Source organism: Desulfoprunum sp. (assembly GCF_053613775.1).
This window is the reverse complement of the sequence record NZ_JBSHXH010000007.1, coordinates 81354-139024: the sequence shown is the minus strand read 5'-3', so window position 1 is coordinate 139024 and position 57671 is coordinate 81354. Positions and strand designations below refer to the sequence as shown.

Here is a 57671-nt window from a genome sequence, read left to right as displayed (position 1 = left end):
AATTATCAGCTACTGGATGATTATTCAGTTTGGTTTGTTAATAACTAGGAGATACAGTGAATAGAATCGCTAACCAGCCAGTGCACCAGACCGGAAGGGCCGCGCGGCTTTGGTTTTTTCCGCCATTCGATGTATCTTGGTTTTTTTAGCATTATCACTGACATCGTTACCCTTCCGGCTGGAGACCGGCACGTTCTGCATTGGAAAAAAAATAATGGATAAAGTGGACAACAGCTTGGATAAAATAAAGAATGAAAATAAAATTCTTTTAGATAGATTTGAAAAGTATCTAACGAATAAAAAACTATCAAGGGTGTCTATTGATAAGCATATTGGAAATGCAGATTTTTTTATAAATGATTTTCTATTGTATTATGAGCCAATAACTGCAAAAGATGGTTCATCGCAGGTTGGTTGTTTTTTAGGAGATTGGTTCATTAGAAAAGCTATGTGGGCGTCTGTAACTTCAATTAAAGAAAACATAACCAGTCTTAAAAAATTTTATCAATTCATGTTCGAAATCGGTGAAATTCCCAAGGATGATCTATTCGAGTTAGAAGAAGAGATTAAAGAATGCAAAGACGATTGGTTTGAAAATCTACGAAAGTATGATGATCCAGATGTTGACCTAGAAGATATATGGTAATAATTGCAGAACAACGAATAAGGATAGATTGTGTGAGCGATAAGCGAACCACAATCTTATCCGTTGGTTGGACGAGCCCGTTGACAATATAAGGAATTATCTTTTTTCGAGGGATTTGTCAGGAGTGCAACCGAATGGTATGCACTTTACGCAAGGCGCAGTTGTCCATTTGCCTGGAAGAGGCGAAAAAATATCAATTATTTCATAGAAAGGCATTCCTCCAGATGAAATTTATAGTGAGGCCGCACCGGTTATAAGCTGCTATCCCGGGTGCCTGACGTTCAACGACTGGCTTCACACGGACCCCGCAAACAGTGCGGGTCCGGTGAGGCGGAGCGTTGGCCTTGACAACCGCATTGGTAATGTATAGCATTGGTGTATACATTATTGGAGGTGTTGCATGGTAAGAACACAGATTTATCTCACTGACCGTCAAAGAACTGAATTGGAAATAATTTCAAAAACTCTGGGGAAAAAGCAAAGTGAGCTTATCCGTGAAGCTGTTGATCGCCTCATAGATCAAACTGGGCGCAGAAGGCGTGAAAGCATATTGCGGGAAGCTGCTGGAATCTGGAGAGACCGTGTTGATCTTCCTGATTACAGGGCAATACGCTCTGAATGGGACAGGGGATAATCATGGCCGATTCCTTTCTTCTTGACACAGATGTTCTTATAGATTTTTTGCGTGGCTACGACAAGGCAGTAGATTTTGTAACGGCTAATGCTAATTCGCATAGAATAATTTTGTCATCTATCGTTGTTGCTGAGCTGTATGCTGGTGTAAAAGGTGCTGGGGAACTATCCTCATTAAATAATTTTATCTCTTTGTTTAACGTTATCCCAGTTACTTCTGAAATTGCAAGAGCAGGCGGTCTTTATAAACGCGATTATGCCAAATCACATGGAGTTGGCCTCGCAGACGCAATCATCGCAGCAACTTGTGAATCTGAAAATGCAGCGCTAAAAACCCTGAATGTAAAGCATTACCCAATGATAAAGGGCTTAAAACCAGCATATAAAAAGTAAAAGGCCAACCATTGCTTGCACCCGACCGGGCTACAGCTTGCCCGTTTTGCAAGCCTTTAATTTTTCAACCATTTTTTCCCATCAGACCGGCGTCTCAATTCGCCGCCCGGCCGGTGAAGCACACGTTAGTGCGCCAAGCGCAGCTTGGTGCTTCTTATAGAGTGCCCTGCTTAAGTTCCCGGGCAGGAAATCCCCATCGGCCAAAGTCTAACCAACAGCCCGTACCGAGTGTTGCGCGGTCGGCGGAATCGGTTGCAAGGCCGGTGAACAAAGATCGTGAAGCGTACACAGGGAACACTGCAGGCCGCAGGGGAGACGTACCTCCCCAAAGCAATTCAGCCTCGTCAGAGTAATCAAAGCAGTCGGCGACGGTTTTAACGTATCGGAAGCCGGTACAGAGGAATCGAATGGTGAGATTCCCGAGGGGCTGCCGGGGGCCAAGAGCGTGGCATGTAGTGAGAGAAGCATCGGTAACTTGGGAGACCCTTCCACCTCCACCGATTTACCGATTGGCGGTAGGACAGTTCAATCACAAAAAGGCTGTCCGACGGGTCAACAAAGCGAAGGGAGTCAGATCATCTCATAGTACTCTGAGACGCCGATCACATGGGGAAGGGGATGACGGTATTGTGCAGCCCGCAAAGGAAACTTGTACCGGATATGAAAGGCTGGATTATGCAAGCAAACCTCACTGAGGGGAATAGCAAAGAGAACATGCGAATGTTCTTGTACGAAGCGAGCAATACTGAGGAGCCTTGTGCGAGAAAACCGCACGCAGGGATCTGTGAGGGGGCGGTCGGGTAACTGGCCGTGCTACCTCGATACCATTTAACAGAAACATGAATATGCAAAACGGAACTATCTCAAACTGGAATGATGAAAAAGGTTTTGGATTTATACTTCCAAAATCTGGAGCAAAGGCGATATTTGCTCATATCAAAGATTACAGTCGAGAACACAAACCGCCAATCAAAGGGCTTGAGGTTAGCTATTTGATCTCCACTGATCCTAAAGGGCGTACATGCGCAGTGGAAATATGCCCTGTAAATGGCCACAAAAAAATTGGCCGTGGTTTTCGACAAAAAGCGTTGTCCTTAATCTTATTAAGCACTTTCGCAATCATTTTATTTTACCTTTATAGTTCAAGCGTGATTCCACTTTCAATTGTTGGCATATACGCTTTCGTGAGCATCGTTACGTTTGCAATGTACGCCAAAGACAAGAATGCCGCGGAATGGGGACAGTGGAGAACCCAGGAAAGCACCCTTCATGTATTGGCCTTGGTTGGCGGTTGGCCGGGAGCTTCAATCGCACAAAGTTTTTTACGGCATAAGTCTAAAAAACTCTCATTCCGAGTGACGTACTGGATCACCGTAATAATCAACTGTGGCGTATTGATTTGGTTGGTTTCACCTGAAGGTAGGTTCTGGTTCAACAATGTAATGAAAAATATCAATTTTGGTTAATCGGGCAGCCCGAGGAATCTCTCCCCCAACCCCCACGCCACTTGGAAGCGGGTCCCAATGCTATCACGCCCATGCCGGGCGTACACAAGGCGCTCGTTCGATGACAGCATATGATCAAATTGAGTGATATGGGTTTCGACCAATGGTTTCAATCGCATGTCAGTGGCTTGCGTCAAGAGGGCCTGGACATCGCGCGGATTTCGGCAGTGAACCGCGGCTCGTACCGTATCAGAAATCCAACAGGGGAAGTCCCGGCTGAACTCATCGGCAGGTTGTATTTCCAGTCAGAATCTTCGATCGACCTGCCGTGTGTCGGCGATTGGGTGACAGTGCAATATCACAACAACGACACTGAAGCCATAATCCATGAGGTGCTCCCGAGAAGAAGCTTTCTCCGCCGCAGAGCCGCCGGTGAAAAGGTGGATGTGCAGATGATTGCGGCCAACATTGACGTCGCCTTCATTGTCCAATCGTGCCACTTTGATTTCAACGTGAAGAGGATGGATCGGTACCTGGTGATGGCGGCGGATGGTGGTGTTGATCCGATTATTGTTCTCACGAAGACGGACTTGATCGCCTCCGAAGAACTGGAGCGGAAGATTGCCGCCATTACGGCGAGCACCACTGCATCCAGTGTCCTTGCCCTCAGCAATGTCACCGGCAGCGGATTTGACGAATTCCAGCAGCTGTTGATTTCAGGGAAAACCTATTGTCTGCTCGGTTCATCGGGGGTTGGCAAGACAACACTGCTCAACCGCCTGATCGGGCAGGAGGCTTTCGATACAAAGGCTGTGAGCGGAACGGGAGAAGGCATCCACACGACCACGCGCCGCCAGCTTATCGTCCTTCCTCAGGGTTCGATGGTGATCGATACTCCCGGGATGCGAGAGCTCGGCCTTCTCGGTGCGAGCGAAGGGGTCAACCAGGGCTTTGACGACATTATCGAGCTTTCCTTGAATTGCCGCTATCCGGATTTCAGCCACACGCAGGAACCCGGCTGTGCGGTCCGAGCCGCAATAGCCAGCGGTGCGTTGACGGAAGATCGCTATTCCAGCTACACCAAGCTCAAGACCGAGTCGGAGTACCACGAGCTGTCGTACCTCGACAGACGGAAGAAGGATAAGGCATTCGGGCGCTTCGTCAAATCTGTGAAGAAGCGGATGAAGGTCTGAAAGGGGCAGCGGGCCGGTCGAGAAAATCGACCTTCAGGCAGGCAACTCGGCATCAAAAGGACCGATCCTCCTGTCATTTTGACCAATCGCCTGCTGCCATCTCGACCAATCGCCTGCTGTCATCCCGACCAATCGCCTGCTGTCATCCCGACCATTCGCCTGCTGTCATCTCGACCGTTCGCCTGCTGTCATCTCGACCGTTCGCCTGCTGTCATCTCGACCGTTCGCCTGCTGTCATCTCGACCGCAAGGGAGAGATCTCCCGTCAGGAACAACGAGATTTCTCGCTACCGCTCGAAATGACAGCGGGGGACAACATCTCGGCCTTCGCCCTAACGGGAGCAACGAGATTTCTCGCTGCCGCTCGAAATGACAGCGGGGGTGATATCTCGGCCCTCGCCCTACCGGGGACATCGAGATTTCTCGCTGCCGCTCGAAACGACAGCGGGGGCGGCATCTCGGCCTTCGCCCTACCGGGGACATCGAGATTTCTCGCTGCCGCTCGAAACGACAGCGGGGGCGGCACCTCGGCCTTTGCCCTACCGGGAACAACGAGGTTCCCGCTTCGCTCGAAATGCATTTCGAGAGGCTGCATGCCGTTGGCGGTTCGCCACTTCTCCCCACCCCGATTTATCCATTTTCGCTGCTTTTGCCTTTATATGACGACATGCATTGTCTCGTCCAACCGAGATGCGAGTGGGACGTACTGTGTGATTGTGTCATTTTGCAAACGGTTCACCGATCACGTCCGCAGAATGGCAGTCGGTTACCGTTTGCCGCCATAAAAGGAAGAAGATATGAAAAGAATGCTTAAAATTGTACCCATGGAGATTCAGCAAGGCGCCTGACAGGTGCTATTGCCTGATCCCCGGGCGCTCGACCCGTCACCCGGGGCAAGCGGCAGATTGAACTTCAACCGCGATCCATTGCGGAGAGAGCTTCCGCAGAAGGAGTCAATCATGAGTACAGCATTCAAGTATACCCGTCTTTCCAAAGACGATGCCGCGCTGCTGCTGGTCGACCACCAGGCGGGCCTGATCTCGCTGGTGCAGGACTTCGAGCCGAGCGAGTTCAAGAACAACGTCCTGGCTGTCGCCTCCTGCGGCAGGTATTTCAAGCTGCCGACCATTCTCTCCACCAGCTTCGAGAACGGCCCGAACGGCCCGCTCCTGCCGGAGTTGAAGGAGATGTTTCCGGACGCACCCTACATCGCCCGGCCCGGCAACATCAACGCCTGGGACAACGAGGATTTCGTTCGTGCCGTCAAAGACACCGGGCGCCGACAACTGATCATCGCCGGCGTGGTCACCGAGGTCTGCGTCGCCTTTCCGGCGCTCTCGGCCCTGGAGGAGGGCTATGAAGTGTTCGTGATCTCCGACGCTTCCGGCACCTTCAACGAGATCACCCGCCACAGCGCCTGGCTGCGCATGCAGGCCGCCGGCGCGCAGCTGATGAACTGGTTCGGCATGGCCTGCGAGCTGCACCGCGACTGGCGCAACGATATCGAAGGTCTCGGCACGCTCTTCTCCAACCATATCCCGAATTACCGGAATCTCATGACGAGCTATTTCGCCTAGGCCGGCAGGAAGTGACGACCGTCGGCCCGGCGCTCCGGCAGATCGGCAACCCGCCCCGCCGGAGCGTAAGTTGGCTGCGATTCATCTCCAAAAGGACAATATATGGGAAAGATTGCATTGGTAGCCGGCGTCGCCGACACCCTGTACCAGGCCTGATGACCGACCGGCTGCCCGGGAGGCAGCACCTTTCCCTCGCCCAGCCGCCGCCGGCAAGCGCCCGGCCGGCCCCGTCGACGCCCATCTGCCCCGCTCGGCGCCCGGCGGCGGCCCCCGGGCGATCACAATCACTCCTTGCCACCGCCTGCCGAAATCCATAATACTATTGAGAGAGGGTGGCGGTCGTGTCACCTCGCGGGACAACTGCAGGCAGGAGGCGAACACATGAACTGGCCGGGGATGCTGTCGTTGCTGATGATCGGCCTGGCCCTGACCTGGCACAACGGTCGGGCCGACGAGGGGGAGGATATGCGCAAGGCACGGGACCGGATGGTCAAGGAAATCGAGCTGGACGTCATCACCACGGCGGACCATATCGGACGTCCCCGGCTCAACAGGGAGGTGATGAAGGTGATCGGCGAGGTGCCCCGGCATGAGTTCGTGCCGGAGCACAACCGCGATGCCGCCTATGTCAACCGCCCGTTGCCGATCGGGTACGGGCAGACCATATCCCAGCCCTATATCGTCGCCCTGATGACCGATCTGCTGGCGGTATCGAGGGACGCCAAGGTGCTGGAAGTGGGCGCCGGATCGGGGTATCAGGCGGCGATCCTGTCGCGGCTGGTGAAAGAGGTCCATTCCATCGAGATCATCCCCGAACTGGCCCGCGAATGCCGGGCGCGACTGCAGCGGCTGGGCTACGGCAACGTCACCGTCCATGAGGGTGACGGCTACTATGGCCTGGAGGCCGAGGCCCCCTTCGATGCGATCGTGGTCACGGCCGCCGCCGCCTATATTCCGCCGCCGCTGGTGCGGCAGCTCAAGCCGGGCGGGCGGATGGTGATCCCGGTGGGGGCCCAGTTCGCGGTGCAGTACCTGATGCTGGTGGAAAAAACCGCTTTGGGCGAGATCTCGACCCGCAATGTGCTGCCGGTCCAGTTCGTGCCGCTGACGGGACAACGTGAGTGAGCGGCAGCCCGCTGCAGGATGGCGGCCGCCGGCTGCTGGTCGCAGTGGCGCTGGTCTCCGGGGCCGCACTGGGCTACGAGCTGGTGCTGCTGCGCTTTTTCTCGCTGATGTACTGGTCGCAATTCGCCCACCTGATCATCGGCATGGCCCTTCTCGGTTTCGGCGTCTCGGGCACCATCCTGGCGCTGCTGCAGGACCGGCTGCTCCGCAATTTTCATCGCTCATTCTGCTGCAGCGCCCTGCTGTTCACCTTCACCCTGCCGGTGGCCACCTCGCTGGCCGGCCGCCTCGGCTTCAATCCCCCCGAGGTGATCTGGGACGGCGGGCAACTGGGGCGACTGGCGGCGGTGTTCAGCCTGGTGTCGCTGCCGTTCGCCTGTGCCGGCCTGTGCATCGGCCTGACCATGCGCTGGCAAACCGGAGCGGTGGCGCGGATCTATCGCGCCGATCTCACCGGGGCGGCCGGCGGGGCCCTGCTGATCATGGTGCTGCTCTTTGTCCTGAGCCCGCAGGGGGCGGTGCGGCTCCTGGCCCTGGCCGGCCTGACCGCGGCGGCGCTGGTGTCCCGCGGCGAGGGCCGGGGGCGCCGGTCATGGCGGCTGGCGGCAACGGCCATCGCCCTGCTCATCATCCTCTGGCCGACCCAGTGGCTGGCCCCGGTCATGTCCCCGTTCAAGGGGCTGGCCCAGGCGCTGCACGTCCCCGGAATCCACATTGCCGCCCGGACCCGGTCGCCCGCCGGGGAATTCACCGCGCTGCGCTCCGATGCGATCCCCTTCCGCTTCGCTCCGGGGCTGAGCATGGTGGCGCCGGCCACCCCGCCGGAGCAGATCGCGCTCTTTCACGACGGCGATCCCGTCGGCATGATCCTCCAGGGAACGGGCGGGCCCGAGGCCATGGAGTTCCTGCGCTGGACGCCGATGGCCCTGCCCTATGTCCTCGTCGACCGGCCCCGCGTCCTGGTGCTCGGCGCCGGCGGCGGGGGCGATGTCTGGCACGCCGTGCTCGAACAGGCCCCGCTGATCGATGCGGTCGAACCCTCGGGCGAGCTGAGCGATTTCGTCCGCTTCCCCTTTGCCGATTTTGCCGGCGCCATCCACGGCCGCAGCGGCGTCCGGCTGTATCGCCACGACGTCCGCGGCTTTCTCGCCGCCGCCCGGGATCGCTACGATCTGATCCAGGTCTCGCCATTGGGCACGGCCACGCCGCCGGCGGCCGGCGGTCACGCCCTGGACCCCCAGTATCTCTACACCGTCGAGGGCATCCGCCAGGCGCTGGCACGGCTATCGGAGGGCGGCATCCTGGCCGTCACGCTGGCCCTCGACCTGCCGCCGCGCAGTGCGGTCAAGATGCTCGCCACGGTCGCCGAGGCCCTTCGCCTGGAACGACACCCGGACCCATCCCGCCATGTGGCGGTCATCCGCACCTGGAATACCGTCACCATCGCCGCCTCCCCCGCGCCGCTGTCGCCGCAGCGACAGGAGGCGGTCCGCGCCTTCTGCCGCACCCGGGCCTTCGACCTGGTGTGGCTGCCGGACATCGGGCCGGCCGAGGTCAACCGCGTCAATGTCCTGCAGCGGCCGTTTTTCTACGAGGCCGCCCGGGAGATCTGGCAGGGGGAGGGCTACCGCCTCTCCCACCCCTTCAACATCGTCCCGGCCACCGATGACCGCCCGTGGTTCGGCCATTTTTTCCGCTGGAGCTCCTTCGGCGACCTGTGGGCCCAACGGGCCGCCGGGTCGGCCGCGATGCTCGAGTGGGAATACCTGCTGCTGTGGATGTCGCTGGCCGTCGCCGTCACCGTCAGCCTGCTGCTGATCGCCCTGCCGCTGCACCCCCTCTACCGCACCCAGCGGCACCAGCAATCCGGGACCGGCGGATACGCCCTCCGCATTGTCTATTTCGCCGCCCTGGGGCTGGCCTTTTTCTTCCTCGAGATCGCCTTCATCCAGCAATTCGTGCTCTTTCTCAACCAGCCGCTGCTGGCGATGGCGGTGGTCGTCCCCTCCTTCCTCCTCTTCGCCGGCGGCGGCAGCGGCTATGCCGACCGCCTGGCGGCCCGGGCGGCAGCCTTTGGGCGGCCGGGGCTGCGCGATCGCCCCGTGGCCCTGGCGGCAGCCGCAATCGTGACCGTTGCCGCCGTCTACCTGTGGCTGCTGCCGCTGGTGTTCCACGCCGGCGCCGCCTGGCCCGCCCTCCTGCGGGTGGTGGTCAGCATCCTGCTGATCGGCGGCCTCGCCTTCTGGATGGGCATGCCCTTCCCGCTGGGGCTGGGGCGCCTGGGCCGGAACCGCCCCGCCTTCGTCCCCTTCGCCTGGGGAGTCAACGGCTTCTTTTCGGTCATCAGCACCACCGCCGCCACCATCCTCGCCCTGCACGGCGGCTTCCGCCTCGTCATCGCCGCCGCCCTCGGCCTCTACCTGCTGGCCGCGGCCTGCGAACGGCGGCTGTGACGCCGCGGAAGCAGGGACCGCAACGGTACCCTCGTTACGGCCAACGCCGGCGAGATCGCCCTTGCCTTCGCCCCGGATTTGTGCTCCTGTTCACACAACCGTACCGAAAAGATCATCGGCGTCGTTCATATGCAGGATAACGAGATTGTTGATGGGCGAAAATGGAGGAGCTGTTGTCTGCTGTCATTTGGAGCAAAGTCCTTGTCATTTAGAGATTTTTTTCCGCCATTTCGAGCGAGAGCGGGAAATCCCGTTGTTCCCGGCAGGGCGAAGGCCGAGATGCTGCCCCCACTGTCATTTCGAAGCGAAGCGAGAAATCTTGTCTTTCTCTGCGGGGGATGCTTTCAGGCCTGGTTGAGATCTCTCCCTAGCGGTCGAGATGACAGCGGGGAAAGGTCGATTTGACAGTGACGAAGGTCGCGATGACATCCTCCCCCTTGTCATTTTGAGCGAGAGCGGGAAATCCCGTTGTTCCCGGCAGGGCGAAGGCCGAGATGCTGCCCCCGCTGTCATTTCGAAGCGAAGCGAGAAATCTTGTCTTTCTCTGCGGGGGATGCTTTCAGGCCTGGTTGAGATCTCTCCCTGCGGTCGAGATGACAGCGGGGAAAGGTCGAGTTGACAGTGACGATGGTCACGATGACAGTGAACAACGTCGCGATGACAGTGAGGAATGTCGCGATGACAGCGTGGAAAGGTCGAAATACCAGGGCAAACAAAGGTGAACAACCGGCGGCAGCTTTACCGCGGGGACAGGGAAGGGAGACGTCCATTGTGCAAGAGGCGCTCGTGCCCGGTGGATTACAAGAAGACATCCGACAGCCAACCTGCAGCCACCGAGATCCGGCGATCCGTCAGCCCTGGCCGGTCGGCGATCGGTGCCGGCAAGGACGACCGGCCACTGCGGCGCAGCGATAGTTGATGAAGAAACTCGAATCGATCCAGGCCCTCAGGGGCATCGCGGTCCTCGCCGTGGTGGCCTTCCACGCCATGACTGTCGAGCACAGATACGGCGGCGGCGATCAGCTGCTCCCGGGGCTGCTGCAGTTTGGCCAGTCGGGGGTCGACCTGTTTTTCGTCATCAGCGGCTTCGTCATGGTGACGGTGACCCGAGGCCGGTTCGCCGGCCGGGGCGAGACCGGCCGCTTCCTGTGGGGCCGGTTCAGCCGCATCTACCCCACCTACTGGTTCTACTACTGCCTGACGGCCACCGTGTTTCTGGCCAGGCCCGGCTGGGTCAACGCCACCCAGGGCCACCAGGTCGACCTGCTCGCCTCGTTCCTGCTGTTCCCCGGCATCCACCTGCCCCTGGTGATGGTCGCCTGGTCGCTGATCCACGAGCTGTGGTTCTATCTGGCCTTCGCCGTCCTTCTGCAGCTGCACGAGCGAATGCTGCCGCCGATGCTGCTGCTCTGGGCAGCGATCGTCATCCTCGCCAACACCCTCCAGCCGCCGCTACGCACGCCCGGCGCGGCCTACATCGCCCTCCACCCCTTCACCCTCGAATTCATCAGCGGGGCCCTTGCCGCCCTGCTGCTGTACCGCCGCTCCGCTCCGCTCCGGGGATTGCGGACTGTCCTGATCCCGGCATTGATCGTCCTGCCGCCGGGGATCGCTCTCGTCCACCACTTCAACATCGTCAACAGCATGGGTCTGCTGCGGGCCGCCACGCTGGGGACGCTGTTCGGCCTCCTGGTCTACACCGCCGCGAGGCTGGAGACCTTCACCGGATGGCAGCCTCCCGGCGTGCTGGTATTCTTCGGCAATATCTCCTACACCCTCTACCTGTCCCATATCCTCGTGCTGTCGGCAATCGGCCGCCTGTGGCGCAGCGCCTCCCCCGCGCCCGCCAGCCTGGTCGACAACGCCATCGTCCTGCCGACCATGCTCCTGGCCGTGACCGGTTGCGGCTGGCTGGCCTATCGCCTGGTCGAACGGCCGGCGCTGGATTTCTCGCATCGCCTGCGACAGCGCTGGTTCGCCCGGCAGATCCCGCCCGATGGCGACGGCGCGGCGCGGCCCAAGGCAACGCTACGGCCAACAGGGGAGCGGTGAACGGGTCGGGGCGGAGGCCATCACCGCTGTCATCTCGACCATCCCCCGCTGTCATCTCGACCTACCCCCGCTGTCATCTCGACCTACCCCCGCTGTCATCTCGACCAGCGGGAGAGATCTCAAACAGGCCTTGGCGTCACCCCCCGCAGGAAAAAGCAAGATTTCTCGCTTCGCTTCGAAATGACAACGGGGGCGACTTCACACCCTTCGCCCTACCGGGAACAACGAGATTTCTCGCTTCGCTCGAAATGACAGAATCCGCAGCAAATGACAGGGCCTGCAACTCTTCTTTGTGCAAGAGGTTCAGTTTGTTCTCCTCTTCTCTTCAGAACCGGAGATCAACAACGATGAAAAACATTGCCGTACTGCTACCGGGGCTGGTGACCGGTTGCGTTGCCAGAGGTGGCACGAGATCGCCCGCCTCGACCACGGCTTCGAGCGGGGCCTGCGTCATCGTCGCCTATACCACGCCGGCTACCGCTGCGCCCTGGTGTGCGGCTCCGACAAGTCCTGCCTGTGGATCCTGGCCCGAGAGCCGAAGCTGGAGGCAGGAATGAGGAAGGCCCTGATTGCCAGGGCGGCGGCGCTGGGTTTCGCCACGGAAGGGCTGATCAGCGTCGACCACCGCAGAGCAGCGAGGGGAGAGTGGCGGGGCCTGGCGCTGTCAGCCGGCGATCCGGGTGACGAAGGCGGCCATGTGATCGAGGGTCAGCTCGGGGAGTTCGAGGTGGGGAGAGTGGCCGCAGCCCTCGAGCAGCACCGGCGTCGCCGCCCCGCCGGCGCCGGCGACGATCCGCTCGACCTGGGCCGGGGTGCCGTACTGGTCGTCCCGCCCCTGGAGCACCAAGAGCGGCGTCTGAATCGCCGGCAGCAGGTACTCGATCGACCAGAAGCGGAAGGCGGGATCGAGCCAGGCCCGGCTCCAGGCGGTGAACATGCTCTCGGTCTTGTCGCCGTGGTAGCGGGTGAGGCCATTCAACCGGCCGGCGGCGAAGGCACGTTCGGCGGCGGTGATGCCGGCGAGGGTGAGGTCATCGACCACGACATGGGCGGCCTCGGTGATGATGCCTATGAGCCCCGGCGGGCGGGCGGCGCCGTGGATCAGGGCGATGCTGCCGCCGTCGGAATGACCGACCAGCAGGTACGGCCGCTCCGGCAGCAGAACGGCGAGGAGGCGGGGCAGTTCGCACAGGGCGTACTCGTGCATGAAATGGATCGTCCGGGGATGGCGCAGCGGCGCCGAGCGGCCGTGGCCGCGGCGGTCATAGACCAACCCCGGACAACCGGTGATGGCACAGAGGCGCTGGGGAAAATCCCGCCACTGACCGACCGAGCCGAGGCCCTCGTGGAGGAAGACCAGGCAGGGGCGATGAGGCGGGCCGGCGATCAGGTCGTAATAGAGGGCATAGTCGGGTTCGAGTTCGAGCAGAGGCATGGATTGGTTGCGGGCGAAGAGGGAAGGGAAGGGAAGACCGCGGGGGCGATCCCCGGGCGGTGGCGGAAACTAGTGAAAAATACCCCCGACAGCCAGCAAAGGCAATGGCGGAGGCATAAAAAAAGGCAGGACCCCTGAAGGAGCCCTGCTTTTTTTTACCTACTTACTTGAACTCAGTTAAGATCAGGCTTTTTTCCGCCTCCGGGCGACCCCGGCCAGTCCGGCGAGACCGGTGCCGAAGAGCAGCATGGTAGCCGGTTCGGGAACGGGCGTATCGCCTGGATCGCCATATACTATCATATTGGAAAGTTCTTTATCATTATATGTGAGATCAAATAAACCTGATCCTGAACCCGGATCAGTAAGATATATGTTATCAAAGAAATATAATTGAGTCCCAGAGCCTGAATCCCCAGATGAATTCCCAGAGCCTGCTTTAAACGTGAAAACGAAATCATAATATGTTGGCAACATACCATTACCTGCTGGACTTTCCTCCCACAGTAACGAAAAATCACCAACAACACTATCTACATCAGCATCTAGAGTGAATTTAATCCCATCCAATATTCCTATTTCACCATCAATTGCAGTTTCATCCTTAACAATATAATCAAATGTTTGCCCAAAATACGTTATTGAACCGGTTCCAGAAAACTGACCAGCATATGTTGTAAAATCACTAGCATTCGTACTTATTACATTACCGCCGCCATCTAAATAAGTAAATATTACATCATCAATGCTGGCTACACCATCATCATCTAAGACAAGGGCCTGCGCCACTCCCCCCATCCCCACCACCAACAATCCAGTTGCCAATGCTGCCAATAAACTCTTTTTCATAAAGCCCCCCTTCAAAGCTGAGTTTGATCTCTTTTACAACTTATTAAAAACCACCCACCCTCCTGCGGATGGTTTCTGACCGTTTGTCTTTATCAAGCAAGATCGGTGCCAGAAAGAAAAACAAAGAAAAGAGACGAGAACGCAACGGGTCAATAGTCTAATAGTCAATGATTACAGAACTATTTTACCAAAATCACCGGGATGGCAACGGTGTGTGATGAGCACGGCTGCCCGGCCCAGGTTCCGGTACGGCGAATCCTGCCGGTATTCCGTATTGTCGGGAATCAAGAATTATTCCCATGTTTATGCAGAGATAGGGACATCCGCCGTTTCCTGGGCAGGAACGGGAGCACCGGAGAAGATACCGGAAGTCAATTTTAACGGTTTAATATCATACACTATTTACACAAGCTTCCGATTCTTTTCCGGAATTTTTTCCTTTTTCCCGGAATCTCGGAGAAAATATAGGAACTCCAAAACGTTGGCGTTGGAAACCTTGCCCCAGCCATGCCCCGGCCGGCGCCCGTCCCCTCCTGTCGACCGTCAGCCGCCACGACCGCTCACCGCAGCAGTTCCGGCCAGAACACCATGACCGCGCCCAGACCGATCAGCACGGTCCCGCCGATGATCTTGCAGTAGCCGGCGTAGCGGGTGCCGACGGTGGTGTCGAGGGCCAGCACCGCCAGGCTGAAGATCGCCAGGTCGTCGAGCATGAAGAACAGGTCGTAGAGCAGGATATAGCCGTAGTACTCGAGGGTCGGCAGCTGGCGCAGCGACAGGGTGTGGGTGAAGATCGCCGGCAGGGCGGCGGAACAGGCGAACTCGATCGAGTTGACGATGAAGGCCAGGGCGATGATGCTGATCACCGAAAACCAGGTCAGCGGCGAGTTGACGATCCGCTCGATCCGGCCCATGGTCCGCTTCTTCGACTCGACGTCGCCGATCTTGCATACCAGCTGGCCCCGGGTGCGGATGAACTCGCGGACGCTGAGGACCCCGGCGCCCAGGGCCGCCAGGCCGATCACCAGGGTCAGGGTGTGGAGATAGCCCATCAGCAGGAAGACGTTGAGCCAGGCGGTCATGAACAGGAAGTAGAGCACCCCCGAGCTGAGGACGAAGGTCCCGACCAGGAGCCACACCTTGCGCCGGTCGTTGATGCTGACGATCAGCGAGATCAGGTAGACCAGCACCCACATCGCGCAGGGATTGAAGCCGTCGACCAGGCCGATGATGATCGCCAGGGCCGGCAGCGAATAGTCGGCCAGCCGGATCTCGCCGACGAAAGGCAGGTCGAGGCTCTCCCGGGCCCGGCTGGTGCGCTCGGCCTCGGGATAGAGGGATGGGTCGTCGTGGAGGTAGGCCCGGATGGCCTTCTCGATGCGGACCCCGGTGGTCTCCGCCGATTTGTAGCCGGAGATGACATAGGGGCCGATGAAGGTCATCGGTACGCCGAGCTGCCGGGGCGGATAGCCGCTCTTGGCGGCGAGGGAGGCCAGCAGTTTGCGGTTCTCCGGGCGCGAGGTGTCGTAGCTGGCCCAGACGATCTCCGGATACTTGGCCTGCATGTAAGGGATGAATTTCTTTTCTTCGCGGCAGTGCGGGCACTGGGGATGGAAGAAGAAGGAGATCTGCTTGCCGCCCGCCGTCGGGAGTTGCTGCCGCCCCCGGTATTCCTGAAAGGAGATGACGAGGCCGAGCACCACCAGCCCGAGGCAGAGCCAGCGCTGGAAGGGATCGGCGAAAAAGTCCTTCAGCCAGCCCGGCACCGCCAGAAATTTCTTATCAGCCATGCCGCCCCTCCCCCCGCCGGGTATTGCCGCCGTCCCCCGCCGTTTCGGCCGCACGATTGCATTTGCTCATCATCCTGTGCTCCATCGCCACTCTCCACCGCTTCTCGAATCTGCCCTTGGCCGTCAGTCCCCGTTGTCCTTGAGTCGGGCCAGTTCCCGGATATGTTCGGGGCCCAGGCCGCAACAGCCGCCCAGTATACCGATTCCGAAGGAATTCCGCCACTGTCTGGCGAGGCGGGCGAGATGATTTGGGGCGATGATATCCTCGAACACCCATTGCGGCATGCGGAAGACGCCGCTGTCGGGATAGGCCAGCAGCGGCCCGGACCAGCGGCGGCGGATGATTTCGAGGCAGGGGGCGATGGCGGCGACCGGGGAGTGCATGATGCCGTAGGCGCTGCCGCCGCCGGCGCCGATGATCGTGGCCGCGACCTCGGCAAAGGACAGTTCCCGCCGGTGGTAGGATACCAGCCGGCCGTCGGCCTCGAGCCGGGCGCTGAGCCCGACCCACACCGGCAGACCGGTGGCGGCCGCCGCCGCGATTGCCGGCAGCGCCAGATCCGGGTCCGACATCATCTCCAGCAGGAGCAGGTCGACCCCGGCTGTGGCCAGGATTGTGGCGATCTCGGCAAAATCGGCCGCGGCCGTGCGCCGGTCCGGGACCGCCGCCGGATCGCGGAAATCAGTACCGGCGATCACCGGCACCTGGTGCGACAGCGACCCGGCGATGACGACCGGCCGAGCGTCTGCCGCCTGGTCGCGGGCGGCTCGGGCGATCGCCACCGCCCGGCGGTTGATCTCCGCCAGCTGCGCACCGAGGCCGGCGGCCTCGAGCATGGGGCGGTTGGTCGAAAAGGTGTTGGTGGTGATGACGTCGGCGCCGGCAAGGATGTAATCACGATGAACGGCGAGGAGGAGATCGGGATCGGTCAGGGTGGCGGCCGCGCACCAGGCGGTGTCGTGCATGGCCGCCCCGCGGCGCTGCAGTTCGGTGCCGGTGGCCCCGTCGAGAAGGATCAGGCGGCCGGCGGCGAGGGCCGCCGCCACCTGCTGCATCGGGTTGGTGGTGTCCATCGATTCCTCCACGGCGAAGAAGGGGAGCCGCTCGCCGTCATCGCGACCTCTCCCCGCCTTTTCGCCCTTTCATGTTCTGTCATCGCGACCTTCCCCCGCCTTTCCACCCTTTCATGCGGTAGGATCTAGTGGCTCTCGGGACTCGGCATGGTATCGCGACCTTCCCCCGCCTTTCCACCCTTTCATGCTCTTATATCGCGACCGTCCCCCGCTTTTTCGTTTTTCATGTTCTGTCATCGCGACCTTCTCCCGCTGTCATCTCGACCAACGGGAGAGATCTCAAACAGGCCTGGGAGTCATTCACAGCAGAAAAAAACCGGATTTCTCGCTTCGCTTCGAAATCACAGCGGGGGTGGGATCATGGCCTACGCCCTACCGGCAACAACGAGATTTCCCGCTTCGCTCGATATGGGTGAAAAACGAAATGACAGGGAGGAGATTGTCACGCCCGACCGGCCGGCGGCCACCGCATCCCCGCTCAAGCCCCGCTGACCGGCAGGGAAACGGTAAAGGCGCTGCCCTGGCCGAGCTTGCTCTCGACCCGGATGCTGCCGCGATGGGCGTTGACGATGCTCTTGACGATCGCCAGCCCCAGGCCGGTGCCGTGGATCGTTCGGGTGTTGGCGTCCTTGACCCGGTAGAAGCTGGCGAAGATCTCCTCGAGATCCTCCTCCGGGATGCCGTAGCCGGTATCCCGCACCGTCACCGCCAGAAAGCCGGCGTCGACGCCGGCCGCCAGGGACACCCGGCTGTCCGGCGGCGAGTACTTGATGGCGTTGGTGATCAGGTTGGTGAAGACCTCGTCCATGCCCTGGGGGTTGGCCTGGATCAGCGGCAGGTCGGGAAGCGGCTCGATCTCGAGGGCGATCCCCGCCGCCGCCGCCGCCGGGCGATGGAAGGCGACCTGTTCCTCCAGCAGCCGGCGGATGTCCAGCGACTCCTTGGCGTTGGCGATGAGGCCGGCCTCGATCCGGGCCAGGTCGAGCAGTTCGGAGACCATATTGGTCAGGTTGTGGATCTTGCCCGAGGCCCGCTCGAGGATCTCGCGCTGCTTGGCGGTCACCTCGCCCGCCAGGCCGTCGAGGATGACCTGAATCTGCATCAAGAGCGAATTCATCGGCCCCCTGATCTCATGCGACACCATCGACACGAAATCGGACTTCATCCGCTCCATCTTCTTGCTGGCGGTGATGTCGTGAAGGACGGTGATGGTGCCGAGGTTGGCGCCGGTCCGGCCGCGGAACGGGGCGCAGCGGACATCGAGGATCCGCTCAGGCTGGCTGTCCCAGGCGGCCACGCTCAGTTCATGGACAATTTCGGTAAAGGTGTCCGGCGGCATCGCCAGCGCCTCGTCGATCATCGACCGCAGCTGGTCGTCGGCCACGACCTCCTCCACCAGACGGCCGACGACAGTGTCCCCGGACCAGCCGATCATGTGCAGGAAGGCCGGATTGGCCAGAACGATGCGCCGCTCGCCGTCGGTGGTCATGACCCCGTCCATCAGCCGGTTGACCATCACTCGGAGGCGCGATTTGCTGTCGGCGATATCCTGGAGGGCGCGGGTATAGCGGATCGATTTGGTGACTATGCTCCGCAGCTGGTCCGGGGTGAACGGTTTGGGGATGAAGTCGAAGGCCCCCTTCTTCATCGCCTCGATCGAATGCTCGACCGTGGCGTAGCCGGTGATGACGATGACCACCGTGTCCGGATGGTGTTCCCGGACCGCGGCCAGGACATCGAATCCCGACATCACCGGCATCATCAGGTCGACGAGGATGATGTCGAAATGCCGGTCCCTGATCAGCGCCAGCCCCTGCTCGCCGTCGGCGGCCAGGACGACGTCGAAACCCATCTCCTCGAGGACCATCCGGCACGCCTCGCGGATCCGCGATTCGTCATCGACCACCAGTATCCGCCCCTTCACTTTCGCCCCTGCACCTGTACTCATTACCTTCTCCCTGCTATCCGATCGAATCGAACAGGATCAAATCCGACATCGGCACCAGGGGCAGTTCGAGGGCTAAGGTCGTTCCCTCCGGGCCGGTCTCCTTGACGTAAATCCGTCCGTGGTTCTCTTCCATGATGCCGTAGGCCATGCTCAGCCCGAGGCCGGTTCCCTTGCCCACCTCCTTGGTGGAAAAGAAGGGATCAAAAATCTTCGACATGTTTTCCTCCGGGATGCCGCCCCCGGTATCGCTGACTTCGAGTATCGCCTTGCGGCTCTGCCGGTCCTCGAGGGTACGCAGGGTCAGCGTCCCGTTGCCGTCCATCGCATCGACGGCGTTGATGATCAGGTTGATCACCACCTGGCACAGCTGGTTCTTGTCGGCATTGACCAGGACCGGGGCCGCCGGCGCATCCTCGACCACCTTGACATGGAGGAACAGCTTCTGGTCGCGGACCAGCCGCAGGCTCTCGCCCAGCACTTCGTCAAGTTGGAAATACTGTCTGCTCGGGTTGGACTGGCGGCTGTAGGCGAGGAGATTCCTGACGATCTCCTGGCACCGCTGGGTATCCTCGACGATATAGCTGAGATTCTGTTCGAGGGGATGATCCTTCTCCAGCTTCTCCCGCATCAGACTGGCGTACATCAGGATCCCGGTCAACGGGTTGTTGATCTCATGGGCCACACCCGCCGCCAGTCGACCGAGCGAGGCCAGTTTCTCGGACTGGATGAGCTGGGCGTGGGCGTCCTTCAACTGCCGCTCGACTTCCAGCTTCTCCCGCAGGTCGTTGAATATCCCGGCAGTCGCTGCTTCCCGGCCATCCTCGTAGATGATGACGGCGGTCATCTCAGCCGGAATCTCGGTGCCGTCCTTGCGGCGGATGGTCACCCGGGTGATCGGCAGCTTGCCCTTCTCGCCGATTTCCTCGCTGCGCAGCATCCGCATGATGTCCCGCGCCACTCCGGGCGGATAATAATCCTCGATATTGACGTTGTCGATGCCGTAACCGGAATAGCCGAACAGGTCCTCCGCCGCCTTGTTCATCAGGATGATCCGGCCTTGCCGGTCGGCGGCGATGATGCCGGAAACCGAGGTCTGGACCACCCGGTCGATCAGTTCCCGGACGCCGCTGTACATCTTCTCGAGATGCTTGACCCGGGTGACATCGCGGATGCTCTCGATGATATAATCAACCTCGCCGTCGGCACCGAGAATCGGTGACAAGACCCGCTCCTCCCAGCATTCCTCGCCGTAGACATCGCGGAATTTGAGCAGCGCCGACTGGCCGCTGCGGGTCTCGACCGCGCGCTTCAAGGGACAATCGGCCTTGTCGATGCAGGGGAACTTCTGGTCCGGGTAGTACTTGAGGTTGACCTCCCGGCAGGATCGGCCAAGGATCTCCTCCTCCTCGACCCCAACCTTCTCCAGATACCGGCTGTTGACGGCGATGATGGTCCGGTCGGGCAGGAGGATGACCGTGGGGTACGACAGGGATTCGAACACCCGAAGGCGCCAGTCGATCTCCCTGTCGATGCCTTTGTCGATCATTGCCGTCCTTCCTCCGGAATGTTGTTGCGCGCCAGCCGACCGAGCCGACCGCACCGCCCCTCGCGCGGCGTCAGGGCCGCCGTGGCGTTTTTCCGTCGTCTCAACCATTATGCCGCCCCACGGCAGGCCGGTTTTCAATCACGAAGGTCCCTTTCAGGCAGTCCACCACCCTTGCGGCGCAGTTCTCCGGCACCGCCAGGTGGATGCTGGTGCCGGAACAACCGGAGGCGAGCAGCGGGATCGCTGCCGCCAGCACCGGGGCGATCGCCGCCTCGGCGATGCCGTAGCGATCCTGGAAGTGCGGCCCGTGCAGGTACACCATCTCCACCGGCGAGGTCTGCCGCCAGGCCCCGTGTCCGCTCTCCGCGGCCCCTTCCTCGAACAGACGGCGGACTTCCCGCTCCCTGCCGTCAGTGGCAAAGACGAGGGAGAACCGCATCTCGCCGATGGCGAGGGGCTGCAGGTTCACCAGGTGGAAGGTCACGCCGATCTGTCCCAGGGAGGCGATCACCGCTCCCCAGTGCGCCATCCGGTCAGCCGGGAAAACCACCGTGTACAGGGACAGGCCGGTGACGGTCGTCACCCCGTAGATGCGGATCTGGGGTTCCCAGTATACAGCAATTGTTTCCATTGGCTGCTCAGAAAATACACCGCACTCAACGTTTGATCTGGGTGATGGAGAATTCGGGCCGGAAAGGGGAATGGTGCTCCGGCAGATCGACCACGGCGCCCAGTATGGCCACCGCCTCATCGAGCAGCGGGAAATCGATGTTGACCGACAACGCCGAGATCGAGGTGCAGAGACTGTGGATGGGGATACCCGCCTCGGCGAGGGAGGCGACAACGCGGCCGAGCAGGGTGGGACTGCGTCGATGCGGGAAAATGGTCAGGGTGCCGATCCGGGTGATGCGCTCGACCCGCCCGGTCCACGGTTGGCCGTTCGCGCCGGCCTCATCGGGCGACAGGCCGTCGAAGATCCGGTCGACCTGAACGGCATCGGCAGCGGCAACGCAGAACGTGCCGCGGCTCAGTTCCCCATCCCGGCCGGAGCAGTAAAACGACAGGTTGATCCGGCGTTCGGCCATCTGCCGCAGCAATTCCGACAGCGACCGGTCGGCGGATGAGACCTGGCGGCAGGTGTACTGGACCAGCTCCGGGCTGAACTTGATCCCGCCGATATCAATCCGCGGATCATCTGGAGGCGGAAGATGCTCGTCCACTCGTCATCGGCTGAAAAAGGTATTAAAAGATCCTCCGGGCGGGCCCGGAGGATCAGAAGGTGATACGTCGGCCGCGATCCCGCATCGAACACATGACCTCTTCCGGCCAGTCTCGATGCGGAAATGGGGCTTACAGGCTGTCCTGGACGATCTCAACCAGCTTGTCCATATCGACCGGCTTCGGCACGTAATCGTCGGCCAGGGTGGTCTTGCCGCCCATATGGGTGTAGTTGGTCGAGGAGATCGCATCGGTCACCGCGGTCAGCAGGACCACGACGATGCCCTTGTACTCCTCGGACGTCTTCAGCTCGTTGCACAGGGTGTAACCATCCTTGCGCGGCATCATCACATCGAGGATGATCAGCGCCGGCCGTTCCTCCTTGATCCTGGCCATCGCCTCGACGCCGTCATAGGCCTTGGCGACCCGGAATTTCTTGCTCTCCAGTTTCATGGCCATCATCTCGACCAGATCCGTATCGTCATCCACTACCAGTATGAGGTTGTTCTTACTCATGCCTTCCATCCTCCTCAACTCTTGTTGAGATCAGTCACAGGTTTATCTATACTACAGGTCTGGGCAGCAGGCCGGCCCGCTCAACGATTTCCTTCACCTTTTCTTCCCAGTCGATGGCCATGATATGGAAGCCGGCGACGCCCTCGATCTTCTTCAGGCGCTCGATGGTCTCGATGCAGATGGTGATCCCCTCCTCCGGCTGCTTCTCCTTCGGCTGGGCCGCCATCCGGTCGACGATCTCCTGCGGGACGTCCATGCCGGGAACCTTGTTCTTCATGTAGCGGGCCGCCCCGACCGACTTGATCGGGGTGACGCCGGCGAGGATGTAGCACTTCTTGTGCAGCCCCATCGACCGGACCCCTTCCATCCACTTCTCGAACTTGTCGACGTTGAAGATGCACTGGGTCTGGATGAAATCCGCCCCCGCCGCGACCTTCTTGGCCAGACGCAGGACCCGGAGCTCGAAGGGATCGGCAAAGGGGTTGGCGGCGGCGCCGATGAACATCTTCGGCGGGCTCTTGATCTCGGCCCCACCCTGGAACAGGCCTTCGTCTCGCATCTGCTTGACCATCTGGATCATCTGGATCGAGTCGATGTCATGGACGTTGGCGGCCATCGGGTGGTCACCGAACTTGGTGTGATCGCCCGACAGACAGAGCATCGTGTTGATTCCCAGCGAATAGGCGCCGATGATGTCGGCCTGCATCGCCAGGCGGTTGCGGTCACGGCTGACGACCTGCAGCAGCGGGTTGAGCCCTTCCTGCTTGAGGATCACCGAGGCGGCGAGACTCGACATCCGGACCATCGCCGTCTGGTTGTCGGTGACGTTGACGGCATCGACAACGCCTTCGAGATATTTTCCTTTTTCCCTCACCTTGTCGGGCAAGCACCCACGCGGCGGGCCACATTCGGAGGTTACCGCCAGATGCCCTGCGGCCAGCACCTTCTCCAGTTTGCTTTCGGTTTTCATTCTGCCAGATCCTCTCTGATTATCTTTCTTGGGCCAGCACCCTTACCTGCCCGCCAATCCTTGGCCGGGGTAATCTCCACATAGCGATCCTGCTGCCCTAAATCCTTCAACCTCTCCCAGATCAGGGCCCAAGCGCAGTCGACCTCCTCGCTGATCTCGCAGTGGCCACCGGTCGAACCGCCGCAGGGACCGTTCATCAACTGTTTGGCACAGCGGGCGATCGGGCAGATGCCGCCGGTCTGGCCAAGCAGACAGTTGCCGCAGCCCATGCACCTCTCCGCCCAGACGCCCTGTCGTTCCGAGGCCCCCATGAACTTGGTGTTCAGGGCCGGAAAGACCGGCTTATCCTTGTAGCGGCGGGCCACTTCCTGGACTCCGCAGCCGCAGGCCATCGACATCACCGCGTCGACGCCGTCGAGCATCGGCACCAGTTCCTCGACATACTCGGGGTCGCACTGACGCTCGAGAGTATGCTCCCGCACCTCGATGCTCGTGCCGGCCTTGAGCAGGGCCATCTGCAGCCCGGAGGCGAGCAGACCGACTTCCTTGCGGCCGCCGGCGGCGCAGACCGTCACGCATTCGTTGCAGCCGACGAGCAGGATGCGACGGTAGGGGCGGATATATTCAATGAGTTCTTCCAAGGGTTTTCGTTCTGCCGTGATCATTGTTGTTCACTCTCCTGTTGCAAAAATTGCCGGGTAATCGCCTTCAGGCCGCTTTTCCCGTTTCGATGGCGGCATGGATCGGGCTCGGTCCCATCCCACGGATCTTCTCGGTGATCTCCGTCGCCACCTGGGCGAAACGGTAGCCCATGCCGGCGGACATCGTCACCATTTCCAGGCGCTCCGGCTCGATGCCGATTTCATCCATATATCTGCGAACATAGGCTACCATGCGGGTGGCCTTGGTGTTGCCGTTCTTGAAGTGGCAGTCGCCCTCGAGGCAGCCGGCGACGTACACCCCGTCAACCCCCTTCTCGAAGGCCTTGATGACATGCATCGCATCGACCTTGCCCGAGCAGGGGACCCGGATGACCTTGACGTTGGGGGGATAGGAGAGCCGCTGGCTCCCCGCCATGTCGGCGGCGGTATAGGCACAGTAGTGGCAGCAGAAGGCCACGATGACCGGTTCGAATTTGTCCATCACGCGATATTCCTCTCAAAGAGTTCTTCCAGTTTGGCCATGATCCGGTCATCCTCGAACTGCATCAACTGGATGGCCTTGGCCGGACAGACGGCGGCGCAGACGCCGCAGCCGTGGCATTTTGCCGGGTCGATTTCCGAATAGCCGTCGGCATTGATGAAGGGGATGCCGAAGGGACAGGACCGGACGCAGATGAGGCAGGCGGCGCACCGGTCGCGGTCGACCCGGGCCGCCCTGGCGCCGAGATCGATGGTATCGCGGGCCAGCATCGTCAGCGCCCGCGAAGAGGCGGCCAGCGCCTGGGCGATACTCTCCCTGATCAGCTTCGGCCCGTGGGCGCAGCCGGCGACGAAGAAGCCGGGCACCGGCAGATCGACCGGCCGCAGCTTGACATGGTCTTCGAGAAAATAGCCGTCGGCGGTCCGCGGGATCTTGAAGATCATCGCCAACTCGTCGTTGCCGTCCTCATCGGCCACCAGGCCGGTGCTGAGACAGAGCCGGTCGGCGTTGACGGTGATCTCGCGGCCCAGCACCGGGTCGGTGAAGGTGACCTCGACCATCTCCCCCGCCGCTTCGACCCGGGGCGGCGCCTCGGCACTGTAGCGGACGAAGATCACCCCGGCCTGACGCGCCTTCTGGTAGTATTCCTCCTGGAACCCGTAAGTCCGCATGTCGCGATAGAGGACGAAGATGCGGGCCTCGGGGTTGATCTCGAGGATCCGCAGGGCGTTCTTGACCGCATTCTGGCAGCAGATCCGGGAACAGTTGGGATTGTCGGGGGTCCGCGATCCGACGCACTGGATCATCACCACGTTGTCCCAGGCCCGGACGGTGCCGGGTTTTTCCTCGATCAGGTTCTGCAGGTCGAACTGGGTCGACACCTGGCTGCACTCGTCGAGCAGATACTTGGCCGGGCGGTTGGGCAGGGCCCCGGTGGCGAGGATGGTGACGCCGTGCTCGATCTGACGGTAGAACATCTGCCGCCCGGTCTGCATCCCGGTCCGGAACATGCCGGGCAGACCGCCGTGATCGACGATCAGCGCCCGGGTGATGACCTGGATATTGTCATGGGCCTCGGTGCGGGCGACGAGATCGCGCACCAGCGGCGCCACCTCGTTGCCCTCCAGGGTCCGGTGGATCTTCGCCGCCTGGCCGCCCAGGGTTGCCGAGCGTTCGGCGAGGTAGACCTTGTGGCCATGGTCGGCGAGCTGGAGGGCGGCGGTCATGCCGGCGACCCCGCCGCCGACGACCAGCACGTCCTTGTTCATCGGCAGGCTGTGGTCGGCCAGCGGCTGGGAGCGGACGACACTGCCGACCGCCATCCGGATGAGGTCCTTGGCCTTGTCCGTCGCCCCTGCCGCCCGGTGGGCATGGACCCAGGTGACCTGATCGCGGATGTTGGCGATCTCGAGGAGATAGCGGTTAAGGCCGGCCTTGCGGATGACTTCCTGGAATTTGGCCTCATGGGTGCGGGGCGAACAGCCGCCGATCACCACCCGGTTGATCTTCTCGTCGGCAACGATCTGCTGGATCTGGCGCATCGACTCGCGGCTGCAGCCGTGTCCCTGCAGCCGGGCGACGGCGACATGGGGCAGGGTGCCGGCGTATTCGGCCAGGGCGGCGGCATCGATCACCCCGCCGATATTCTCGCCGCAGTCGCAGATGAAGACCCCGACCCGCGGCTCCTCGCCGACCACTCCGAACTCGGGCGGCAGCAGCTCCTGGTCCGCTTCGCCCTCTTCGACCGTCTCGGCCATTGCGGCAGGAGCCAGATCGCCGGCGGCCATGATCGCGGCGGCGCTGGCCTGGACCATGGTCTCGGGGATGTCCTTGGGGGCCTCGATGACCCCGGCGACGTAGACGCCCGGCACCGAGGTGACCACCGGATTGAAGCCATCGGTCTTCGGGAACCCGCCGCTGTTGAGATCAAGGCCCAGCTTGCCGGCCAGGATCCGGACATCGTCGGCCACCCGGAAACCGGTGGAGAGGACGACGATATCGAATTCCTCGGTCACATTGTGAGCACCGCTGTCGGTGCCGTAGGTCACCACGAGGTTATCGGTCCCGACCGGGCGGAGAACGCTGTGCGGCCGGCTGCGGACGAAGCGGACCCCGAATTCGTCCCGCGCCCGCAGATAATAGCGCTCGTAATCCTTGCCCATGGTCCGCATGTCCATGTAGAAGATCGTCGTCTCGATGTCGTCGCCGAATCGCTCCTTGGTGACGATGGCCTCCTTGAGGGCGAACATGCAGCAGGCGCTGGAACAGTACTGACCGGCCCCCTTCTGCAGACCGCGCGAGCCGACGCACTGGATCCAGGCGACCTTCTTCGGTTGAGCGCCGTTCGAGGGTCGCACCAGCCGCCCCGTGGTGGGGCCTGAGGCGGAGAGGATCCGCTCGTACTCGAGGCTGGTGACGACATCGGGCTGAGCGGCATAGCCGAGATAATCGAGATGACTGGGATCGAACAGGGCGCCGCCGGGGACGAAGACGATCGAGGCGCATTTGACCTCGCGGTTGCTGCCGAAATCATCGGGGTTGATCGCCCCGGCCGGGCAGGTATCCATCAGGGCCTTGACGTCGGTGCACTTGGCCATGTCGATCGAAAAGGCCTGGGGGGTGGCCTGGGGATAGCGCATGCAGGTCGGGGCGCGATGATCGAGACCGGGGGTGAACCGCACCCACTCGGGATATCTCTTGTGGCACTCGCCGCAGGCGGTGCACTTGTCGAGGTTGATATAGCGGGGGGCGGTCTCGAGCTGGACCGTGAAATCGCCCTTCTTGCCCTTGACGTCGGTGACCGTGGTCATCGTCACCAGCTCGATGTGTTCCTGGCGGCTGCTCTCGGAGAGATTGGGCGACAGGGTGCACAGATCGCAGTTGTTGGTCGGGAAGGTTCGATCGAGCTGGGTCATCAGGCCGCCGATGGAGTAGGCGCGATCAACGAGGATGACGTTCTTTTCGGCCTCGGCCAGGTCGAGGGCCGTACGGATGCCGGCCATACCGCCGCCGATCACCAGGACTCTGTTGTTGCTGGTATTCATATTGTATATGTCTCTCTCTTCATTTCCCCGGCCCGACGGCGGGCTCCCGGACGCTGTCCGGGGACCCGGTGTTTTAGGACCGGCGACGATTGGTTGTCAGATTCCGGCGATATCGAGAATGGCCGGCAGCTTGTGCTCCCAGCCGAGGGTCTGGATCATCACCCCTTCGGTCATCGTCTTCAAGGCCGCCACGGTCTCGCCGGCGATCTGGATCCCTTCCTGTTCGCGGTCCGACGACTTCCTGATGCGGCGGATGAGCTCATCGGAAATATGGGCCCCGGGTTCGCTGTTGGCGATGTACTGGGCGATGGCCAGCGACTTGAGGAGGAAGACGGTGGGAATGATCGGGACCCCGAGCTTCTTGATCTTCGGCAGCAGTGCGGCGAAGTGGCCGAGATCGAAGACCGGCGGGGTGATGACGAACATCGCCCCGGCCTCGACCTTTTTGGCGGCAGCGGCCAGTTCCTCTTCCAGCTCCGCCGCATCGGCGCAGGGGGCCATGGTGCAGCCGACGGTGAAGCCGGGAATGCCGTCGAGATCGAACCCAGCCATGTCGCGGCCGGCCTGCAGCTGGCGGATGGCGCCGAGCAGGCCGATCTCGTCGAGGTCGGCGACGGTCTTGGCGTCGCTGTGGTCGCCCTGGCTCATCTCCTCGCTGTGGGCGACGATCAGGTTCTGGATGCCCAGGACATGGGCGGCGAGGATGTCGCCCTGCAGGGCCATGCGGTTGCGGTCGCGGCAGTAGGTATGGATGATCGCCTCCACCCCCTGCTGCTGCATCAGGACGCCGCCGGCAATGGCGCTCATGCGCATGATGCCGTTGTCCATATCGGGAATGACGACGGCATCGATCCTGCCCTTGATGCGCCGCGCATCGGTCATCAGCCTCGAGATATTCACACCCTTGGGGGTATGCATCTCGGCGAGGACTACAAATTCGTGTGCCTGTAATCTTTTCTGAAAACTCATCGTTTCCTCTCTCCGGATACCAGCATCTCAGCTTCGGGTTGCTCCCTGCAGGTCATCATGGTCCTGATCACAGGGCTGTTTCGGGATGAAAAACATTGACGTCCTTGAGATCGTCTCCCAGGTAGGTCCGCTCGTTGGGACCGAGGATCCCCAGCGACAGGCAGATCAGGGTCCAGATATGGACGGTGTTGAACTTGCCGCCGAAGTGGTGGCCGATATCATGGACCTGGGCATGGCAGTTGTGGCAGCCGGTGATGCAGTAGTCGGCGCCGGTGGCCATGATCTGGTCGAACTTGAGCTTGCCGTAGGCCCGCCGCTCCTCGGGGTAGCCGGACTGGAGGAAGCCGCCGCCGCCGCCGCAACAGTAGTTGTTCGACTTGTTCGGCGTCATCTCGATGACGTTCTCCTTGCCGACCACCGATTCGACGACGAAGCGGAGGTCATCGGCGACGGGATCGCCGAAGCTCTTGCGCACGATCTGGCACGGATCCTGGATGGTGAACTTGACACCCAGCTCCTTGTTCCAGTCGGAGTTGACCTTCAGGCGCCCCTCGCGGATCCACCTGGCGTAGTACTGATAGATTGAAGCGACTTCAAACTTGTGATCGATATTGAATTTTTTCAGTCCGGCCCGGACCGAGAAGGTGATGTGCCCTCACTCGGTGTTGAGAAAGACCTTCACCCCGAGCTTGTCGGCCTGGTTGGCCGAGACCCGGGTGACGTGCTCCCAGCTCTCGTTCTCGGCCAGGAACAGGCAGTAGTTCTCCGCCGCCCAGCCCTTGCTGCCGTAGGTCCAGTCGACCCCGGCGAGGTGGAGGATCTTCCACAGCGGCACCAGTTCGTCCGGCTCGGTCACCGGCTCGCGGGAGTTCTGGTTAAGGAAGAAATGGGCCCCCTCCTTGTCGATCGGGGCGACCATGTCGGCGAACTCCGGCTGCGACTCGCGGTACTCCTCGAGCACGTCCTGGACGACGAAGACGAAATCGTCGGGCGCCGTCCCCATGGCGCTGTTGGAATCGTTGCGCAGGGCCATGTCGCAGGAATTGCGGATGCCGCTGGGCCGCTTGTCCCTGGGCCAGGTGGCCCGGGCGTTGAAGACGAGCTGGGGGATGTTGATCTTCATCGGGCAGACATAGCTGCACCGCTCACACATCGTGCACATCCAGACCCACGGGGTCGTCGTCACCTCGTCATCGAGGCCCATGGCGCACATGCGCAGGAATTTCCGCGGGTCCATATCCGCCAGACCGGCCGCCGGGCATCCGGAGACGCAGGCGCCGCAGGTCAGGCAGAGATTGAGGTTGCCCCCTTCCGGGAGAATTTCCTTGACTGCGTCAATGAAGCCGCTCTTCTTCTTTCCTTTGATTACAATGCTGCTTTCCGGCATGGATCTGTCCTTTTCCTCTCGGGTTTCTACATCGGGGTATCCCGGATCTTTCTCGCATCCGTCACCGCCCTCGGCCGTTGCCCTCAGGCCCGGCACTTGCGGATCCGCACCCTGAAAAAATCGGGTCCGGCATAGCTCTTTCCGTCCATCAACACCTCGTACGTGTCCTCAGGCAGCACCTTCAGCAGATCGTCCTTGATATCGGGGTCCGATCCCCGTATCTCCATGATCTGCGTCGGCTGCATCCGACTGAAGACCTCCGTCATCTTCAACAGCGAGATGGACGAGAAGGTATTCCTGAAATCCAGTATAATGTCGTCGTTTCCAGCCACTTTCCAACACTCCTCCATGATGTCCACCCGGTCTCAATAGCAACAATCGGACCAGGACGCGGGCGGGATAACAAATTATTCCGCCAGGTGATGTGATCTGTCCGATATTGCGGTCTATTACCGGATCGAAGGAAATTTTCCGGGAGATTGAAAAAGGTCGGGAAGATGAGTAGAGTGTCAACGCAACTGCTAAATTGCTCAAACAGTTAAACTTTACAGGTGTTAAGCCTTAACGGGGGAATACGCATGACCGGTCGGGAGTTGGACGGATACTGGAAGACCGTGGTGAACACGCTGCGCGACGGTATAATGATCGTCAACACCCGCGGTGCCATCGTCTCCGTCAACCGGGCCTTCGAGCAGATCACCGGCTACAGCCGGGAAGAGCTCATCGGCAAAAGCTGCGAGATCCTCCACTGCGACTCGTGCACCCGGGCCAGGGCCGAGAGAGGCCAACACTGGTGCAGCCTGTACCACTCGGAGGAGGCCGAACAGCGGAAATGCCAGATCCGCCGCAAGGACGGGCGGGAGATCCAGACGCTCAAGAACGCCGCCATGCTCAAGGACGCCGACGGCAACGTCATCGGCGCGGTCGAGACCCTGGCCGATCTCTCCGAGATCACCGAGAAGGACAACCAGTTGGAGGCCTTCCGGCGCCAGCTCCACTCCGAGGACGAGTTCCACGGCATCGTCGGCAGTTCGGCGCCGATGCAGCGGGTCTTCGACATGATCGAGAACGCCGCCGCCTCCGACGCCCCGGTCATCATCTACGGCGAGAGCGGCACCGGCAAGGAACTGGTGAGCCGGGCCATCCACGAGATCGGCCTGCGCCGGACCAGGCCGTTTGTCAAGGTGAACTGCGCCAGCCTGACCGAATCGCTGCTCGAGAGCGAACTGTTCGGCCATGTCCGCGGCGCCTATACCGGGGCCTACAAGGACCGGGTCGGCCGTTTCGAACTGGCCAACAAGGGTGACATCTTCCTCGACGAGATCGGCGACCTGCCGATCCCGACCCAGACCAAACTGCTGCGGGTGCTGGAGGAAAAGGTCGTCGAGCGGGTCGGCTCCAGCACCCCGATCGCCACCGACGTCCGGATCATCTCGGCCACCAACAAGGACCTGATGCAGTTGGTGGAACAGGGGGCCTACCGCCAGGACTTCTATTTCCGGATCAACGTCATCCCGATCGTCCTGCCGCCGCTGCGTGAACGCGTCGCCGACATCCCGCTCTTGGCCGAGAAGTTCTTCAATAAGCTGCGCCTGAAGAGCGGCAAGACGATCGCCGGGATCAGCCGGGAGACGATGGAGATCCTCGTCAACCACAGCTGGCCAGGCAACGTCAGGGAACTCAAGGGGACCTTCGAATACGCCTTCGTCACCTGCCATGACGAGATGATCCAACCCTTCCATCTCCCCGAGACCATCCTCCGCCCGAAGGCAGCCGAGACCGCTGTGAAAAAGACTGCCTTCAGCCTGAAGGAGATCGAGAAGCAGGAACTGCTCGAAGTCCTGGCGCGGACCGGCGGCAACCAGTCGAAGGCCGCCGAGATCCTCGGGGTCTCGCGGGTCACCATCTGGAACCGGATGAAGCGCTTCGGCATCGACGCCAAACGGACAGTCGAAGCCAGGTAGCGCCCTTTGAGTGTTCAAGCGGTTAAGCGTTCAAACGTTTAAGCGGTTAAGCGTTTGATCGTTTGATCGTTCTTCCAGGAGGATGGACGATGTTCAAAGTCAGATACGCCCATACGAAGCTTATCCTGCTCGCCCTGGCCGGCGCCGTGGCACTGACGGCCTGCAGCGCCCCGCCCGGCGATGCCGAAAACGGCAAACGGTGGTATGCGATGCACAACTGCTCCGCCTGCCACGGCCAAAACGCCAACGACGGCCGCGCGCTGGCCATCGCCGGCCTCGACATGGGCTTCTCCAGATTCGAGGGCATCCTCAGAAAGCCCTATTCGCCGAGCATGCCGGCCTTCCCCGAGGCCAGACTGTCCCGACAGGACGCCGCCGACATCTACGCCTGGCTCAGATCGCTCAAGTAGCCGGATTCATTTGTCTCTTTGATTCCAGGGACGGAAAGAAAAAATAATGCCAATGAATAAGGAATGATTATCCTATTGGCATGAGAGGCACCGTCCGATCCGCCTCCATCCGGCAGACGGAGAATGTCGTCTGCACTCGTTCACCGACCGCGGAAAGGAGAAAAAAATGGTTGAAGGTCTCTTTGCACTCCTGGAGAAGATAGGCTTCAGTCATCCCCTGCACCCGATGATGACCCACCTTCCGATGGGCATGGTCGTCGGGATGGTGGTGTTTTCGTTGATCGGCCTGCTCTGGAAAAAGCCGCAATTGGGCGAAACGGCGTATTACTGCTCCCTGCTGGCACTGGTATCGGTCTTTCCGGCCATCGCCGCCGGGTTGCTCGACTGGCTGCATTCGTTCGCCGGCACCTGGGGTCTGCTGATCATCATCAAGATGATTCTCGCCACCCTGCTGACCGTGTTGCTGATCGTGGCGGTGGTCCTCAAGCACCGGGGCGCCCCGCCCAGAAAACTCGCACTGGTCTATCTGCTGTGCCTGGCCTGTGCCGGTGGCCTTGGTTTCTCGGGAGGCGAACTGGTCTACGGCGGATAAGCCGTTGTCAGAAAATAAGATGGCCAGTTCAATCTTCGGGAACGGCATAAGGAGCCGTAACGAAACAAAGAAAATGGCCATGTTCTTTCGTAACGGCTCCTCAACCGGCAGCGGCCGCGGTCAGGTCGCCTCGCCGGCCAAGTCCTGCGGCGGTTCCTCGACTTTTTTCCGATCGGAGATGTCGACGGCGAAGGAGAAGGAATAGGTCTTCCCTTCGAACTCGAGGATATTGATCGAGACCTCGACCGGGAACAGGGTGCCGTCCTTGCGGCGGTGCACCGTCTCGATGATCCCGCCCCTGCTCGCCCTCATCCGGCGCCGGTGCTCGAGCCAGCGCTCTCTGGTGAAGGTCGGATCGATATCGAAGACCGTCAACGAGGTGAGTTCCTCCCTGCTGTAGCCCAGGCTCTCGCAGGCATGGTGATTGGCGGAAACCACCCGGCCGTCCTGATCCTCGATGCTGAAGATGCTGACACTGGCATGGTCGATGCAATACTGGGTCAGGCGAAGGTCGGTCTCGGCTCGCAACCGTTCGGTGATATCGTTGTACATGACGATGACGCTGGTCACCATGCCCCGCTCATCCTTGACCGGGGCCACCGTCACCTCGAAGACCGAAGGAATGTCTCCCTCCCCGTCCTGCCCCCTCCCCACCCGCTCCTCGTGTTCGAGCTGGAAGTGAACGGTTCCGCCCCCATCGAAAACGGAACGGAGCATTGACAGAAAGCCCTGCTCCCGGATCCGGCTGTCGAGCAGGATGTTGTAACCGCCGGCCGCCCCGTCTTCGAACCGTTTCAGGGTATCCCGGCAGGCCCTGTTCATCTGGATCAGGTTGCCGAACCGGTCCGAGATCCAGATAGGGTATGGGTTCTGGGTGAAGATGCCGTCGAGCAGACTGGTGGTGCGGATCTGGAGTTTCTCCGCCTCCTTGCGGGCGGTAATATCGAACAGCAGGCCGTTCCAGCAGACGGCCCCATCCCAATCCGGTTCCGGCCGGGCCATGAAATCGTACCACCGGACCAGGCCGTTGATGACGAGACGCAGGTCCATCCGCCACGGACTGAAGGTTCCGGAGTTGTGGTGCAGGGACTGTTCGTAGCGCTCCCGGTCGGCCGGATGGATCAGGCGGAGAAAGAGCGCCGCATCGGCCGTCAGGGCCTCCGGAGAAAGACCGATGAGTTCGAGGGCATCCTTGCTGACATAGGAAAAACTGCAGCGGCGATCCGGATGGAGGGTCATCGAGAAGACCATCCCCGGGATATTCTCCTCGAGACGCTGGTATTTCTTGCGCCAGTCGACGACGTTCCTTTCATCCTGCTGCTTTTTGACCCGCCGCTCAGCCATCGATCGACCTCCGTTGCCCGACTGCCCCCCTTCCGCCACCCAGCCCTTTTGTTCATTACGCCACAGATTGCGCCCGCAAGGCAAGCCTTTTCTTGGTCGAACCGCCCGCAATCCCCCTATCTCCGCGAGATCATGATCTTGTCGCCGTTGCCTGGAAGAAGGTGTAGCAGAAGGTGCCGCCCGGGTCGGCGGCGGCCTCGAGATCGCCAATCCCCCTTTCCCAGGCGGCCGGGTCGATCAGCCCCCGGGCGATCGCCTGATCCCGGACCCCGCGGACCATGGCGATGAAGGTCTGGCGGGAGAAGCCCTCGATCAGGTCCGGCCGACTGCCGTCGACATAGACCACCCGCGGCACGACCCGGGGAGTGGCGAAGCCGGCCCGGCCCAGAAGCGGATAGAGTTGCCGGCCGATCAGGGCGTTGCCGCCGAGGGCGGCCTGGACCTCGACCAGGCAGGCGACGGTGCGCCGGGCGGTGGCGGTCTCGGAGTGGCAGTAAAACGAGCCGTGGTCGCCCTCGATGACGCATACCCCTCCCGGTCGCAGCACCCGCTGCAGGCGGCGCAGGGCGGCAAGCGGATCGGCGAGATGCTCGAGGACGAAGCAGACGAAGACGTGGTCGTAGCTCGCGTCGGCGTGGGCGAGGGAGAAGATATCCCCCTGTTCGAAGCGGACGTTGGTCAGGCCCGCCGACTGCACCGCCTGCTCCGCCTGCGCCAGCGATGCCGGGGAGATATCGAGGGCGACGAAGCGGGACCCGGGATTGTTGCGGGCCAGAATCACCGTCTGGCTGCCGGTGCCGCATCCGGCCTCCAGCACCAGCGATCCCGGCGGATAGCGGACCTCGGCATGCAGCAGATTGGCCAGGGTGTCCGCCTGATGACTGAGACCGGCGACAGCGGCCAGCTCGGTGATCGTCATCTCCTCGCCGAACCGGGCGGTGATGTAGTCGATGGCCCGGCCGACGCCGCGGTGCTCGCGCCCGGTCGGATGCAGGGGCGGCGGGGCGGCGGCATGACGGGCGATCAGCCGGATCAGCAGGTGGAGGAAAATCGACTGCCGCTCCAGGAGCGAAGCCGTCCGGTCTTCCAGCCGACGGTGAGCGGCGCGGATCAGCCCGGCCAGGGCCTGGTCCTCGATCACGCCCGCGGTGAAGAACGGCACCGCCGCCGCCCGACCGGCCATCTCCGCTGCCGCCCGCCGCAGGGTCTCGGCCCCGAAATAGAACATCCGGTAGCTCCAGCCGGACGGGGTCGCCGACTGGCCGGTATGGACCTCGTCGGGGATGACAAGGTTGATCCGGCCTTCAGCGGCGACGACGTTCTCGCCGCGATAATAGAAGCCCAGCGCCCCCCGCTCGATCACCCCGACCCCGAACCCCTCGTGGCTGTGGCGGGGAAAGGTCCGGGTGACCTGGGTTGCCTGCATCATCTCCAGGTCCGGCAGGCCGGGCGACCGCCAGATCCTGACCGCCTCGGCCGGGCCGGGCCGCGGCCCGTTCATGCCGCCACCCGCCGGCATCCCGGCCCGACGATCGTGCTCCGGCCGCCGGCGCCGCTCCGCACCCTGATCCGGGTGGCGATCCGCTCCCGCAGGGCCGGCACATGCGAGATCACCCCGATCAGCTTGCCGTCCTGGCGCAGGCCGGCCAGGGTCTGCAGGGCCGTCTCGAGGGCGTCGTCATCGAGCGTGCCGAACCCCTCGTCGAGGAAGAGCGAATCGACCCGGACCTTGCGGCTCGCCATCTTCGACAGGCCCAGCGCCAGGGCCAGGCTGACGATGAAGCTCTCACCGCCCGACAGGTTCTTAGTGGAACGGATCTCCCCGGCCTGGTAGCTGTCGATCACGTTGAGATCGAGCGGCTGGCCCTCGTCCCGCACCAGGAGGTAGCGGTCGGTCATCTTCTGCAACTGGCGGTTGGCATGGCCGACCATGATCTCGAAGGTCAACCCCTGGGCGAAATTGCGGTACCTCCTGCCGTCGGCCGAGCCGATCAGTCCGTGGAGCCGGTCCCAGCGTTCCCACTCGCGGCGCTGGGCGTCGATGACCAGGGCCCGCTGCGCCTGCCGCTGTTTCAGTTCCTCGTTGTCCCGGAGTTTGCGGCGGATCCCGCCGATCGCCTGCTGCAGTTCGGTCCGTTGGGCGACGCTACCGTTCAGCTGCCGCTCGATCTCCTCGCGGGGACGGTCGGTGAGCCGTCGCTGCCGCTCAGCCGCCAGGTGCGTCGTCCGGTCGCGCTCGGCGGCGGCCAGTTCGGTCTGCTGCTCCGCCAGCCGCCGGGCCTGGGCCGTCAGCCGGCCGCGTTCCTCCTCCGCCAGGCAAGCCGCCAGATAGGCCGCCTCATCGGCAAAACCGGCACCGGTCAGCCGGACCTTGAAGGCCGCGGCGGCGGCCTCCAGTCGCCCGGCCCGGGCCCGGATCGCCGTTTCCAGTCCCGCCTGCCGCTCATGCAAGCGGCCGAGTTCGAGGTTCGCCTCGTCAAGCCGCCGGCGGGAGACATCGACAGCCGTGGCCGCGACCTCGACGGCCTGGGCCAGGCGGGCCTCCTCGCTGTCAGGATCCCTGTCGCCGAACAGCTCCCCCCGCCGACATCGCAGAGTTTCCTGCTCCCGCTGCAGGACTTCGAGCCGTTGCCGCTGTCCCGCCAGTTCCTCGCCGGTCTTCCGCACCTGCTCGGCCTGGTGCCGGGTCAGGATCTCCAGAGCGGCGATCTCCCGTTCGCGCTCCGCTCGTATCGTCTGCCGCGACAGCCAGCGGTCGCGCCGGGCGGTCAACTCCGCCTCAACCGGCGGCAGGCTGTCGCTCGAGACGAGCTCGACCCCGAACCCGGCGACCTCCCGCCGCAGCCGGTCGAGCGATTGTTCCCGCTGCATCTGGAGCCCCTCGGCTTCCTGCCGGAGTCGATCCAGGGCCTGCTGGGCCGATTCCCGGCGGTGGGCGGCCGCCTGGGTCTCGCGCTCGGCCCGGGCCACCGCCTCCCGGCCCTGGTCCAGCGCTTCGCGCAGCCTTGCCAGTTGCTGCTCCAGGGCCTCGGCGGCCGCCACAATCGCGGCGGCCTGGTCGAGCCGGGCTGCGACCGCCGTCCGTCGCTGCGCCACCTTTTCTTCCAGGTCGGGGTCGCCGGCCTGGAGGGCAAAGGCCGCCCCGGCTTCGTCGATCACCGTTTCCCACCCCTGTATTTTTTCCCCATGTTCGGTACGGCCGGCAGCGACCTGCTCCAGGTCCATGCCCACCCTGGCCTGGTCGACCAGGAGGGCGGAGATCGCCGCGGCCACTCCTGCCAGACCGCCCCTGACGGCGTCGAGCCGCCGGCGGGTGTCGTCCGGCGCCGGGATGTTGCCGGCGGCAAACGGATGCTCGACGGCGCCGCACAGCGGGCAGGCCTCGCCATCCCGCAGTTGATGCCGGGCCTCCTCGAGATCTGCGATCCGGGTGAGCAGGGACAGCTGGGTTTCCAACAGCCCCTGCTCCCTGGTCAGGGCCGCCTGCTCCCCGCTTCTGGTCCGGAGCCGCTCCGTCAGCTCGGCAGTCGCCGCCGCCAGCGCCGCCTCGCGGCCATCGAGCTCCCGGAGGATCCGACGGGATGTGGTCCGGGCCCGGGCTGCATCGCCGATTGCGACGAGACGGCTGTCGTCCGCCTGCAGCGACGCCTGATCCTTCCGCCAGTCGGGGAGTTCCCGGTCCCGGAGCAGGGCGGTTAGCTCCAGCCGGGTCTGCGCCGCCGCGGCCTGATTGCCGCCAAGTCCCTGTTGCAACCCCGCCAGCTGACTGGCCAGCTCCTGCCACAGCCGGACCGCGGCCTCAACCTCGACTTCGGCCCGGGCGATCGCCTCGCGCTTCGCCCCCACCCGGGTCTGGAGGGCGCGCAGCCCCTCGCACCGCTCCCGAATCCCGGCCAGGTGTTCGACCAGCCCCTCATCCCCCCTGGACTCTTCCAACAACCGGCCCAGTTCGGCACAGTCCCTGCGTTTGCCGTCGAGACCCTCGCAATCTTTGCCGTGTTTGGCGCGGAGGGTCGCCAGGGCCTGCTCCAGGGCGGCGACGGCCGCGGCGGCGAGCTGGATCGGCGCCTCCTTTTCCCGGATCTGCAGATCCAGCTCCCGCACCCGGCGGATTACGGGCAGCGCCTGTCGCTGCTCGGCCTCCCGCTCCGCCCGCTGGGCAACGGCCGCCTGCAGCAGCGTCGCCGCCTGCCTGGCCGCCTCCCGCCGTGCCGGCAGCACGAGTTCGCACTCGTCGAGGCTGCGCCGGTCCGTTGTCTGTTCGCCCCGGATCGAGACCAGGCCGGCATGGTCGCCGGCCAGCTCCAAGGCCTGACTCGCCCGCCGCAACCGTTCCAGATCGGGGGCAAAGGCCTCCTGTCGGCCCGCCAGCTCCTGCCGCTGCCGGCGGATCTGCTCCAGCTCCCGCTCCAGCCGAGCGATCCCGTCGAGCCAGGCCAGGGCCGCGGTCAGCGTCCCGATCTGCCCCTCCAGGGACCGATCCTGGTGAAGCTTATGCTCCAGGGCGGCGCCCAGCTGCCGTTCCTCCTCCTCACTCAGCAGCTGCAGACCGGCCTGCTCCGCCTGCAGGGCGTCGAGCTTGCCGCGCTCCTCGGTCCGGCGCTCATGCACCCGGACCGAGATCCGGCTGTAGATCTCGGTGCCGGTGATCTGTTCGAGGATCGGCGCCCGCTCGTCGGCCGCCGCCTGGAGAAAGGCGGCGAAGCCCCCCTGGGCGAGGAGCATCGAGCGGGTGAAGCGGTCGAAATCCATGCCGGTGACCGCCTCGACCCGCCGCCCCACTGCCAGCAGCATCGTCTCGAGGATCGCGCCGGAGACGGCATCGGCGATCTCGTGCCGCGGCGCCTGGAGGTTGCCGTCGACCCGGCCGCGGGCCCGGCGTTGGCTCCAGTGACAGCGATAGCTCCCGCTCTGGGTCTCGAAGGTGACCTCGGCGAAACACTCGCCGGTCTGCCGCGACATGATCTCATTGCCGCCGGCGGTGATCCGGCCGAGTCGGGGGGTGCTGCCGTAAAGGGCGAGGCAGATGGCGTCGAGAACCGTCGTCTTGCCGGCGCCGGTCGGGCCGGTGATGGCGAAGATGCCGTCGGCGGTGAAGGCGGCATGGGTGAAATCGATCTCCCACTCGCCGACCAGCGAGTTGAGGTTCTGCAGCCGTACCCGGAGGATCCGCATCGCCGCCCTCCCTACTCCGCCCGGGGATCGGCGGCGGCCAGCGCCGCGACGATCTCCCGGTAGGACTGCAGCAACTCAGGCCACTGCGAGGCCGGCACCGCATGCTGGGCCAGACAGCGTTCGAAGACCTCGTCCACCTGCAGATCGTCCAGCGATTCCTCATCGTCGCTGCGGCTCAGGGCCCGGTCGATGACCCTCGAGTTCCTGACCCGCAGGATCTCGATCGCCGTCCCGGCGACCTCCTCCTCCAACCGGCGGCGCAGATCGCTGATGATCTCGTCGCCGTCGTAGACGATCTCCACCCAGATCGATTCGGCCGTGGCCGCCAGACGGTCGAGGCCGGCGGCAATCTCGGCCCAGGCCCCGCGCAGGCGTTCAAGCCGCTGGAAGCACGGCACCGGCACCAGCTCGACCGCGAGATGGCAACCGGCCGCCCGCACCAGGCAGAGGCTCTTCTGCTGCCCGGCCTCGCCGAAGCCCATCGGCAGCGGCGAGCCGCTGTAGCGCCGGCAGGGAGAGCCGCCGACCTCCTGCGGCACATGAAGATGGCCGAGGGCCAGATAATCGAAGGCGGACGGGAAGAGCGCCGCCGAGAGATGGGCGAGTGAGCCGACATAGAGATCGCGGACCCCGTCGCCCTCGAGAGTCCGGCCGCCGGCGGTGAACAGGTGGCCCATGGCGACGATCGGGATGTCGCCGCCCGCTTGCCGGCGACGGTCTTCGGCCACAGCGGCGACCTCGGCATAGTGGCCGCGGATGCCATCGATCAGCTTCCGATCCTTGTCTTCGAGGCTCTCGCCGGCCTCCGCCGCCCGGATATCCCGGTCCCGCAGGTAAGGGACGGCGCAGACGATCAATTCCGGCGCCCCATCGCGGCCGTTGAGCACCACGACCTCGTCGCCCGGGTGGTCGCCGATTGTGCCGACCACATGGATATCAAGGGCCCGCAGCAGCTGCCGCGGGGCATTGAGAAACGACGGCGAATCATGATTGCCGGCAACCACCACCACGTGGCGGCAGGGGGAGGCAGCGACCCGGCAAAGGAAGCGGTAGTACAGCTCCTGCGCCCGGTTGCTCGGGGTGCTGGTGTCGAAGACGTCGCCGGCCACCAGCAGGACGTCGATCGCCTCCCGCTCGATCAACTCCGCCAGCCAGTGAAGAAAGGCCTCGAATTCAGGATACCGCCGGCGGCCATACAGGGTGCGGCCGATATGCCAGTCGGAGGTGTGGAGGATCTTCATGGTCCGGCCTGCCGCGCGCCGGAAGGCAGGGGGCCGCGGCCACCCTCACCCCCTGCCGGGCCGGCGCCGGTGATCGCCGGGCTAGGCATTGCCGCCCTTGTCCTCGCTCTTCTTGAACATCGCCTCGACATCGGCGAAGAGCGCCTTCTTCTTTTTCGCCATCTCGGCCTGGATCTCGGCCACCTTCTGGTCGATGCTCTTCTTCCCGGCCTGGAACTTCTCGATCTCCCTGGCCAGGCTGTTGTCCTCCTTCGTCTGGCACGGGATCTTTTCGATCCGGAGGTGGTCGGCGACCGCGAGCATGATGGAGAAAGGATCCTCCAGGGTCTCGATGATCCCGAGTCCGGCTAATCGGCGGCAGATCGAATGGCCCAGTTCGATGGAGATCTGCAGCATCTCACTGACATCCTCGAGGCGCGGCGGGCTCTGATTGCGGTGCTGGAGGACTCGGATGGCGGCAACAAAGAGATGGGCTTCGGTATAGGCATCCATGGTCTTCAGGTCGTAAGGGTTGAATCCGGAGGATAACGGCCTCCGGGCCGGAACGACGCCAGTGCATCCGAGCGTCGGGGCCTGGTCCGTGGCCATGACCTTTTTCCTTCCTTGTACCCGATTCGGACCATCTTTTCACCCGTCTATCGCCGGCAGCGGAGCCGATCCCGGTCCTCCGCCCCTGGTCCTTCACCGTCAAGAAGGTGCCGATAGTGCCTGATCATCCGGCCGGCGATCGTCCCCGGCCCGGGGATCAGCGGCAGGCGCCGGTAATGGTACCAGGCGGCATCGCTGATCTCCACCCCGTCGACCTCGATCTCGCCGCCGGCATATTCGGCGAGGAAGCCGAGCATCAGCTGGCCCGGGAAGGGCCAGGGCTGACTGCCGAAATAACGGAGCCCGCCGACGCGGATGGCCACCTCCTCGCCGATCTCCCGGTGCACGGCGGTTTCCACCGACTCGCCCGGCTCGACAAAACCGGCCAGGGTGCTGTACATCCCCTCCTGGAAGCGCGGCGACCGCGCCAGCAGCAGATCTTCGCCGCGGGTGACGAGGACGATGACACAGGGCGAAATCCGCGGGTACCACGATAATGAACAGGCCGGACAGACCATCGCCTGTTCGCTGGCGTGGGCGATCGTCGCCTGGCCGCACCGGCCGCAGTAGCGGTGGGTCCTGTGCCAGTGCAGGAGCTGGGCCGCCTTGCCCCAGGCATCGAACTCGGCGTCAGCGACCCGGCCGACGAGGCGGCGCAGCCTCATCCACTCGAACCCTTCGCCGGCCTCGAAATCCGGGTCCAGCTCCACGGCAAAGTCGCTGCTGCCAGGCCCCTTGTCCAACGGCAGGATGGTAGCGGCGTGGGCCTGCAGTTGGAGCCAGTCGCCGGCGGTAAAGGCGGTGATCTCCAGCCGGTCCGCGGGAACCAGCACCTTATCCTCCCGGACGATGAAAAATCGCGCCTCGCCGCTCACTGCCAGCGCTCCCAGTGAACGCGTTCGGGCCGGTAGCGGGTCCGTGCCTCGGGGACGACGGCCGGCCAGCCCAGGGCGATGCCGGCCACCGGCACGATACGGGGCGGCAGTTGCAACTGGGTGCGCAGGCCGTCGATACGGTCCTGATGGGGATAGACGCCCAGCCAGCAGGAACCGAGACCGAGCGCGGTGGCCGCCAGCAGGATGTTTTCGACAGCGGCGCTGCCGTCCTGCACCAGGTTGGGCTCGAGCCCACCCGGGGCCCGCTCCGGATCGCCGCAGACCACGATCGCCGCCGGGGCGGAGTGCAGCATCTTGGCGTACGGCAGGACCGTGGCGATCGCGTCGAGTCCCGCCCTTTCGGTGATGACGATGAAATGCAGGGGGTCGGCCGCCCGGGCCGATGGCGCCGCCATGCCGGCCTCGAGCAGGTCGTGCAGCATCGCCGCCGGAATGTCCTTGTCCAGGTACTTCCGTACGCTGCGACGGGTGAAGATAAAGTCAAGCCTGGTGTTCATCCTGCGATCCCCCTTGAATTAGAAACATATCGATTCGTTACGGCAACGGCGCTCAGCCCGGTCCGACACGACCGGCAGTGGTACAACCAGCCGCAAACGAGTCAAAAACAAGGTTCATCCGATTATAGCGTACGTCGTGTTGTGAAGGGCATATTTTTTCACTTTGAAGAATTCCATAATGTCTGACATGCAAGTTGCGGACCCCTCATTTTTTACTTCCTGATGAGTTCGACCATCTCCCGCGCCCGGGGGAGGTGGAGTCGTGCGGATTCCAGGCCGGCCTCGTCCTCGCGGATTCCGATACGGACACTACGATCAAATTGGCCCTCTCCATGCCTGCTCGCCACTGCGGCGGCACCCAGAGGACTGACGCACGAATGCACCGTGACTGGGCATGATCCACTGCAACACCTCCACACCCCACCATTGAATTCTATCTTACGTAAAGATAAAATTATCGCAGCAGAAGCCCGCCACCGGAGGGTCGGCACCGCGGCTACCACCAAATAGCTGCGAAATAATATTTATCCAGTACAATAGCTATCGATCTTGCCGGCAACCGCGATTCTTTTGTAGTGTCGTGGATGATACTGAATAATGGCCGGCTGTGCCAGGCAGGCGACCGAGACAGTACCCCCTTGCCCGGAATGAGAGGGGACAGGGAAGGGTGTGATGGCTGAGACAGATGGCGGAACCACATACCTTCCGCCACATCGAAAAACACTTTTTCTAATACATATTTTGGACAGGAATGTCATGAACCCTATTTGTATAGTCGACGATCAACCCTTTATCTGTTCCACGGTAGCAGGCATCCTGAAGGACGAGGGATATGAGGCCATCGTCTTTCAAGATGCCGAAAGCTTCTGGCAAAAGCTCGATACGATCGAGCCCTCGCTCGTTATGCTGGATATCTGGCTCCCGGGAATAGACGGGTTGCAGCTTCTTAAACGTCTGCACAGCCGATTTCCGGCACTCCCCATCATCATGATGAGCGGACATGCCGGCATCGATACCGCAGTGGCCGCCATCAAGGCCGGCGCCTACGATTTCATGGAAAAACCGCTGCATCTCGAGGTCCTGCTCGACAAGGTCAAATCCGCCCTCGAGCATAAACCTGCCGGAAGCAGTGCTACCCTGCCTTCGGATACACGACTTGAAATCGCCAGCGCCGATCTGTTGATGCCCCCAGGGATGGTGGAACTGGTCGATTCCTCCGAACCCCAGCGTACCCTCAGGGAAAATGTCGTCCTGAACGGAGTGGGGCTCCTGAGCGGCCGGAAAACCGGCATCATCCTCAGCCCGTTGGGCATCGACGAGGGAATCGTCTTTCAAACTCTCGATGGCCAGATAATCCCCGGACATATCACCTCCGTCGGAAATTTTTCCCAGACGGTATCCTCCAAGACCTTCTCCGCCAACTCCACCACCCTCGACAACGGCAGGCAACAGGTGCGTACCGTTGAACACCTGATGGCGGTCTTTGCCATGTACGGCATAACCAACGTGCTCATCAAGGTCGATGACGAGGTGCCGAATATCGACGGTTCCGCCAAGGATTTCTGCGACCTGATCGAACAGGCCGGGATAGAGGTACAGCCGGCCTCCACCAAAGTCGCCGTCATCCGCCGGAAACTCGGGGTGGGCATCGAGAAGAAGCATGAAAAGCATCTCTATGCGGAGCCTTTCGATGGGTTCGAGATATCGATGCGAGTCGACTATCCTCCGCCAATAGGGGAGCAGATCCTCACGTTCAACCCGGCGACCGAAACTTTTGCAGAGGAGATCGCCCCGGCCCGATCGTTCAACACCTTTGAGAACATCGAAATAGCCCAGAGACTGGGAAAGGTCGGTGGCGGCTATCTCCACTCCCATATCATCATGCACGAAGGCAAGGTCATCAATACCGAACTCCGTTTTCCAGACGAATTCGTGCGCCACAAGATACTGGACATGATCGGGGACCTGTACCTCCTCGGTTATGCCATACGAGGACGCATTTCCGCCAACATGACCTCCCATGGTTACAATCAGGCCCTGGTGGAACGCCTGTACCGGGCTCTCCAGAGCAGTTCCAGTTGAAGGCCGAAACTCGTCGACAACCCGTCCGAGCCGATGAGCCGGCTCGCCCCGGCGTTGTCAAAGCCAATCCGCATCTCGACTATTATACTCTATGGAAATTGAATTAAGCTTCGATACATCCGGAATCAACTGGGATATAATTGCGTCAACCCTCAAGAATGTCGGCATGGCGCATTACCCGCCCGAGGTCCATAAACGCGCCTTCGAGGCAAGCCACACTACCGTGTTCGCCTGGCACAACGGCCAATTGATAGGGTTCGGCAGAGCCATATCCGATGGTGTTTATCAGGCTGCTGTTTATGATGTTGCGGTGAGCCCTGAACATCAGGGCAGAGGGGTCGGGTCGGCTATCATAAAAACCATTCAAACCAGGCTATCGCACTGCAATTTGATACTGTATGCCTCCCCGGGCAAGGAAGGATTTTATACAACGCTTGATTTCCGTAAAATGAAAACAGGCATGGCGCACTTCAAAAACAGGGATGCTATGGCCGCAAAAGGTTTCACCGAATAATCGATTTGATTTTAGGGGCCGTTACGAAATAACCGTTACATTTTTCACCATTTCGTTACGGCCCCTTATGCCGGAAAGGTATTTCTGTGTAACGGTTATTGTTTGACGACGGCTTAGGAAAAATGTCCTGCATTGGGTATCGGCCTTCTCCTGCAACATCCCAGAAACCGCAGGAATCTATCGATTCAACGGTTGTTTTTACCAAGTGATTTTACAGTTATTTAGAGATAGGAATCAAAGCTTGCAATCGTTGCTATAAATCAACTCTCACCCCCTCGATCCAAGCAAGGAAGTTAATCTGCTGTACCGGATTTTTGCAAAGGATATGGTTGCATACAACCTGTCATAAAAAATATTTGGAAACCACACAAACACATGGATATCCTCCTGAATGAAATCGAGATCAGGGTACTTGGCAGTCTGATGGAAAAGGAACTGGCCACTCCTGAATACTACCCCCTGTCGCTGAATGCCCTCACGAACGCCTGCAATCAGAAATCGAACCGATCTCCGGTTCTTTCCTTGAACGACAGCGATATAATTGCGGCCTTGCAGTCACTGAAGGAAAAACAGATTGTCTGCCAGAGCGACGCCAGCCGCATCCCCAAATACTGGCACAACTTTGTCAAAACCTCCAACCTGATCAGGCGCGAAGCGGCCCTGTTGTGTCTGTTGCTGCTCCGCGGCCCTCAAACCGCTGGAGAACTGCGAGCGCGCACCGAGAGGCTGTGTTCCTTCGAAAACCTGGAGGAGGTTGTCCAGGCCCTTGACAGCCTCTCGGAAATCGGCCTGGTGCTCAAACTGCCGCGACAACCAGGCCAGAAAGAACAGCGTTATGCCCACCTGCTGGCGGGTGAACCTGAAAACCTCGAACAACGCGGCGGCGGCAGGGATCAGGGCCTGAGTGCGGCAGAGACGTATCATGATCGCATAACCGAACTCGAAAATTCAGTGGCATATTTAAAAGAACAACTCGAAATGCTGAAAAATGAGCTCCTGGCTTTGAAGCAATGAAAATATTCGTAATTCTCACCCGATAAACGTCGACACAACCAGAGGAGATACTTCATGGAAGCCACTGTTCAACTCCTGAAAAAAGTCACGCTTTCGCTATCGACGGCAATTGAGCCCGGGAAATGTGATACGAGTGGCTCTCCGGTATCTTTGGCGTTTATCTATGGGGTCGACAGTGACGGACTCTGTCCGTTTGAAATCGCACTCCATGATAAACATGAAGGAGAGAAACTGACGGTCAGCGTCAAGGCCGCCGATGCCCATGCGTATTTCGGCCACCTTTTCCACCCCCTGTGTCAAATACTCGGGGGGCGGCTTCGCGATGACACGATTGAGTTGGAAATCGAAATTACCGGTGTGACCGACGCAGATAACCGGGAGGTGGTGCAGGCCGTAGCCAGGGCCTTGGCCCATGGGGGTTGCGGGACTTCCTGTGGATGCGGTTGCGGTTGTTGATCAGCGTAGGCAGAATGGCGGGATGGCCATAATACCGCTTTATTACCCACAAAAATGTCAGATAGCCCGAATAAGTGATTTTTCACGACCGGGAATGCCAATTTTTCACTCAATGTTTTCCAGATATTTCTGCGATCACCATGAACAGACGACAGATGAATTTTGAAGAAAGTGCGGCGCTGTTGACTCGTTACGGCATTGTGGCAGATGGCCGTCAGGTGTACTCCATAGCCGAAGCGGAAGGTGCGGCCGAGGAGATGGGATATCCGGTTGCGGTGAAGCCCGTTTCAGAGAAGATCATCCATAAATCGGATGAAGGGACGGTGTTTTTGAACATTCACGACAAATCACAGCTGAAAAACGCATGCCTCGCCATTGAAGAAAAAATCGACGGTTTTTCCAGAGAAACCAAAGAAGGGCTTCTCGTTCAGAGGATGGCGGAACAAGGGTTCGAACTGCTCATCGGCGCTAAACGGGACCCCGGCTTCGGCCCGGTAACCATGATCGGCATCGGGGGAATATTTGTCGAGCTCTATTCCGATGCCGCCATGGGCATCGGGATCCTCACCCGGCAGGACGTGGAACGCATGCTGACGACCACCCGGGTCGGCAGGATCCTTGGCGGATTCAGGGGACAACGCTACGACCGGGACAGAATCGTCGATCTGACCGTCAACATTTCCAGACTCATGGCGGAGAATCCGGATATCTGCGAACTCGATCTGAACCCCGTCATCGTGTACGAGGAAGGCTGTGCGATTGTTGATGCCAGGCTCATCCGTGATGGGAACATCGTCAAACCGATGGCGGAGGATATCAGGCCGTGGAAACAGCAAAGCATCGATGCCATCTTCAACGCCGAATCGGTTGCGGTGATCGGTGCATCCCGTCCGGGCACCCAGGGCGGTGTCATCTTGAAAAATTGCATGAAGATCAGGAATCTCTATCCGATTCACCCGAAACTGACGAAGATTCACGGCCTGCCCTGCTACCCCTCCCTGAAGGATCTCCCTCAAATTCCTGAAGTTGCCGTTTTTGCAGTAAGTTCCGAAAAGACAGTGAGCATCTTCGAGGAGTTCTGCCGATTGGGAGGAAAAGGCGCCATCATCTTCAGCGATGGATTTGCCGAAATGGGCCGGAACGATCTCGAGCAGCAACTGGTCGAGATCAGTGAAAGATATAAGGTCGCCTTTATCGGTCCAAACTGCATGGGCGTCATCGACAACTTCACCGGCCTCAACACCAATTACATCCCTGAACAACGATCGGTGCCGGTGCCGCAGTCCAATTGCGTCGGTGTTATTTCCCAGAGCGGAGGCATCGGCCTCGAACTGCTGGAGATGTTCAGCGCCGACAGGCAGAACCTGGGGAAGTGGGTTTCCATCGGCAACGCCGCCAGCGCCGGAGTCCCCGAAATTCTGGCACACATGGGAGCTGATCCGAAAATCAAAATCGTCGCCATCTATCTGGAAGGGGTCGCCGACGGTCTGAAACTGATGCAGATCGGCCGGGAAGTCGCGAACAAGAAACCGGTCCTGATCATCAAAGGCGGCACCGGCGGCGGGGCCGAGGCAGCGCTCTCCCACACGGCCTCCCTGGCCGGCAGTCACGAGGCCTTCAAGGCCTGCTGTGAGCAGGCCGGCTTTTACCTGGTCGATGAGCTCACCGAAGACCCCAAGATCCTGGTCAATGTGCTGTCCATCCTGACAAGCCAGCCGCAGACGTCCAACAACCGGATCGCCGTGGTCAGTGTCGGTGGCGGAGCCGGCATCCTCCTTGCCGATCAGGTCACTGAAGAAGGAATGGTGCTTGCGGAATTCGCCCCCGGGACCAGAAGCCGGATGAAGGCCTTGATCGAGAAAAATCTTAAACCGGAACAGCAGAGTCTCAGCGAAACGATCTTGAAAAATGTGGGCAACAACCCCATTGACCTCTTCGGCAACTGCGACGATGACCGACTGTTGGAATCGATCAGGATTATCGATCAGGATCCCAATACGGACGTGATTGTGGCAGCCATCTACCTCCAGGTGCCGCTGTTGTCGGAATACCTGCCTGAACGACTGGTGGAACTGAAAGAGGAGCTGACGAAACCGCTCATCATCTCCCCGCGAGGTTTTTCAGCATATGTCGACCGGTGCAGGACCTATATGGCCAACAAAAAACTCCACACCTATACTGTTCCCATGATGAAGCCGTTGAGCATCGCCATTGAGATCTGGAAGCATTACGGACATTCGTTCCTTCAATGAGCGATCATTTTCGGCGTTGCACACTCCGCCGGCAACCGGAAGGAGGCTGCCAAGACCGACAGCCGGACCGATGCGGCACCGCTTCAGCGGCGAAGGTCGCTACCGTTTGGCCAGCAACGCCCAAAGGCCGGCAGCGGTAAGCAGGGATCCTCCGCTCAGGTTGAAGCGACGCTGCACCCGTGAGGAAGACATGATCCTGCGGGCGGTGGTTGCGAACAGCGAGTAGCACGCGGCATTGATCATCGCCAGCGTGACGAAGGTGACCGACAAAATCAGCAGCTGGCGCGCGGCGTCGGCCCTGGGAGTGACGAATTGCGGCAGAAAGGCGACGAAGAACATGATCCCCTTGGGATTCAAGGCGGTGACCAGATAGGTGTTGACGAAAAGCGCCCAGCGTGAGACCGGCACGGTTCGCGAGCTGACAACGACCGGGGAACCCCCGGCACGGAGAAGTCTGATCCCCAGCCAGAGCAGGTACAGGCCGCCGACCCATTTGATCACCGTGAACCACAAGGCCGATGCCGCCAGCAGGGTGCCGAGCCCGAAGATCGAGAGCATCAATGCCGTGGAGTCGCCAAGCGCCACCGCTGCCACGAGAGGTATATTCGCTCGTCGGCCATGGGCCACCGAGTAGCTGACCACGGTGAGAATGGTGGGGCCGGGAATCACCAGGAGGATGACGGAGGCGGCGACGAAGGCGAGCCACAGTTCAATGGACATCGGTTCTCTCTTTCAGACAAGGCTTCAAGTGGTGTTTGGGGAGGAGTGAAAAGTGCTCCGGTTCCGATCCCGTTCGCCAGGCATTCAAACGGCCCGGATGCTGCCGGCTGGGGAAACAGCATGATCGCTTGAACAGCAACGATCGGCAGTGCCTGCATCGCCATCGTGACGTTCGATCCCGGGTTGTATAATCGGGGGATGTCATTATCTTCTGGGGGAGTAATGTGCAGGACCGCCCCGGCCAACGTTTATTGAACGAGCGAATTGATATCACAATGAATGCATCGAAAAGAACCTCACTCCTCTGTCCCAATTGCCGAACGTTGGTCAGCCGCTCCGCACCCGTCTGTCCATCCTGCGGCATGAAAAATCCCGGTTCGATCTGGAAGGATAACATATTTACCCGGGGTGCCGGGGGCGAAAATGGAATTCTGCGGACGATTCTCATCGCCAATATTGCCATGTTCGTGCTGTCGGTGGTGATCGACCTGCGCCCCGCGGCCCTGTCCGGCAGCCCGTTCAATTTTCTCTCGCCCAGCAGCGAGAGCCTGCTGGTGCTCGGTTCCACCGGGACGATACCGCTGCTGCAACTCAATCGCTGGTGGACCCTGATTTCGGCCAGTTACCTGCATGGCAGTCTGTTGCATATCGTCTTCAACATGATCGCCCTGCACCAGCTCGGCCCCCTGATCATCCGGGAATACGGCAGGGACCGGATGCTCGCCATCTACACCCTGAGCGGGATCGGCGGCTATCTGATTTCGGCCCTGTTCGGCGTGCGCTTCACCATCGGCGCCTCGGCGGCGGTCTGCGGGTTGATCGGGGCGGCGCTGTATTACGGCAAAAGCCGGGGCGGCGCCTACGGCGATGCGGTCTACAGCCAGATCGGCGGCTGGGCCCTGGGGATCTTCATCTTTGGCTTCATGGTTCCCGGGATCAATAACTTCGGTCATGCGGGCGGCATGCTGACCGGCGCGCTGGCAGGCTACCTGCTCGGCTATCGGGACCGGTCCCGGGACAACTTCGGGCACAAGGTGTTGAGCATGGCCTGCGTCGTCGGCACCGTCATCGTGCTGATCTGGTCGGTCATCAACGGTATATTTTTTCTGCTCGCCTGAAGGTTTTTCTCTGCTCCGACAACGGCAATTCGCAAACTCCGGCAAGGGTCGCCAGCGTCATTCACCCGTGGCCCATCGGTTCTCATGCCGGTGTGATCAGCCCCGCCGGGGGAACGGCACGGCGGGACATTTCCGGACATTCACTCGTGCCGCAGGGCATCGATCGGGTTGAGGCCGGCGGCCCGGCGCGCCGGGAAGTAGCCGAAGATCACGCCGATGACGGCGGAGAACAGGAAGGACAGCAGATTGATGCCGGGGTCGAACAGGTAGGGCACGTTCATCAGCCCGGCGAGCAGAATCGAGGCCACGGTGGCCAGGGCGATGCCGATCAGCCCGCCGAGGCTCGACAGGACCACCGCCTCGATCAGGAACTGCAGCAGCACCTCCCGTTCCAGGGCGCCGATGGCCAGGCGGATGCCGATCTCGCGGGTGCGCTCGGTGACCGACACCAGCATGATGTTCATGATACCGATACCGCCGACCAGCAGGCTCACCGCCGCCACCGCGGCGAGCAGCATGGTGAGGATCTTGGTGGTGCTGGTCAGGGTCTCGGCAATCTGCCGGGTGTCCATCACCCGGAAGTCGTCGTCCTCGTTTTCACCGATCTTGCGCCGCTCGCGCATCAGGTCGAGGAGCTGCTCCTTGACCGCGTCGATCGAGACACCATCCCTCACCGAGATCGTCAGCCGGTTGATATCCTGACTGCCGCTGAGCCGCCGCTGCACGGTGCGCAGCGGCATCACCACGGTGTCGTCCTGGTCGGATCCCATCGACGACTGGCCCTTGGCCTTCAGCAGGCCGATCACCTCGCAGGCGAACTGCTTGATGCGGATCTCGCTGCCGACCGGGTTCTGCCGGCCGAACAGCTTGTCGCGCACGGTGTCGCCGATCACGCACACCGCCTTGCCCGCCCGTTCCTCGGTCTCGGTAAAACTGCGGCCGGTGGCGATCTGCCAGTTCCCGGCCTCGAAATAGTCGTTCGAGCTGCCGGTAACCGAGGTCGACCAGTTGTTGGCCTGGTACACCGCAGTCGCCGCCTTGGTCACGAGCGGCGCCACCAGCCTGGCGCCGGGTATCTGGTTGCGGACCGCCTCGACGTCGGCGCTCTTGAAGGGCGCCCCGGGTTCGGCGCCGGGACCGAAGCGCTGCCCCGGCATCACCATCAGCAGGTTGCTGCCCATGCTGGAGATCTGGTCGGACACGGAGCGGGTGGCGCCGTTGCCCAGGGTAACCATGGTGATGACGGCGGCCACCCCGATGACGATGCCGAGGATCGTCAGGAAAGACCGCATCAGGTTGCGCCGGATCGCCCGCAGGGCCAGCAGCAGCGTATTCCACAGCATCAGCCGGCCTCCCCCTGGCGGCAGTCGGTTTCCACCCGGCCGTCGACGAAGCGGATGACGCGGTTGGCGTAGGCCGCCATGTCGGGCTCGTGGGTGACCATCAGCACGGTGATCCCCTGTTCACGGTTGAAATTGCCGACCAGGTCCATGATTTCCCGACTGGTGGCGCTATCGAGGTTGCCGGTCGGTTCATCGGCCAGCAGCACGGCCGGCCGGGTGACGATGGCCCGGGCGATGGCTACCCGCTGCTGCTGCCCGCCGGACAGCTCGGCCGGGGTATGGTGCTCCCAGCCCTGCAGGCCGACCTGTTCCAGGGCCCGGCGGGCCGCGGCATGGCGAATGGCGGCGGGTTCGCCGCGGTAGATCAGCGGCAGCTCGATGTTTTCGAGCGCGGTGGTGCGCGCCAGGAGGTTGAAGCCCTGGAAGACGAAACCGAGGAAATTGCGCCGCAGCAGCGCCCTCTCATTGCGCGACAAGCGTTCAACATGAACGCCCTGGAACTGGTAACTGCCGCTGGTCGGGGTGTCGAGACAGCCGAGGATGTTCATCGTCGTCGACTTGCCGGAGCCGCTCGGCCCCATGACGGCGACAAAATCACCGGCCTCAACGGCAAGCTCGATCCCCTTCAGGGCCTGGAAGGCAGCCTGGCCGATCCCGTAGGTCTTGGTGATGCCGGTCAGCCGGATGAGGGCCGCATCGCTCATGGCTGCACGCCCGAGGCCTCGGTGATCACCAGCATCCCGGCCTTGAGGTCTCCGGCGGTGATCTCGGTCAGGCGGCCATTGGTGGCCCCGGTCGTGACCTCCACCGCTGCCGGTTGGCCGTCCTGCAGCACCCAGACGCGCGGCACGCCGCTGGTGGCCTTGCTCTGGACCTTGGCCGCCTGGCGCGGCGGCCGCGGCCTCAGGGCGCTCATCACGCTGCCGCCGGATTTTTTCTGTTTGCCGGCGGTCGTCGCCGGCGGACTGAAGCGCAGCGCCGCGTTCGGTACCAGCAGGGCATTATCCCGGGTCAGGGTGGTGATCTCGGCGGTGCCGGTCATGCCCGGCCGCAGGCTGAGATCGTCGTTTCCCACCTCGAGCACGGTGAGGTAGGAAATGACCCCGTCCTCTTCCTGCGAGCCAAAGCCGACCCGGGTGATGACGGCGGCGTACTCGCGGCCGGGCCAGGCGTCAACTCCGAACACCGCCTTCTGTCCCGCCTTGACCTGGCCGACGTCGGCCTCGTCGACATCGACCTGGAGTTCCATCTTGGTCAGATCCTCGGCCAGTTGAAACAAAACCGGCGCCTGGAAGGAGGCGGCCACGGTCTGGCCGGGGTCCACCTGCCGCGACAGCACCACACCGTTGATCGGCGAGCGGATGCTGGCCTTGGCCAGATTGGTTTCGTCCGACTGCAGGTTGGCGCGCGCCTCGGTGACACTGGCATGGGCACTGGCCTCGTTGGCCTGAGCCCTCTTGAAGACGGCTTCGGCCGTATCCATTTCACTCTGTGACGGGACCTTGCCGCCTGACAACTGCGATACCTGGCGGTAGCGCGACAGCAAGGCGCCCGCCTCCGCCACCGTGGCCTGGGCCTGCAGCACCTGGGCCTCGGCCGCGGCGAGCGAGGCCCGCGATTTCGCCACCGCGTCCTGCAACTGCGACAGATCCAGCTGCGCCAGGACCTGGCCCTCCTTGACCGCATCGTTGTCGTCGACCAGTACCTTGGCGATGATGCCGGAGAGTTCGCTGCCCACATCCACCGTATTGGTCGGCTGCAGATTGCCGGTGGCCGAGACCTTGACAATCAGCGTGCCGACCTCGACCGGGGCTGTGGTGTACCGCAGCGCCGAAGCCTCGTCGCCGGCCCGCAAAAAGAGCCAGGCCGCGCCGATACCAATGATCAGCGCTCCCCCCAGCCACAACCAGCGGCGCGACGAACGCCTGGCGGAGGTGGCGCCGATCAATTGCTGCAGGGTTTTTTCCTGGTTTGCCGATGGGGTTGTAGTGTCGTTCATGGAGTATCCTTGCCGGCCTGGCGGCTCTCGCCCTGCGGCGTCCAGCCGCCGCCCAGCGCCTTGTATAAACGGATAAGAGCCAGCAGACCGTCGGTGCGGGTGCCGGCAAGACTGTCCTCGACGGTCAGCACGGAGCGTTCGGTATCGAGTACCGCCTGGAAATCGATCAACCCGGCACTGTACTGCTGCCGCGCCAGCTCTGCCGCAGTGCGCGCCGCCGCAACGGCACCGGCCAGGGCATCGCCGCGCTCACGGTTGCGCTTGAGGGCGACGAGGGCGTTTTCGACGTCCTCCAGGGCGCCGAGCACCGCCTGTTCATAGGCTACCTGGGCCTGCTCGCGCACCGCGTCCTGGATCTCGACCTGCTGCCGCAGCCGCCCGGCATTGAAGACCGGAGCGGTGATACCGGCCAGCAGCGATGTCGCGGCAGCGCCGCTGGTGCCGAGATTTTCCGCCGTCAGCGCCTCCAGGCCGATCGATCCCGACAGGTTGAAGGCGGGATAGCGCGCCGCCTCGGCCACTCCGACACGGGCGGTTTCCGCCGCCAGCGTCCGCTCCGCCGCCCGGATGTCGGGGCGCCGGCGCAGGGTGTCGGCCGGGATGCCGACCGCGATCCGGTCCGGGATAGCCGGCAGCTCCCGGGTTGCCGCCAGCCGGGGATGGACCGTGCCCGGTGGTTTGCCGAGGAGGATATCGAGGCTGTGTTCAGCCTCGGCGAGACTGGTTTCGAGGGTCGGAATCTGGGCCCGGGTCTGCTCCCGGTTGCTGCGCGCCTGTTCCACGTCCCGGCGCCCGACCAGCCCGGCCTGTTCCCGCCATTCGGTGAGCTGCAGGGTCTCGGACTGGCTGGCGAGGTTGGTGCGGGCGATGGCGAGCCGCAGTTGCAGCCCCCGGACCTCGACATAGTTGAGCGCCACTTCCGCCGCCAGGGAAACCCGGGTGTCGTCGAGATTGGCCGCCGCCGTTGCGAGATCGGCCTCGGCCGCCGCAACGCTGCGGCGGACACCGCCGAATATGTCGATCTCCCAGCTCGCATCGAGGCCGGCACTGAACAGATCGTTGGTCGTACCGCTGCCGGCCTCACTGCTCGATTGACTGCGGCGGGCACTGCCCGATGCGGTCACCTCCGGCAGACGTTCGGCGGCAGCCACCCCACGGCGGGCCCGGGCCTCACGCAGCCTGGCCTGGGCAATGCGCAGATCAGGGCTTGCCTGCACCGCCTCGGCCATCAATCCGGACAGCAGCGGATCGTCCAGCTGCCGCCACCACCGGCTCACATCACCGGGCGGGGCGGCATCCGCAACCGGATGGGCCGTCTGTTCCAGCTGACTCCAGGCCGACGGCAGGTCCGGTTGCGGTGTCGTATACTGCGGACCGACCGCGGCACAGGCCGTCAGCCCGAGGAGGAGCGGCAGGATCAGCAAACGTTTGAGATGATAGCTCTGCATGGCGATGATCAACGGGAAATTGCCCCAGCCGTGACGGCGCGGCGGAGAGGAGATGCAGGTTCAGGCCGGCTGGAATTGATCGCCGCGATCCCGGCCAGGGCAAACGTCAGCACGTGATCGGTGAAGGCCTCGAGGTCGCTGATGACATCCGGCCCCTCGGACTCCCGCCGGATCTTCTGCATCATGATCGGATGGATACACATGCTGATGATGCAGACCTCGCAGAACACGACCTGCGGGAGGGGAGTCTCCGGGCCCAGCAGCTCCTTCAACAACGCCACGGTCTTGTCGCGCAGGGGGATCATCTCCGACTCCATGACCTCCTTCAACAGGCCGGTTGGATTGATAAACTCCATCTGGGAGATGAAAAAATCGCGGTTGTCTCTGTCGGCAATCCGGGCGATCAGCGCCCTGACCTGCCCCCGCAGACGTTCCGCCGCCGGTGCGTCGGCGCCGACGCCGCCATCCTGGGGATACACCTTGCACGATGCGGCGAAGGAGTGGCGCCAGGCCTCCTGGTACAGGGCCTCCTTGCTGCCGAAATAATAATTGACGGCCGAGATATTGGCACCGGCACGGCGGCATATCTCCGCCACCGTCGCATCGCGAAAGCCTTTGTCGACAAAGACATCGCTCGCCGCAGTCAGCAGTTTTTCCCTCGTTCCGCCTGATTTTTTTCTGCCCATGACACCTCGACCCCACAAAACGTATTTTTAAATTGTATTTTTAAAATATTCATTTGAATTCGTCAAGAATGATTTTCCTCGGCGCCGGATTTTCGCTGCGCTGTCTTCCACCCTCCGCAACCGGCCTGACCACAGGTGGTCGACGCCGGCCATGGCCCCTTCCCCGTCCGCGACTGCAAGCGGCCCTGTCGTCCATCGGCGGGACGAGGGCCATGTTCTCCGCAGGGACTGTTTCCAGGGAACCAGGTCGGCGCAGATTCCACGCAGAGTGACAACTCATGTTTTCACTCCAGTGACAACCTGTGTTATCATATAGTAACTCCAGGATGCGGCGCCGGCACACCTGAACAGGACAACTGTCCGTATTGTAACAACATTAAAATATTGAACAGTTGGCACATGTTTTGATTCAGCACAATGCACAGCCATCAAACGAGGATTCAGGCACTGGCGAGGTCTGCCGCTCCGCCCCTATCGGAAGTTGTCGCGCAACGGGTGATAATCAGCACATCTCGCTTCCCGGCCGGGTGACGAACCGTGCCGGTGACGAGGCAATCGGGACAAGGTCATGCATCTTCCAAAACCTCACCGGATCCACACCAAATTCATCGCCGGCCTGATGCTGGCCGCCATCCTCCTCGGCATCGCCACTTCCCTCGGCTTCTATCTGCATATGCGCAACGTGCTGGAACAGGAGGTGCGGGACAAGGCCAGGATCATCCTCACCCATGTCGATTCCGTGCAGCGCTATGTCCGCGACGTCCTGCGGCCGACGATGTACCAGCGTCTGCCCGCCGCCTTTGTCATCCAGGCCATGTCCTCGTCCTATATCTCCCGCCGGATCATGTCCTCCTTCAACGTGCCGCAGGATGGCACCATCTTCCGCCGAGTCGCCATCGGCGCCCGCAATCCCGATTACGAGGCCAACGACCACGAACGCGAACTGATCGGATACTTCCGCACTAACAGCACGCGGGAGATGTGGCAGGGATACCGCCTCATCGACGGCGAAAAATACTACCTGATGGTTCGTCCCGTCCGCTTCGAGCAGGGTTGCATGTACTGCCACGGCCGCCCCCAGGATGCGCCCGCCGAACTGCTCAAACTGTACGGCGACCGCGGGTTCGGCAAACACGAGGGGGATATCGCCGGCGTCGATTTCGTCGGCATCTCGGTGCACGGCAGCGTCGGCCGGATAGAGCGGACCATCTTCACCTACTTCGCTTTCTTCGCCCTGGTGGTGCTCCTGGTCTTTTTCACCGCCAACGTCCTCTTCAAGGTGCTGGTGGTCAACAACCTCAAACGGCTCAATTCGATATTCCGCCGCAACATCACCGACGCCCGGGGAGAGGCCCTGCTCCACCAACTCGAACAGGGCGACGAGATCGAGGAACTGGTCGACGGCATGGAGCAGATGAGCGAGCACCTGTTCGTGGCCAGGGGCCAGCTGCAGAATTATGCCGAGAACCTGCGGCGGATGGTCGACGAGCGCACGGATGCCCTGACCCGCGAGGTGGAGGCGCGGCGGGCCGATGTTCATCTGTTCGTCCGTCTGCTCGAGGACATGCACCGCAGCCGCTTTCGGGCCGAACTCTGGCGGCTGGCCCTGCCTCGGGTCTGCAGCCGGTTCGCGGCCGAACGGATCGCCTATCTGTGCACCATGGGATCGCAGAGCTCCTTTGTCTGGCCCGAAACGGCGAAGATGCCCGACCGGCCCGACAATTTCGTCGAGGTCCTGACCGGCGGCGCCTGTGTCGCCAGGGACAGCAGCATCTTCGTGCCCGTCGAGTCGAGCACCGGCAACGCCGAAGGACTGCTGATCCTGCAGTGGCGGACCGAGGCCGAAGCCGCGCTGCATGACCGGGGTATCCTCCAGGCCCTGGGCCGGCAGCTGGGGATTGCCGCCGAGAACCTGTCGGCCACCGACGGC

The 57671-nt window shown here is 61.8% G+C and carries 51 protein-coding genes and 1 pseudogene (2 of these 52 cut by a window edge); 22 read left to right on the top strand and 30 right to left on the bottom strand.

Annotation, left to right across the window (positions count from 1 at the left end):
• The 11 genes from ACWGKN_RS14775 to ACWGKN_RS14725 all read left to right on the top strand — a co-directional run.
• On the top strand, positions 1–48 hold the end of the coding sequence (locus ACWGKN_RS14775; RefSeq protein WP_452095541.1) for a calcium-binding protein. Its footprint begins 369 nt before the window's first position; 48 of the gene's 417 nt are visible here — the last part of the coding sequence; the start codon falls outside the window, past its left edge; it ends in the stop codon at positions 46–48.
• Positions 49–214: 166 nt separating this feature from the next.
• Positions 215–646, top strand: a complete 432-nt coding sequence (locus ACWGKN_RS14770) for a recombinase (RefSeq protein WP_452095540.1) — start codon at positions 215–217, stop codon at positions 644–646.
• A 400-nt stretch (positions 647–1046) separates the two neighbouring features.
• A complete protein-coding gene (locus tag ACWGKN_RS14765; protein WP_452095539.1) occupies positions 1047–1280 on the top strand; it encodes a ribbon-helix-helix domain-containing protein in 234 nt (77 codons plus the stop codon).
• A 2-nt stretch (positions 1281–1282) separates the two neighbouring features.
• Entirely contained in the window at positions 1283–1672 is a 390-nt protein-coding gene (locus ACWGKN_RS14760) for a PIN domain-containing protein (RefSeq protein WP_452095538.1), read from the top strand.
• Positions 1673–2511: 839 nt separating this feature from the next.
• On the top strand, positions 2512–3138 hold the full coding sequence (locus ACWGKN_RS14755) for a DUF1294 domain-containing protein (protein ID WP_452095537.1): 627 nt from the start codon (positions 2512–2514) through the stop codon (positions 3136–3138).
• A 110-nt stretch (positions 3139–3248) separates the two neighbouring features.
• Positions 3249–4310, top strand: coding sequence for a ribosome small subunit-dependent GTPase A (gene rsgA / locus ACWGKN_RS14750; RefSeq protein ID WP_452095536.1), 1062 nt, complete (start codon positions 3249–3251; stop codon positions 4308–4310).
• A gap of 958 nt (positions 4311–5268) precedes the next feature.
• Positions 5269–5886 carry an isochorismate family cysteine hydrolase YcaC gene (gene ycaC, locus ACWGKN_RS14745; RefSeq protein WP_452095535.1) on the top strand — a complete coding sequence of 206 codons (618 nt, stop codon included), beginning with the start codon at positions 5269–5271 and terminating at the stop codon, positions 5884–5886.
• 381 nt (positions 5887–6267) lie between these two features.
• On the top strand, positions 6268–7011 hold the full coding sequence (locus ACWGKN_RS14740) for a protein-L-isoaspartate(D-aspartate) O-methyltransferase (protein ID WP_452095534.1): 744 nt from the start codon (positions 6268–6270) through the stop codon (positions 7009–7011).
• Complete coding sequence (locus tag ACWGKN_RS14735; RefSeq protein WP_452095533.1) at positions 7008–9464, top strand: SAM-dependent methyltransferase; 2457 nt, start codon at positions 7008–7010, stop codon at positions 9462–9464. Before ACWGKN_RS14740 ends, ACWGKN_RS14735 begins: the two co-directional genes overlap by 4 nt.
• Before the next feature lie 769 nt (positions 9465–10233).
• Entirely contained in the window at positions 10234–10383 is a 150-nt protein-coding gene (locus tag ACWGKN_RS14730; RefSeq protein WP_452095532.1) for a hypothetical protein, read from the top strand.
• Entirely contained in the window at positions 10383–11516 is a 1134-nt protein-coding gene (locus ACWGKN_RS14725) for an acyltransferase family protein (protein ID WP_452095531.1), read from the top strand. Before ACWGKN_RS14730 ends, ACWGKN_RS14725 begins: the two co-directional genes overlap by 1 nt.
• A 325-nt stretch (positions 11517–11841) precedes the next feature.
• Here ACWGKN_RS14725 and ACWGKN_RS14720 read toward each other — a convergent pair whose 3' ends face one another.
• A complete protein-coding gene (locus ACWGKN_RS14720) occupies positions 11842–11970 on the bottom strand; it encodes a hypothetical protein (RefSeq protein ID WP_424256239.1) in 129 nt (42 codons plus the stop codon).
• Positions 11971–12006: 36 nt separating this feature from the next.
• On the opposite strand from ACWGKN_RS14720, the pseudogene ACWGKN_RS14715 reads away from it, so the two are divergent.
• Positions 12007–12075, top strand: a pseudogene (locus ACWGKN_RS14715) (hypothetical protein); the annotation flags it as partial.
• Positions 12076–12180: 105 nt separating this feature from the next.
• Here the strand turns inward: ACWGKN_RS14715 and ACWGKN_RS14710 are convergent.
• The 16 genes from ACWGKN_RS14710 to ACWGKN_RS14635 all read right to left on the bottom strand — a co-directional run bounded on the left by ACWGKN_RS14710 (position 12181) and on the right by ACWGKN_RS14635 (position 29734).
• Positions 12181–12951 carry an alpha/beta fold hydrolase gene (locus ACWGKN_RS14710; protein WP_452095530.1) on the bottom strand — a complete coding sequence of 257 codons (771 nt, stop codon included), beginning with the start codon at positions 12949–12951 and terminating at the stop codon, positions 12181–12183.
• Positions 12952–13134: 183 nt separating this feature from the next.
• On the bottom strand, positions 13135–13797 hold the full coding sequence (locus ACWGKN_RS14705; RefSeq protein WP_452095529.1) for a PEP-CTERM sorting domain-containing protein: 663 nt from the start codon (positions 13795–13797) through the stop codon (positions 13135–13137).
• A 560-nt stretch (positions 13798–14357) separates the two neighbouring features.
• Positions 14358–15587: a hypothetical protein gene (locus tag ACWGKN_RS14700; protein ID WP_452095528.1), complete on the bottom strand. Its 1230-nt coding sequence runs from the start codon at positions 15585–15587 to the stop codon at positions 14358–14360.
• Between the two features lie 123 nt (positions 15588–15710).
• The gene (locus tag ACWGKN_RS14695) at positions 15711–16661 is read right to left on the bottom strand and encodes a homocysteine S-methyltransferase family protein (protein WP_452095527.1); all 951 of its coding nucleotides are present in this window, start codon (positions 16659–16661) and stop codon (positions 15711–15713) included.
• A 478-nt stretch (positions 16662–17139) separates the two neighbouring features.
• Complete coding sequence (locus tag ACWGKN_RS14690; protein ID WP_424256233.1) at positions 17140–18609, bottom strand: ATP-binding response regulator; 1470 nt, start codon at positions 18607–18609, stop codon at positions 17140–17142.
• A gap of 13 nt (positions 18610–18622) precedes the next feature.
• A complete protein-coding gene (locus ACWGKN_RS14685) occupies positions 18623–20155 on the bottom strand; it encodes a PAS domain-containing sensor histidine kinase (RefSeq protein ID WP_424256232.1) in 1533 nt (510 codons plus the stop codon).
• 100 nt (positions 20156–20255) lie between these two features.
• Positions 20256–20786, bottom strand: a complete 531-nt coding sequence (locus ACWGKN_RS14680; protein WP_035229553.1) for a hypothetical protein — start codon at positions 20784–20786, stop codon at positions 20256–20258.
• A gap of 25 nt (positions 20787–20811) precedes the next feature.
• Positions 20812–21375: a hypothetical protein gene (locus ACWGKN_RS14675; protein ID WP_035229551.1), complete on the bottom strand. Its 564-nt coding sequence runs from the start codon at positions 21373–21375 to the stop codon at positions 20812–20814.
• A 130-nt stretch (positions 21376–21505) separates the two neighbouring features.
• The gene (locus tag ACWGKN_RS14670; RefSeq protein ID WP_035229576.1) at positions 21506–21889 is read right to left on the bottom strand and encodes a response regulator; all 384 of its coding nucleotides are present in this window, start codon (positions 21887–21889) and stop codon (positions 21506–21508) included.
• A gap of 46 nt (positions 21890–21935) precedes the next feature.
• Positions 21936–22859 carry a methylenetetrahydrofolate reductase gene (locus ACWGKN_RS14665; RefSeq protein ID WP_035229550.1) on the bottom strand — a complete coding sequence of 308 codons (924 nt, stop codon included), beginning with the start codon at positions 22857–22859 and terminating at the stop codon, positions 21936–21938.
• A complete protein-coding gene (locus ACWGKN_RS14660; RefSeq protein ID WP_035229548.1) occupies positions 22856–23524 on the bottom strand; it encodes a methylenetetrahydrofolate reductase C-terminal domain-containing protein in 669 nt (222 codons plus the stop codon). Before ACWGKN_RS14660 ends, ACWGKN_RS14665 begins: the two co-directional genes overlap by 4 nt.
• 43 nt (positions 23525–23567) lie before the next feature.
• On the bottom strand, positions 23568–24002 hold the full coding sequence (locus tag ACWGKN_RS14655) for a hydrogenase iron-sulfur subunit (RefSeq protein ID WP_035229546.1): 435 nt from the start codon (positions 24000–24002) through the stop codon (positions 23568–23570).
• Positions 24002–27046 (bottom strand): FAD-dependent oxidoreductase, encoded by a 3045-nt coding sequence (locus ACWGKN_RS14650; RefSeq protein WP_452095526.1) that lies wholly within the window; start codon positions 27044–27046, stop codon positions 24002–24004. Before ACWGKN_RS14650 ends, ACWGKN_RS14655 begins: the two co-directional genes overlap by 1 nt.
• Positions 27047–27142: 96 nt before the next feature.
• Positions 27143–28015, bottom strand: a complete 873-nt coding sequence (locus ACWGKN_RS14645) for a methylenetetrahydrofolate reductase (protein WP_035229542.1) — start codon at positions 28013–28015, stop codon at positions 27143–27145.
• Positions 28016–28082: 67 nt separating this feature from the next.
• Positions 28083–29402 carry a (Fe-S)-binding protein gene (locus tag ACWGKN_RS14640; protein ID WP_424256231.1) on the bottom strand — a complete coding sequence of 440 codons (1320 nt, stop codon included), beginning with the start codon at positions 29400–29402 and terminating at the stop codon, positions 28083–28085.
• 83 nt (positions 29403–29485) lie between these two features.
• On the bottom strand, positions 29486–29734 hold the full coding sequence (locus tag ACWGKN_RS14635) for a hypothetical protein (RefSeq protein WP_424256230.1): 249 nt from the start codon (positions 29732–29734) through the stop codon (positions 29486–29488).
• Positions 29735–29980: 246 nt separating this feature from the next.
• On the opposite strand from ACWGKN_RS14635, the gene ACWGKN_RS14630 reads away from it, so the two are divergent.
• The 3 genes from ACWGKN_RS14630 to ACWGKN_RS14620 all read left to right on the top strand — a co-directional run bounded on the left by ACWGKN_RS14630 (position 29981) and on the right by ACWGKN_RS14620 (position 32368).
• Entirely contained in the window at positions 29981–31366 is a 1386-nt protein-coding gene (locus tag ACWGKN_RS14630) for a sigma-54 interaction domain-containing protein (protein ID WP_035229534.1), read from the top strand.
• Between the two features lie 89 nt (positions 31367–31455).
• Positions 31456–31776 carry a c-type cytochrome gene (locus ACWGKN_RS14625; protein WP_035229532.1) on the top strand — a complete coding sequence of 107 codons (321 nt, stop codon included), beginning with the start codon at positions 31456–31458 and terminating at the stop codon, positions 31774–31776.
• 166 nt (positions 31777–31942) lie between these two features.
• Positions 31943–32368 (top strand): DUF2231 domain-containing protein, encoded by a 426-nt coding sequence (locus ACWGKN_RS14620; RefSeq protein ID WP_035229529.1) that lies wholly within the window; start codon positions 31943–31945, stop codon positions 32366–32368.
• Positions 32369–32488: 120 nt separating this feature from the next.
• Here ACWGKN_RS14620 and ACWGKN_RS14615 read toward each other — a convergent pair whose 3' ends face one another.
• The 7 genes from ACWGKN_RS14615 to ACWGKN_RS14585 all read right to left on the bottom strand — a co-directional run bounded on the left by ACWGKN_RS14615 (position 32489) and on the right by ACWGKN_RS14585 (position 42109).
• Positions 32489–33712, bottom strand: coding sequence for a PAS domain S-box protein (locus ACWGKN_RS14615; RefSeq protein ID WP_035229527.1), 1224 nt, complete (start codon positions 33710–33712; stop codon positions 32489–32491).
• A gap of 130 nt (positions 33713–33842) precedes the next feature.
• Positions 33843–35213, bottom strand: coding sequence for a methyltransferase domain-containing protein (locus tag ACWGKN_RS14610; protein WP_452095525.1), 1371 nt, complete (start codon positions 35211–35213; stop codon positions 33843–33845).
• Positions 35210–38887, bottom strand: coding sequence for an AAA family ATPase (locus ACWGKN_RS14605; protein ID WP_452095524.1), 3678 nt, complete (start codon positions 38885–38887; stop codon positions 35210–35212). Before ACWGKN_RS14605 ends, ACWGKN_RS14610 begins: the two co-directional genes overlap by 4 nt.
• A gap of 11 nt (positions 38888–38898) precedes the next feature.
• Positions 38899–40128 (bottom strand): exonuclease SbcCD subunit D C-terminal domain-containing protein, encoded by a 1230-nt coding sequence (locus ACWGKN_RS14600; protein ID WP_035229522.1) that lies wholly within the window; start codon positions 40126–40128, stop codon positions 38899–38901.
• Between the two features lie 81 nt (positions 40129–40209).
• Positions 40210–40716 carry a hypothetical protein gene (locus ACWGKN_RS14595; RefSeq protein ID WP_424256227.1) on the bottom strand — a complete coding sequence of 169 codons (507 nt, stop codon included), beginning with the start codon at positions 40714–40716 and terminating at the stop codon, positions 40210–40212.
• 47 nt (positions 40717–40763) lie between these two features.
• On the bottom strand, positions 40764–41591 hold the full coding sequence (gene nudC / locus ACWGKN_RS14590; protein ID WP_424256226.1) for an NAD(+) diphosphatase: 828 nt from the start codon (positions 41589–41591) through the stop codon (positions 40764–40766).
• Complete coding sequence (locus ACWGKN_RS14585) at positions 41588–42109, bottom strand: nitroreductase family protein (RefSeq protein WP_035229518.1); 522 nt, start codon at positions 42107–42109, stop codon at positions 41588–41590. The genes nudC and ACWGKN_RS14585 overlap by 4 nt, the downstream gene beginning before the upstream one ends.
• A 756-nt stretch (positions 42110–42865) precedes the next feature.
• Between ACWGKN_RS14585 and lpxC the strand changes: the two genes are divergently transcribed.
• The 5 genes from lpxC to ACWGKN_RS14560 all read left to right on the top strand — a co-directional run bounded on the left by lpxC (position 42866) and on the right by ACWGKN_RS14560 (position 48427).
• On the top strand, positions 42866–44191 hold the full coding sequence (gene lpxC, locus ACWGKN_RS14580) for a UDP-3-O-acyl-N-acetylglucosamine deacetylase (protein WP_035229516.1): 1326 nt from the start codon (positions 42866–42868) through the stop codon (positions 44189–44191).
• Positions 44192–44282: 91 nt separating this feature from the next.
• On the top strand, positions 44283–44705 hold the full coding sequence (locus ACWGKN_RS14575) for a GNAT family N-acetyltransferase (RefSeq protein WP_452095523.1): 423 nt from the start codon (positions 44283–44285) through the stop codon (positions 44703–44705).
• A 375-nt stretch (positions 44706–45080) separates the two neighbouring features.
• The gene (locus ACWGKN_RS14570; RefSeq protein WP_452095522.1) at positions 45081–45719 is read left to right on the top strand and encodes a YceH family protein; all 639 of its coding nucleotides are present in this window, start codon (positions 45081–45083) and stop codon (positions 45717–45719) included.
• A gap of 54 nt (positions 45720–45773) precedes the next feature.
• The gene (locus ACWGKN_RS14565) at positions 45774–46175 is read left to right on the top strand and encodes a hypothetical protein (protein WP_452095521.1); all 402 of its coding nucleotides are present in this window, start codon (positions 45774–45776) and stop codon (positions 46173–46175) included.
• 140 nt (positions 46176–46315) lie between these two features.
• Positions 46316–48427, top strand: coding sequence for an acetate--CoA ligase family protein (locus tag ACWGKN_RS14560; protein WP_452095520.1), 2112 nt, complete (start codon positions 46316–46318; stop codon positions 48425–48427).
• 99 nt (positions 48428–48526) lie between these two features.
• Here the strand turns inward: ACWGKN_RS14560 and ACWGKN_RS14555 are convergent, their stop codons facing one another.
• Positions 48527–49147, bottom strand: a complete 621-nt coding sequence (locus ACWGKN_RS14555; protein ID WP_035229505.1) for a LysE family translocator — start codon at positions 49145–49147, stop codon at positions 48527–48529.
• A 362-nt stretch (positions 49148–49509) separates the two neighbouring features.
• Here ACWGKN_RS14555 and ACWGKN_RS14550 point away from each other — a divergent pair, with 362 nt between their 5' ends.
• Positions 49510–50265: a rhomboid family intramembrane serine protease gene (locus tag ACWGKN_RS14550; protein WP_424256222.1), complete on the top strand. Its 756-nt coding sequence runs from the start codon at positions 49510–49512 to the stop codon at positions 50263–50265.
• Positions 50266–50405: 140 nt separating this feature from the next.
• On the opposite strand, the gene ACWGKN_RS14545 is transcribed toward ACWGKN_RS14550, so the two are convergent.
• Genes ACWGKN_RS14545 through ACWGKN_RS14525 form a run of 5 tightly spaced genes read right to left on the bottom strand, consistent with a single transcriptional unit; the run spans position 50406 to position 55741 of the window.
• Entirely contained in the window at positions 50406–51608 is a 1203-nt protein-coding gene (locus ACWGKN_RS14545; RefSeq protein ID WP_035229501.1) for an ABC transporter permease, read from the bottom strand.
• The gene (locus tag ACWGKN_RS14540) at positions 51608–52312 is read right to left on the bottom strand and encodes an ABC transporter ATP-binding protein (RefSeq protein WP_035229499.1); all 705 of its coding nucleotides are present in this window, start codon (positions 52310–52312) and stop codon (positions 51608–51610) included. Before ACWGKN_RS14540 ends, ACWGKN_RS14545 begins: the two co-directional genes overlap by 1 nt.
• The gene (locus ACWGKN_RS14535) at positions 52309–53607 is read right to left on the bottom strand and encodes an efflux RND transporter periplasmic adaptor subunit (protein WP_452095519.1); all 1299 of its coding nucleotides are present in this window, start codon (positions 53605–53607) and stop codon (positions 52309–52311) included. The genes ACWGKN_RS14540 and ACWGKN_RS14535 overlap by 4 nt, the downstream gene beginning before the upstream one ends.
• A complete protein-coding gene (locus ACWGKN_RS14530; protein ID WP_424256220.1) occupies positions 53604–55055 on the bottom strand; it encodes an efflux transporter outer membrane subunit in 1452 nt (483 codons plus the stop codon). The genes ACWGKN_RS14535 and ACWGKN_RS14530 overlap by 4 nt, the downstream gene beginning before the upstream one ends.
• Positions 55056–55063: 8 nt before the next feature.
• Positions 55064–55741: a CerR family C-terminal domain-containing protein gene (locus tag ACWGKN_RS14525; protein WP_424256219.1), complete on the bottom strand. Its 678-nt coding sequence runs from the start codon at positions 55739–55741 to the stop codon at positions 55064–55066.
• A 568-nt stretch (positions 55742–56309) separates the two neighbouring features.
• Here ACWGKN_RS14525 and ACWGKN_RS14520 point away from each other — a divergent pair.
• Positions 56310–57671 carry the 5' portion of a c-type heme family protein gene (locus ACWGKN_RS14520; RefSeq protein WP_052160293.1) on the top strand. 1089 nt of this gene lie beyond the right edge of the window, so 1362 of the gene's 2451 nt are visible here — the first part of the coding sequence; it begins with the start codon at positions 56310–56312; the stop codon falls past the right edge of the window.

Coding starts and splice junctions, on each gene's coding strand:
- ACWGKN_RS14755 (WP_452095537.1), top strand. CDS start 2,512: ATGAATATGCAAAACGGAACTATCTCAAACTGGAATGATGAAAAAGGT.
- ACWGKN_RS14725 (WP_452095531.1), top strand. CDS start 10,383: ATGAAGAAACTCGAATCGATCCAGGCCCTCAGGGGCATCGCGGTCCTC.
- ACWGKN_RS14535 (WP_452095519.1), bottom strand. CDS start 53,607: ATGAACGACACTACAACCCCATCGGCAAACCAGGAAAAAACCCTGCAG.
- ACWGKN_RS14685 (WP_424256232.1), bottom strand. CDS start 20,155: ATGATCGACAAAGGCATCGACAGGGAGATCGACTGGCGCCTTCGGGTG.
- ACWGKN_RS14560 (WP_452095520.1), top strand. CDS start 46,316: ATGAACAGACGACAGATGAATTTTGAAGAAAGTGCGGCGCTGTTGACT.
- ACWGKN_RS14680 (WP_035229553.1), bottom strand. CDS start 20,786: ATGGAAACAATTGCTGTATACTGGGAACCCCAGATCCGCATCTACGGG.
- ACWGKN_RS14655 (WP_035229546.1), bottom strand. CDS start 24,002: ATGGACAAATTCGAACCGGTCATCGTGGCCTTCTGCTGCCACTACTGT.
- ACWGKN_RS14610 (WP_452095525.1), bottom strand. CDS start 35,213: ATGAACGGGCCGCGGCCCGGCCCGGCCGAGGCGGTCAGGATCTGGCGG.
- ACWGKN_RS14545 (WP_035229501.1), bottom strand. CDS start 51,608: ATGCTGTGGAATACGCTGCTGCTGGCCCTGCGGGCGATCCGGCGCAAC.
- ACWGKN_RS14710 (WP_452095530.1), bottom strand. CDS start 12,951: ATGCCTCTGCTCGAACTCGAACCCGACTATGCCCTCTATTACGACCTG.
- ACWGKN_RS14600 (WP_035229522.1), bottom strand. CDS start 40,128: ATGAAGATCCTCCACACCTCCGACTGGCATATCGGCCGCACCCTGTAT.
- ACWGKN_RS14585 (WP_035229518.1), bottom strand. CDS start 42,109: ATGAACACCAGGCTTGACTTTATCTTCACCCGTCGCAGCGTACGGAAG.
- ACWGKN_RS14765 (WP_452095539.1), top strand. CDS start 1,047: ATGGTAAGAACACAGATTTATCTCACTGACCGTCAAAGAACTGAATTG.
- ACWGKN_RS14625 (WP_035229532.1), top strand. CDS start 31,456: ATGTTCAAAGTCAGATACGCCCATACGAAGCTTATCCTGCTCGCCCTG.
- ACWGKN_RS14700 (WP_452095528.1), bottom strand. CDS start 15,587: ATGGCTGATAAGAAATTTCTGGCGGTGCCGGGCTGGCTGAAGGACTTT.
- ACWGKN_RS14550 (WP_424256222.1), top strand. CDS start 49,510: ATGAAAAATCCCGGTTCGATCTGGAAGGATAACATATTTACCCGGGGT.
- ACWGKN_RS14530 (WP_424256220.1), bottom strand. CDS start 55,055: ATGCAGAGCTATCATCTCAAACGTTTGCTGATCCTGCCGCTCCTCCTC.
- ACWGKN_RS14645 (WP_035229542.1), bottom strand. CDS start 28,015: ATGAGTTTTCAGAAAAGATTACAGGCACACGAATTTGTAGTCCTCGCC.
- ACWGKN_RS14595 (WP_424256227.1), bottom strand. CDS start 40,716: ATGGCCACGGACCAGGCCCCGACGCTCGGATGCACTGGCGTCGTTCCG.
- ACWGKN_RS14740 (WP_452095534.1), top strand. CDS start 6,268: ATGAACTGGCCGGGGATGCTGTCGTTGCTGATGATCGGCCTGGCCCTG.
- ACWGKN_RS14615 (WP_035229527.1), bottom strand. CDS start 33,712: ATGGCTGAGCGGCGGGTCAAAAAGCAGCAGGATGAAAGGAACGTCGTC.
- ACWGKN_RS14705 (WP_452095529.1), bottom strand. CDS start 13,797: ATGAAAAAGAGTTTATTGGCAGCATTGGCAACTGGATTGTTGGTGGTG.
- ACWGKN_RS14665 (WP_035229550.1), bottom strand. CDS start 22,859: ATGAAAACCGAAAGCAAACTGGAGAAGGTGCTGGCCGCAGGGCATCTG.
- ACWGKN_RS14620 (WP_035229529.1), top strand. CDS start 31,943: ATGGTTGAAGGTCTCTTTGCACTCCTGGAGAAGATAGGCTTCAGTCAT.
- ACWGKN_RS14760 (WP_452095538.1), top strand. CDS start 1,283: ATGGCCGATTCCTTTCTTCTTGACACAGATGTTCTTATAGATTTTTTG.
- lpxC (WP_035229516.1), top strand. CDS start 42,866: ATGAACCCTATTTGTATAGTCGACGATCAACCCTTTATCTGTTCCACG.
- ACWGKN_RS14575 (WP_452095523.1), top strand. CDS start 44,283: ATGGAAATTGAATTAAGCTTCGATACATCCGGAATCAACTGGGATATA.
- ACWGKN_RS14695 (WP_452095527.1), bottom strand. CDS start 16,661: ATGGACACCACCAACCCGATGCAGCAGGTGGCGGCGGCCCTCGCCGCC.
- ACWGKN_RS14720 (WP_424256239.1), bottom strand. CDS start 11,970: ATGACGCAGGCCCCGCTCGAAGCCGTGGTCGAGGCGGGCGATCTCGTG.
- ACWGKN_RS14540 (WP_035229499.1), bottom strand. CDS start 52,312: ATGAGCGATGCGGCCCTCATCCGGCTGACCGGCATCACCAAGACCTAC.
- ACWGKN_RS14630 (WP_035229534.1), top strand. CDS start 29,981: ATGACCGGTCGGGAGTTGGACGGATACTGGAAGACCGTGGTGAACACG.
- ACWGKN_RS14650 (WP_452095526.1), bottom strand. CDS start 27,046: ATGAATACCAGCAACAACAGAGTCCTGGTGATCGGCGGCGGTATGGCC.
- ACWGKN_RS14605 (WP_452095524.1), bottom strand. CDS start 38,887: ATGCGGATCCTCCGGGTACGGCTGCAGAACCTCAACTCGCTGGTCGGC.
- ACWGKN_RS14770 (WP_452095540.1), top strand. CDS start 215: ATGGATAAAGTGGACAACAGCTTGGATAAAATAAAGAATGAAAATAAA.
- ycaC (WP_452095535.1), top strand. CDS start 5,269: ATGAGTACAGCATTCAAGTATACCCGTCTTTCCAAAGACGATGCCGCG.
- ACWGKN_RS14690 (WP_424256233.1), bottom strand. CDS start 18,609: ATGAGTACAGGTGCAGGGGCGAAAGTGAAGGGGCGGATACTGGTGGTC.
- ACWGKN_RS14660 (WP_035229548.1), bottom strand. CDS start 23,524: ATGATCACGGCAGAACGAAAACCCTTGGAAGAACTCATTGAATATATC.
- ACWGKN_RS14565 (WP_452095521.1), top strand. CDS start 45,774: ATGGAAGCCACTGTTCAACTCCTGAAAAAAGTCACGCTTTCGCTATCG.
- ACWGKN_RS14555 (WP_035229505.1), bottom strand. CDS start 49,147: ATGTCCATTGAACTGTGGCTCGCCTTCGTCGCCGCCTCCGTCATCCTC.
- ACWGKN_RS14570 (WP_452095522.1), top strand. CDS start 45,081: ATGGATATCCTCCTGAATGAAATCGAGATCAGGGTACTTGGCAGTCTG.
- ACWGKN_RS14670 (WP_035229576.1), bottom strand. CDS start 21,889: ATGAGTAAGAACAACCTCATACTGGTAGTGGATGACGATACGGATCTG.
- ACWGKN_RS14525 (WP_424256219.1), bottom strand. CDS start 55,741: ATGGGCAGAAAAAAATCAGGCGGAACGAGGGAAAAACTGCTGACTGCG.
- rsgA (WP_452095536.1), top strand. CDS start 3,249: ATGATCAAATTGAGTGATATGGGTTTCGACCAATGGTTTCAATCGCAT.